This is a genomic window from Candidatus Accumulibacter sp. ACC012, from assembly GCF_907163155.1.
Lineage (GTDB): Bacteria > Pseudomonadota > Gammaproteobacteria > Burkholderiales > Rhodocyclaceae > Accumulibacter > Accumulibacter delftensis.
Genome location: NZ_CAJQUC010000018.1, coordinates 1 through 57,671, shown reverse-complemented (window position 1 = coordinate 57,671; position 57,671 = coordinate 1). Strand labels below are relative to the sequence as shown.

Annotated in this window: 43 protein-coding genes, 1 tRNA gene and 3 pseudogenes (1 of these 47 running past the window's edge); 31 read left to right on the top strand and 16 right to left on the bottom strand. The window is 61.8% G+C overall.

The features are described 5' to 3' along the window. The 5 genes from QZ648_RS17415 to QZ648_RS17395 all read left to right on the top strand — a co-directional run. Positions 1 to 278, top strand: the end of a protein-coding gene (locus tag QZ648_RS17415) for a TrpB-like pyridoxal phosphate-dependent enzyme (RefSeq protein WP_169065254.1). 1,087 nt of this gene lie to the left of the window's left edge; 278 of the gene's 1,365 nt are visible here — the last part of the coding sequence; its start codon lies beyond the left edge, outside the window; it ends in the stop codon at positions 276 to 278. Between the two features lie 8 nt (positions 279 to 286). After that, a complete protein-coding gene (locus tag QZ648_RS17410; RefSeq protein ID WP_291997795.1) occupies positions 287 to 1,012 on the top strand; it encodes an SPOR domain-containing protein in 726 nt (241 codons plus the stop codon). Next, complete coding sequence (coaE, locus tag QZ648_RS17405) at positions 1,009 to 1,632, top strand: dephospho-CoA kinase (protein WP_291997794.1); 624 nt, start codon at positions 1,009 to 1,011, stop codon at positions 1,630 to 1,632. The genes QZ648_RS17410 and coaE overlap by 4 nt, the downstream gene beginning before the upstream one ends. 60 nt (positions 1,633 to 1,692) lie before the next feature. Then, a complete protein-coding gene (zapD, locus tag QZ648_RS17400) occupies positions 1,693 to 2,448 on the top strand; it encodes a cell division protein ZapD (RefSeq protein WP_169065251.1) in 756 nt (251 codons plus the stop codon). A gap of 95 nt (positions 2,449 to 2,543) precedes the next feature. Then, positions 2,544 to 3,752 (top strand): MFS transporter, encoded by a 1,209-nt coding sequence (locus QZ648_RS17395; RefSeq protein ID WP_169065250.1) that lies wholly within the window; start codon positions 2,544 to 2,546, stop codon positions 3,750 to 3,752. Between the two features lie 189 nt (positions 3,753 to 3,941). Here QZ648_RS17395 and proB read toward each other — a convergent pair whose 3' ends face one another. The 4 genes from proB to rplU all read right to left on the bottom strand — a co-directional run bounded on the left by proB (position 3,942) and on the right by rplU (position 6,910). Continuing rightward, entirely contained in the window at positions 3,942 to 5,060 is a 1,119-nt protein-coding gene (gene proB, locus QZ648_RS17390; protein WP_169065650.1) for a glutamate 5-kinase, read from the bottom strand. Continuing rightward, on the bottom strand, positions 5,053 to 6,174 hold the full coding sequence (gene cgtA / locus QZ648_RS17385) for an Obg family GTPase CgtA (RefSeq protein ID WP_169065649.1): 1,122 nt from the start codon (positions 6,172 to 6,174) through the stop codon (positions 5,053 to 5,055). Before cgtA ends, proB begins: the two co-directional genes overlap by 8 nt. Positions 6,175 to 6,291: 117 nt before the next feature. Further along, positions 6,292 to 6,555 (bottom strand): 50S ribosomal protein L27, encoded by a 264-nt coding sequence (gene rpmA / locus QZ648_RS17380; RefSeq protein WP_169065648.1) that lies wholly within the window; start codon positions 6,553 to 6,555, stop codon positions 6,292 to 6,294. A 19-nt stretch (positions 6,556 to 6,574) separates the two neighbouring features. Further along, on the bottom strand, positions 6,575 to 6,910 hold the full coding sequence (gene rplU / locus QZ648_RS17375; RefSeq protein WP_291997793.1) for a 50S ribosomal protein L21: 336 nt from the start codon (positions 6,908 to 6,910) through the stop codon (positions 6,575 to 6,577). Positions 6,911 to 7,071: 161 nt separating this feature from the next. Between rplU and QZ648_RS17370 the strand changes: the two genes are divergently transcribed. The 6 genes from QZ648_RS17370 (at position 7,072) to ampD (ending at position 12,168) form a co-directional block, all read left to right on the top strand. Further along, positions 7,072 to 8,040 (top strand): polyprenyl synthetase family protein, encoded by a 969-nt coding sequence (locus tag QZ648_RS17370; protein ID WP_169065647.1) that lies wholly within the window; start codon positions 7,072 to 7,074, stop codon positions 8,038 to 8,040. 18 nt (positions 8,041 to 8,058) lie between these two features. Then, positions 8,059 to 8,135, top strand: a tRNA-Pro gene (locus QZ648_RS17365). 255 nt (positions 8,136 to 8,390) lie between these two features. Continuing rightward, entirely contained in the window at positions 8,391 to 8,630 is a 240-nt protein-coding gene (locus tag QZ648_RS17360) for a PP0621 family protein (RefSeq protein WP_169065646.1), read from the top strand. A gap of 9 nt (positions 8,631 to 8,639) precedes the next feature. Then, the gene (locus QZ648_RS17355) at positions 8,640 to 10,229 is read left to right on the top strand and encodes an ATP-binding protein (protein ID WP_169065645.1); all 1,590 of its coding nucleotides are present in this window, start codon (positions 8,640 to 8,642) and stop codon (positions 10,227 to 10,229) included. After that, the gene (locus tag QZ648_RS17350) at positions 10,220 to 11,590 is read left to right on the top strand and encodes a sigma-54 dependent transcriptional regulator (RefSeq protein WP_169065644.1); all 1,371 of its coding nucleotides are present in this window, start codon (positions 10,220 to 10,222) and stop codon (positions 11,588 to 11,590) included. Before QZ648_RS17355 ends, QZ648_RS17350 begins: the two co-directional genes overlap by 10 nt. Beyond that, positions 11,590 to 12,168 carry a 1,6-anhydro-N-acetylmuramyl-L-alanine amidase AmpD gene (gene ampD / locus QZ648_RS17345; RefSeq protein WP_291997792.1) on the top strand — a complete coding sequence of 193 codons (579 nt, stop codon included), beginning with the start codon at positions 11,590 to 11,592 and terminating at the stop codon, positions 12,166 to 12,168. Before QZ648_RS17350 ends, ampD begins: the two co-directional genes overlap by 1 nt. Before the next feature lie 39 nt (positions 12,169 to 12,207). Here the strand turns inward: ampD and QZ648_RS17340 are convergent, their stop codons facing one another. Then, complete coding sequence (locus QZ648_RS17340; RefSeq protein WP_169065642.1) at positions 12,208 to 13,368, bottom strand: pyridoxal phosphate-dependent aminotransferase; 1,161 nt, start codon at positions 13,366 to 13,368, stop codon at positions 12,208 to 12,210. Positions 13,369 to 13,639: 271 nt separating this feature from the next. Here QZ648_RS17340 and QZ648_RS25110 point away from each other — a divergent pair. Both QZ648_RS25110 and QZ648_RS17330 read left to right on the top strand, forming a co-directional pair. Then, a pseudogene (locus tag QZ648_RS25110) lies at positions 13,640 to 14,014 on the top strand (IS1380 family transposase); the annotation flags it as partial. 46 nt (positions 14,015 to 14,060) lie between these two features. Continuing rightward, positions 14,061 to 14,312 carry a hypothetical protein gene (locus tag QZ648_RS17330; RefSeq protein ID WP_291997790.1) on the top strand — a complete coding sequence of 84 codons (252 nt, stop codon included), beginning with the start codon at positions 14,061 to 14,063 and terminating at the stop codon, positions 14,310 to 14,312. On the opposite strand, the pseudogene QZ648_RS17325 reads toward QZ648_RS17330, so the two are convergent. Together QZ648_RS17325 and QZ648_RS17320 are read right to left on the bottom strand one after the other, a co-directional pair. Continuing rightward, positions 14,312 to 14,635 (bottom strand): annotated as a pseudogene (locus QZ648_RS17325) (biotin carboxylase N-terminal domain-containing protein); the annotation flags it as partial. The gene QZ648_RS17330 and the pseudogene QZ648_RS17325 overlap by 1 nt on opposite strands. 128 nt (positions 14,636 to 14,763) lie before the next feature. Further along, positions 14,764 to 17,541, bottom strand: a complete 2,778-nt coding sequence (locus QZ648_RS17320) for an FAD-binding and (Fe-S)-binding domain-containing protein (RefSeq protein WP_169065640.1) — start codon at positions 17,539 to 17,541, stop codon at positions 14,764 to 14,766. 460 nt (positions 17,542 to 18,001) lie between these two features. Here QZ648_RS17320 and QZ648_RS17315 point away from each other — a divergent pair. After that, positions 18,002 to 18,161, top strand: a pseudogene (locus QZ648_RS17315) (LuxR C-terminal-related transcriptional regulator); the annotation flags it as partial. Between the two features lie 200 nt (positions 18,162 to 18,361). Here QZ648_RS17315 and QZ648_RS17310 read toward each other — a convergent pair. Then, positions 18,362 to 20,197, bottom strand: a complete 1,836-nt coding sequence (locus QZ648_RS17310; RefSeq protein WP_169065639.1) for a phosphoenolpyruvate carboxykinase (GTP) — start codon at positions 20,195 to 20,197, stop codon at positions 18,362 to 18,364. A gap of 368 nt (positions 20,198 to 20,565) precedes the next feature. Here QZ648_RS17310 and QZ648_RS17305 point away from each other — a divergent pair, with 368 nt between their 5' ends. From QZ648_RS17305 to grxD, 9 genes are all read left to right on the top strand, one after another. Next, positions 20,566 to 22,866, top strand: coding sequence for an NADP-dependent malic enzyme (locus QZ648_RS17305; protein ID WP_291997789.1), 2,301 nt, complete (start codon positions 20,566 to 20,568; stop codon positions 22,864 to 22,866). Positions 22,867 to 23,116: 250 nt separating this feature from the next. Next, complete coding sequence (gene pbpG, locus QZ648_RS17300) at positions 23,117 to 24,274, top strand: D-alanyl-D-alanine endopeptidase (RefSeq protein WP_169065520.1); 1,158 nt, start codon at positions 23,117 to 23,119, stop codon at positions 24,272 to 24,274. A gap of 272 nt (positions 24,275 to 24,546) precedes the next feature. Further along, positions 24,547 to 25,017 (top strand): hypothetical protein, encoded by a 471-nt coding sequence (locus QZ648_RS17295; protein WP_248595236.1) that lies wholly within the window; start codon positions 24,547 to 24,549, stop codon positions 25,015 to 25,017. Then, complete coding sequence (locus tag QZ648_RS17290) at positions 24,983 to 26,203, top strand: hypothetical protein (RefSeq protein ID WP_169065519.1); 1,221 nt, start codon at positions 24,983 to 24,985, stop codon at positions 26,201 to 26,203. The genes QZ648_RS17295 and QZ648_RS17290 overlap by 35 nt, the downstream gene beginning before the upstream one ends. Before the next feature lie 78 nt (positions 26,204 to 26,281). Then, complete coding sequence (locus QZ648_RS17285; RefSeq protein ID WP_169065518.1) at positions 26,282 to 29,074, top strand: EAL domain-containing protein; 2,793 nt, start codon at positions 26,282 to 26,284, stop codon at positions 29,072 to 29,074. A gap of 121 nt (positions 29,075 to 29,195) precedes the next feature. Beyond that, positions 29,196 to 30,458, top strand: a complete 1,263-nt coding sequence (gene hemA / locus QZ648_RS17280) for a glutamyl-tRNA reductase (protein WP_291997788.1) — start codon at positions 29,196 to 29,198, stop codon at positions 30,456 to 30,458. An 80-nt stretch (positions 30,459 to 30,538) separates the two neighbouring features. Continuing rightward, entirely contained in the window at positions 30,539 to 31,621 is a 1,083-nt protein-coding gene (gene prfA / locus QZ648_RS17275; RefSeq protein ID WP_291997787.1) for a peptide chain release factor 1, read from the top strand. Positions 31,622 to 31,705: 84 nt separating this feature from the next. After that, positions 31,706 to 32,530, top strand: a complete 825-nt coding sequence (gene prmC / locus QZ648_RS17270; protein ID WP_291997786.1) for a peptide chain release factor N(5)-glutamine methyltransferase — start codon at positions 31,706 to 31,708, stop codon at positions 32,528 to 32,530. Between the two features lie 74 nt (positions 32,531 to 32,604). After that, the gene (gene grxD / locus QZ648_RS17265) at positions 32,605 to 32,928 is read left to right on the top strand and encodes a Grx4 family monothiol glutaredoxin (protein ID WP_169065514.1); all 324 of its coding nucleotides are present in this window, start codon (positions 32,605 to 32,607) and stop codon (positions 32,926 to 32,928) included. Positions 32,929 to 33,018: 90 nt separating this feature from the next. On the opposite strand, the gene QZ648_RS17260 is transcribed toward grxD, so the two are convergent. From QZ648_RS17260 to argH, 3 genes are all read right to left on the bottom strand, one after another. Further along, positions 33,019 to 33,384 (bottom strand): carboxymuconolactone decarboxylase family protein, encoded by a 366-nt coding sequence (locus QZ648_RS17260; RefSeq protein WP_211203637.1) that lies wholly within the window; start codon positions 33,382 to 33,384, stop codon positions 33,019 to 33,021. A 217-nt stretch (positions 33,385 to 33,601) separates the two neighbouring features. Continuing rightward, complete coding sequence (locus tag QZ648_RS17255; protein WP_169065513.1) at positions 33,602 to 34,888, bottom strand: serine/threonine-protein kinase; 1,287 nt, start codon at positions 34,886 to 34,888, stop codon at positions 33,602 to 33,604. A gap of 20 nt (positions 34,889 to 34,908) precedes the next feature. Next, entirely contained in the window at positions 34,909 to 36,294 is a 1,386-nt protein-coding gene (gene argH / locus QZ648_RS17250) for an argininosuccinate lyase (RefSeq protein WP_169065512.1), read from the bottom strand. 61 nt (positions 36,295 to 36,355) lie between these two features. Here argH and QZ648_RS17245 point away from each other — a divergent pair, with 61 nt between their 5' ends. The 7 genes from QZ648_RS17245 (at position 36,356) to QZ648_RS17215 (ending at position 43,550) form a co-directional block, all read left to right on the top strand. Then, on the top strand, positions 36,356 to 37,396 hold the full coding sequence (locus QZ648_RS17245; RefSeq protein WP_291997785.1) for a histidine kinase: 1,041 nt from the start codon (positions 36,356 to 36,358) through the stop codon (positions 37,394 to 37,396). Next, positions 37,393 to 38,175, top strand: a complete 783-nt coding sequence (locus QZ648_RS17240; protein ID WP_169065511.1) for a LytTR family DNA-binding domain-containing protein — start codon at positions 37,393 to 37,395, stop codon at positions 38,173 to 38,175. Before QZ648_RS17245 ends, QZ648_RS17240 begins: the two co-directional genes overlap by 4 nt. An 81-nt stretch (positions 38,176 to 38,256) precedes the next feature. Continuing rightward, the gene (locus tag QZ648_RS17235; RefSeq protein WP_291997784.1) at positions 38,257 to 38,931 is read left to right on the top strand and encodes a c-type cytochrome; all 675 of its coding nucleotides are present in this window, start codon (positions 38,257 to 38,259) and stop codon (positions 38,929 to 38,931) included. Positions 38,932 to 39,122: 191 nt separating this feature from the next. Continuing rightward, positions 39,123 to 40,070, top strand: coding sequence for a hydroxymethylbilane synthase (hemC, locus tag QZ648_RS17230; protein ID WP_291997783.1), 948 nt, complete (start codon positions 39,123 to 39,125; stop codon positions 40,068 to 40,070). Beyond that, positions 40,067 to 40,840 (top strand): uroporphyrinogen-III synthase, encoded by a 774-nt coding sequence (locus tag QZ648_RS17225; RefSeq protein ID WP_291997782.1) that lies wholly within the window; start codon positions 40,067 to 40,069, stop codon positions 40,838 to 40,840. Before hemC ends, QZ648_RS17225 begins: the two co-directional genes overlap by 4 nt. Then, a complete protein-coding gene (locus QZ648_RS17220) occupies positions 40,837 to 42,309 on the top strand; it encodes a uroporphyrinogen-III C-methyltransferase (protein WP_291997781.1) in 1,473 nt (490 codons plus the stop codon). The genes QZ648_RS17225 and QZ648_RS17220 overlap by 4 nt, the downstream gene beginning before the upstream one ends. Continuing rightward, entirely contained in the window at positions 42,306 to 43,550 is a 1,245-nt protein-coding gene (locus tag QZ648_RS17215) for a heme biosynthesis HemY N-terminal domain-containing protein (RefSeq protein ID WP_169065506.1), read from the top strand. The genes QZ648_RS17220 and QZ648_RS17215 overlap by 4 nt, the downstream gene beginning before the upstream one ends. A gap of 67 nt (positions 43,551 to 43,617) precedes the next feature. On the opposite strand, the gene hemF is transcribed toward QZ648_RS17215, so the two are convergent. The 5 genes from hemF to QZ648_RS25105 all read right to left on the bottom strand — a co-directional run bounded on the left by hemF (position 43,618) and on the right by QZ648_RS25105 (position 48,217). Further along, positions 43,618 to 44,535 (bottom strand): oxygen-dependent coproporphyrinogen oxidase, encoded by a 918-nt coding sequence (hemF, locus tag QZ648_RS17210; protein WP_169065505.1) that lies wholly within the window; start codon positions 44,533 to 44,535, stop codon positions 43,618 to 43,620. Positions 44,536 to 44,578: 43 nt separating this feature from the next. Then, positions 44,579 to 45,886, bottom strand: coding sequence for a phosphoribosylamine--glycine ligase (purD, locus tag QZ648_RS17205; RefSeq protein ID WP_291997780.1), 1,308 nt, complete (start codon positions 45,884 to 45,886; stop codon positions 44,579 to 44,581). A gap of 141 nt (positions 45,887 to 46,027) precedes the next feature. Beyond that, positions 46,028 to 47,593, bottom strand: a complete 1,566-nt coding sequence (purH, locus tag QZ648_RS17200) for a bifunctional phosphoribosylaminoimidazolecarboxamide formyltransferase/IMP cyclohydrolase (protein ID WP_291997779.1) — start codon at positions 47,591 to 47,593, stop codon at positions 46,028 to 46,030. 64 nt (positions 47,594 to 47,657) lie between these two features. Next, the gene (locus QZ648_RS17195; RefSeq protein ID WP_169065502.1) at positions 47,658 to 47,909 is read right to left on the bottom strand and encodes a helix-turn-helix domain-containing protein; all 252 of its coding nucleotides are present in this window, start codon (positions 47,907 to 47,909) and stop codon (positions 47,658 to 47,660) included. A gap of 53 nt (positions 47,910 to 47,962) precedes the next feature. Beyond that, the gene (locus tag QZ648_RS25105) at positions 47,963 to 48,217 is read right to left on the bottom strand and encodes a tRNA-dihydrouridine synthase (RefSeq protein WP_366144182.1); all 255 of its coding nucleotides are present in this window, start codon (positions 48,215 to 48,217) and stop codon (positions 47,963 to 47,965) included. A gap of 3,478 nt (positions 48,218 to 51,695) precedes the next feature. On the opposite strand from QZ648_RS25105, the gene QZ648_RS17190 reads away from it, so the two are divergent. Further along, positions 51,696 to 51,863: a hypothetical protein gene (locus tag QZ648_RS17190; RefSeq protein ID WP_291997778.1), complete on the top strand. Its 168-nt coding sequence runs from the start codon at positions 51,696 to 51,698 to the stop codon at positions 51,861 to 51,863. The last annotated feature ends 5,808 nt before the right edge of the window (positions 51,864 to 57,671 follow it).

Genomic DNA, 57,671 nt, shown 5'->3' with positions numbered 1-57,671 from the left:
TCTCGCAGCTCGCCACCTTTGAAGCCGGCGTGATGTTTGCTCGCGCCGAGGGGATCATTCCCGCCCCGGAGTCGAATCACGCGCTGCGAGCGGCGATCGACGAGGCTTTGCGCTGTAAACTGACCGGCGAAGCGACAACGATCTTTGTCAATCTCACCGGCCACGGGCACTTCGACATGGCTGCTTACGACCGCTATTTCGCCGCTGAGCTCGATGATTTCGATTACCCCGCTGAAGCCATCCGGGCTTCACTCGAACACTTGCCCAAGGTCGGATAAGCGCCTCGATGCGAATCACCGTTTTCCTGCTGCTGCTCGTCAACCTGCTGTTGTTCGTATGGACGCAGGGTTACCTGGGTGCGTCGGTCAACCCTGATGCGAGGCGCCTTGCACAGCAACTGCTGCCAGAGCGTGTGCGTATCGTTTCGCGTGGCGAGCCACCTCCGACCGCGAAGAAGAAAACGGAAGCTGAGAAAGTGGTCGAAAGAGTGGTCGAAAAAGTGGTCGACAGCGAGAGCGACAAGAAGCCGCCCGTTGAGAGCTGCCAGCTATGGAGCAAGCTGGCCGCTAGCGATGCCGATCAGGTCGAGCACCTGCTGTCGGAACGATTTTCAGCGTTCAAGGGGAAACGTCGTAGCGTTGGCGAGATCACTGGCTATTGGGTCTTCATCCCACCGCTTGTCAACAGGGAGGAAGCGGTTAGGAAAGTGGCCGAGTTGCAAGAGCTCGGCGTAAAGGATTATTTCATTGTGCCGAGCAGTGGCTCCCGCCCGCTGGCTATTTCCCTGGGAACCTATCGCGGCGAGGAGGCCGCCAGGGTGCGGCTCGAAGCGCTACGCGCCAAGGGGGTACGCTCGGCTAAAATTGGCGAGCGCAGGAGCGAGCCGACATTCAGTACGCTCGAAATCCTTGGCCCGGAGGCGGATATGGGCGCGCTGCGTGAGGCGATTGTGGCGCTGCTGCCGAAGGCCGTGGCGGCCCCTTGTTCGGCGTCGGTTGAGGTGATGCCATGAGCTTTGTGGTAGGTCTGACCGGCGGCATCGGCAGTGGCAAGAGTACGGTCGCTGAGCTTTTCGCCGCGCGTGGCGCGGTACTCGTCGATACTGACGCCATTGCCCATGAACTGAGCGGCCCGCAGGGTGCGGCCATGGCCGCCATTCGCGCCGCTTTCGGCGACACCGTTTTGCGTCCCGACGGCGGTCTCGATCGGGCCGCGATGCGTCGCCTGGCCTTCGCTGATCCACTGGCCAGGACGAAGCTCGAAGAGATCCTGCATCCGCTGATTCGGCTACGCAGCGACGCCTGTTGCACCGCTGCCGAGCACGCACCGTACGTCCTGTTGGTCGTGCCCTTGCTGGTGGAAACCGCGAGCTATCGTCAGCGCGCCGATCGAGTGCTGGTCATCGATTGCGACGAGGCTCTGCAGATTGCCCGGGTGACGGCGCGAAGCGGCCTTAGCGCCGCGGCAGTGCAGGCGATCATGGCGACGCAGGCGACCCGTGCGCAGCGGCGAGAGGTGGCCGACGATGTGCTGCTCAACGAGGGGGGACTGGACGCCTTGCTGCCAGAGATTGACAGCCTGCACCGGCGCTATCTGGCGCTGGCTAGTGCCAAACTTCATGCTGGACGTTGAGGTTTTGTTGCAAATGCTTCAGAATTATTGAAAATTCCCGTTTCTGACGCTGGCGGAAGTGTGATTACCTACGAATATCCTTTCAATGAACGCATACGCACCCTGTTGCGTCTGGAGGACTTATTCCAGAAGGTCGGCCGCTTCATGCAGCGTGACGGGGCGCACGAGCACCACGTCGCGCTGCTGACCCTGTTCGAGATTCTCGATGTCTCCGGGCGGGCCGATCTGAAAATGGACTTGATTCAGGAACTGGAACGACAGCGCCAGAGCCTGCTCGCTTATCGCAACAACCCCGAGATCTCTGAAGAAGCGCTTAACCTTGCCCTTCAGGAGATCGAGCAGGCGTCGGCAGCCCTGCTCGCCATGACCGGCAAGATCGGCCAGCATTTGCGCGACAACGACTGGCTGATGAGCATCAAGAGTCGCGCCAGTATTCCCGGGGGCGTCTGCCAGTTCGACCTGCCGTCATACCACTACTGGCGGCATCAGGCGCCAGGCGCACGGCGTGAAGCACTGCTGGGCTGGCTGCAACCGATGTTGCCCTTGCGTGATGCCCTGGCCATCGTCCTGCGCTTATTGCGTGCGAGCGGTCATGCCGAACATCACGTGGCGGCCAATGGTGCGTTCCAGATGATGCTTGGCGGCAGCAGTTCGCAGATGGTACGCATTTCTCTGAAACTCGATGATCCTTATATCCCCGAGATCAGCGCCAACAAGTATGCCCTGAATATCCGCTTCACTCATCCAGACAGCGATCATCGACCGCGTCAGTCGGATAGTGAAGTCGAATTCGACATGCTCTTCTGTAATCTCTAGGCGGCGACTAGCGAGTATGTTCTGCCGGGCCGCCCCCGGATCGCTTGCTTTCCCCTTGCTTCCGGACGCTTGTCCGCCCGCCCGAAAGCCGACCGATGTTCCGCACTCTCAATCAACCCGCCTTGTGGGCAATCACGCTGTCGGCTGCCGGTATCCTGATGGTGAGCATGGGCGCCCGGCAATCGCTCGGGCTTTTTCTCTCGCCGCTGAATTCCACGACCGGACTTGGCGTCGTATCGATCAGCCTGGCGATGGCCGTCGGGCAATTCACCTGGGGCGCCATTCAGCCAATCGCCGGCGCGGTTGCTGACCGCTACGGGCCGGGGCGGGTGCTGCTTGGCGGACTGCTGCTGCTTGCGTCCGGCAGTGCGATGACGCCGTTCATGAGCAGCACCACCGGTTTGATCGTTTCGCTCGGCCTGTTCTCGGCGATTGGCTCCGGTGCCGGCAGCTTCTCGGTGCTCATCGCTGCCTCGAGTCAGCGCCTGCCGCCCGCAGCGCGTGCGGCTGCTTCCGGGGTGATCAATGCTGGCGGATCGTTCGGGCAGTTTGTCTTCGCGCCCATCCTGCAGGCCCTGATCCAGACGCTTGGCTGGATGGGGGCGATGTGGTCGCTGGCGCTGATGACTCTGGCGGCAACGCCGCTGGTGCGCGTGCTGTCGCGGCCAATTGAAGAGCGGCCAGCGCCCGCTGCCGGTGAAGCGGGCCTGTGGCAGAGCGTGCGTGCTGCCGTCGGCGATGGCAGCTACCAGCTGCTCAATCTCGGGTTTTTCAGCTGCGGCTTCCACATTGCTTTTCTGGTGACCCATTTGCCAGGCGAGGTCGCCCTATGCGGCTTGCCGTCGGCAGTCGCCAGTTGGTCGCTGGCGATCATCGGACTGACGAATATCTTCGGCAGCCTCTACGCGGGTGCCTGGGTTGGTCGCTATCGGAGCAAATACGTTCTGTTCTGGATGTACGCCTCGCGCGCGGCGCTGATCGCCGTCTACCTGGCGGCACCGAAGACTGATCTGACTTTCTACCTCTTCGCCGCGGGGCTGGGTTTCACCTGGCTGGCGACGGTGCCACCAACGGCGGCGATCGTCGGCAAGCTCTTTGGCGTGCGCTATCTGGGGACGCTGTTCGGCATGACTCTGCTCTCGCACCAGATCGGCGGCTTCTTTGGCGCCTATCTTGGCGGCCTGGCACTGACGCAGTTCGGCGACTACGAATGGATGTGGTACGCCGACATTGCGTTGGCGGCTGTGGCGGCGCTGCTGAACCTGCCGATCCGGGAAGCGGCGCTACCCAGACCGGCCGTTTGATCAGGAAAACCGGCTTGCCGCTCGGCGACGGGCATGCAGTACTTCAGCGCTGCAGCGCGTCGCAGCGTTGTCGGTAGGCCGCTTGGCGCGAGCGCGCCGGCCAGTGCTGCAAGCGCGTATGCTCGGTCCCCGGAAGCGGCTCGACAGCTTGGCCGATGCCGCATCAGTGCTGCCGGTGGCTGAGTCTTTCTAGCTGAGGATAAGGTTGTCGCGGTGGATGATCTCGGGCTCCTCGATGTAGCCGAGGAGGCTTTCGATTTCCCCGCTGGCGCGGCGTGCAATGCGGCGCGCGTCGCTGCTGCCGTAGTTGATCAGGCCACGCGCGATCTCGTGACCTTCGTTGGAGACGCAGGCCACCGCGGCGCCACGTTCGAAATCGCCGCGGACGGCGGCGACGCCAATTGGCAGGAGACTTTTTCCTTCGCGCAGGGCACTGATCGCGCCGTTGTCGAGCAGCAGTTGTCCGTTTAGTTGCAGGTGATCGGCAAGCCATTGCTTGCGTGCCGTCAACGGCTGCGTTTCGGCCACCAGCAAGGTGCCCAGGGGCTCGCCCCGAGCCAGACGCAGGATGACGTCCTGTTCGCGGCCACTGGCGATGACTGTATGCGCGCCGCTGCGTGCTGCGCGCTTGGCGGCGATGACCTTGGTCAGCATGCCGCCGGTGCCGAACTGGGTACCGGCTCCGCCAGCCATGGCCTCGAGCGCCGCAATCCCGGCGCGTGCTTCACGGATCAGGCTGGCCGCCTGATCCTTGCGCGGGTCAGCGGTGAACAGGCCTTGCTGATCGGTGAGAATGATCAGGCAGTCGGCTTCGACGAGGTTGGCGACCAAGGCCCCGAGCGTGTCATTGTCGCCAAACTTGATCTCGTCGGTGACCACCGTATCGTTTTCGTTGACGATCGGCACGACGCCGAGGCGTAACAGTGTGTTCAGGGTCGAGCGCGCGTTGAGGTAGCGCTTGCGGTCGGCGAGGTCGTCATGGGTGAGCAGCACTTGCGCGGTGTGCAGCGAGTACCTGGCAAAGGCGCGCTCGTAGACCTGTGCCAGCCCCATCTGGCCGACGGCCGCCGCTGCCTGCAACTCGTGCACGGCGCGTGGGCGCTTGCGCCAGCCAAGACGCTGCATGCCGCAGGCGATGGCTCCCGACGAGACCAGAATGACCTGCTTGCCGGCCTGGCGCAACCCGGCAATCTGTCTTGCCCATTCGTCGATGGCCGCAAGATCGAGACCTTCACCGTTGTTGGTAACCAGCGCAGATCCCGCCTTGATGACCAGTCTGCGGGCGGTGGCGATGCGGCTGCTAGTCATCTTCTGCCTTGTCGTGGTGGTCGGCGAAAAGGTCGTCCGGGAAAACGCTTGTGGCAGCGCCTGCGCTCGTCGCTTCTAGCGCGGGGGTGGCGGCGGCCAAATTCTGCAGCGCTTCATGTAGCTTGTGCGTGAGTTCGCGACAACCGGCACCGCTGATGGCGCTGATGCGGAAATGCGGAATGCCCGTCGCGCTTGCTTGGCAGCCGTGCAGGAAGTCGGCAATACGTTGCTCGCGTTCGTCCTCGGGGATCAGGTCAAGCTTGTTGAGCAACAGCCAGCGCGGCCGGGTGGCGAGCTCGGAATCGTACTTATCGAGTTCACGAATAATCGTTTCGACATCGCGCACGGGATCTGCGTCGGGGTCGACCGGCGCCAGGTCGACGATGTGCAGCAGCAAGCGGGTTCGTGCGAGGTGTTTGAGAAAGCGTATGCCGAGGCCAGCACCCTCGGCGGCGCCGTCGATCAGTCCGGGAATGTCAGCGATGACGAAGCTCTGGTCGTGGTCTACGCGCACCACTCCGAGATGCGGTTGCAGAGTGGTGAACGGGTAGTCGGCAACCTTGGGCCGTGCTGCCGAGACGGCGCGCAGGAAGGTGCTCTTGCCGGCGTTGGGCAGGCCGAGCAAACCGATATCGGCCAGCAGACGCAGCTCGAGGCGCAATTCGCGCTGCTCGCCTTCCTCACCACGTGTGCATTGGCGGGGCGTACGGTTGACGCTGGACTTGAAATGGATGTTGCCGAGGCCGCCGCGTCCACCTTTGGCGAGCAGTACTTTCTTACCGTCGACGTCAAGGTCGGCAAGGATTTCCTTGCTGTTTACATCGGCGATGGTGGTGCCAACAGGGACGCGCAGTGTCAGGTCTTTGCCGCGTTTGCCGTAGCAGTCGCTAGACCCGCCATTCTGGCCCCGCTGGGCGCGGTGCCGGCGCGCGTAGCGGTATTCGATCAGGGTGTTGATGTTGCGGTCGGCGATGAAATGAACGCTGCCGCCGTTGCCGCCATCGCCGCCGTCCGGGCCGCCTTCGGGCTCGTACTTGTCGCGCCGGAACGAGGCGATGCCGTTGCCGCCGTCGCCCGCGCCAACAAGAATTCTCGCCTCATCGATAAATTTCATGACTGCGTCTGTCCGCTCTGTCCGTATTGCCAGTGGTGAAAGAAAAAAGCCCTATCGCCAGGGATAGGGCTTGGTGGTGCCGCCGGGCTGGCTTGCTGCGCCAACCAGGGTTCTGCTTCACCCCGCGCTAGGAACAATACTCACGGTGCGTCGGCGCTGCGCGCCCTTGATGGCAAATTGCACGTGCCCGTCGACCAGCGCGAACAGCGTGTGATCCTTGCCGAGGCCCATGTTCTCGCCTGGGTGAAAGGCCGTTCCACGTTGGCGGACGATGATATTCCCGGCGCGGACGAGTTGACCGCCGTAGCGCTTTACGCCCAGGCGTTTTGCTTCGGAATCGCGGCCGTTACGTACGCTGCCGCCAGCTTTCTTGTGTGCCATGAGTCAGACTCCTCTCAAATCAGGCTGAAGGGTCGAGCGTCGCGCCATTGGCAATCGCGTCAACCCGAATTTCGGTGTAATTCTGACGATGCCCCTGATGCTTCTGGGAATGCTTGCGACGACGAAACTTGAAGATCCGGATCTTGTCGTGACGACCTTGCGAAAGCACAGTGGCCTTGACCGAGGCGCTGGCGATAAGCGGTGTGCCAATGACCACCGATTCGCCTTCGCCAAGCATGAGAACCTGGTCAAAGGTGATTTCTGCGCCAACGTCTGCCGGTATCTGTTCTATTTTCAATTTTTCGCCGTTGACAACGCGATATTGCTTGCCACCGGTTTTTATGACCGCGTACATGTTGGACTCCAAAGAACTGAACGAAGTGAGACGAAGAACCGCGCATTATACGTAATCTTCCCGCTCCGTCAAAGAGTTTGCGATCGCCACGGCCATCTGTCGCTTGACGCAAGACCGGCCGGCGCCTAAGATTCGCGGGTTTTGTGCCAAGGTGCCTTCTCGTGAGAATGGAGCAGTTGTATAGCCTGATCGGGGCGGACATGAAGGCCGTTGACGCGGTGATCCGCCAGCGCCTCCATTCAGAGGTGGCTTTGGTCTGTCAGGTCGCCGAGTACATCGTTCAGAGTGGTGGCAAGCGGCTGCGCCCGGCGCTGGTGTTGCTGTCGGCCGGGGCATTGGGCTACCGAGGCCGCCATCATCACGAGTTGGCGGCCGTAATTGAATTCATCCATACGGCGACCTTGTTGCATGACGATGTGGTCGATGGCTCAGATTTGCGGCGCGGCCGTGAAACGGCAAATGCCCTGTTCGGCAATTCGGCCAGCGTGCTGGTTGGCGATTTCCTGTATTCGCGGGCGTTCCAGATGATGGTGGTGGTCGACGACATGCGCATCATGCAGGTGTTGTCGGATGCGACGAACGTCATTGCCGAGGGCGAAGTGCTGCAGTTGATGAACTGCCATGACGCGGGGATCGATGAGCAAGGCTATCTGCAGGTCATCCGCTACAAGACAGCCAAGTTGTTCGAGGCGGCTGCGCAACTGGGTGCGATCATTGGTGGTGGTGACGCAGCGGTCGAAAAGGCGATGGCCATTTACGGCCTCCACTTGGGTACCGCGTTTCAGTTGATTGATGATGTACTCGATTACTCGGGGTCCGAAGTGGAGACCGGCAAGCATCTGGGCGATGATCTGGCTGAAGGCAAGCCGACTCTGCCGCTGATTTTTGTTCTACGCAATGGCAACCCGGAACAGGCTGCCTGCGTACGGCGCGCCATCGAGAACGGCGGCCGCAACGATTTCCCGCTGGTCCTGGCCGCCATTCGTGCAAGCGGCGCGCTGCAATACGCAAAGCAGAAGGCCAAGGCCGAGGCTGAACTTGCCGCCGCCGCTCTCGATGTTCTTCCTGCTTCTCAATACAAGGATTCCTTGCTAGAATTATGCCTCTTCGCTGTTGCTAGAAATCATTAGCGCAGTTGTCGCCTCGGTCGGGGCGTAGCTCAGCCCGGTAGAGTACTGCGTTCGGGACGCAGGAGTCGGAGGTTCGAATCCTCTCGCCCCGACCAACCGTTTCACCACGGCCTTTTCTGGCCGTTGCTGCATGGCGTGACCGTTGTGATTGCGCTTGCTCCGCGATGTGGCGAGCCGCAATCCTCCTCGCGGTAATCGCGATTCCTGCGGCCTGCGCCATGATGCGAGCGAGTTTGTCGCCGCTGCGGGTCTTCGCTGGCGAGGCTTGTTTCTGTGATCCTGTGCTGTGCGGCCTCTCCGTCCGGGGGAGCCTAGGCTATGCTTGAACGCTGCTTTCGGCTGGTCTTTCAATGACGAAATATCTACTGCTAATCGGGCTGGTCTGGGCCGTGTGGTGGTTCTGGCGCAAGTCGCGGATGTCGTCACGCGGCAGCGCTGCCAGCCACACCACTGTCCAGCGCGATGCTGAACGCATGGTGCAGTGCACGCGCTGCGGCGTCAATCAGCCGGTGAGCGAGAGTATTCTCGTCAAGGGTCGCTATTACTGCAGCGCAGCCCATCTTGACGATAGCGCGTCCGACGACGCCTGAGCGGCCATCTTGATCTCCGCGACGCTCGGCGTTGAGCATTTCTCCGCGACGCACTGGAAGTCTCTGCGCTACTTCAACCTCTACCGCTTCGTTGTCGCCACGCTGCTGTTCACGTCGGCGTTGCTCTATCCCTCGGCTTTTCCCATTCTTAGTCCGAACCAGAGTCTGCAGCACCTGGCCTTGGCCAGCGTGTACCTGTTGAGCACGACGCTGGCAGTGCTCCTGGCGTTTCGTCATCGCTGGCATGCCAGAATGCAGTTGACGGCCAGTGTGTTCGTCGATGTGCTGGTGATGACGCTCTTGATCCATATTGGCGGCGGTCTGGACAGCGGCCTTGGCGCGATGTTGCTGGTGACACTGGCCGGTGCCGGTCTGGTCGGGGAGGGGCGCCTGGTGTTGTTCTATGCGGCGATGGCCACTCTGGCGCTATTGTTCGAGCACTCCTACCGGGCTCTACAGCACGATATCGATGTGGCCGGATTCTTTCACGCCGGCTTGTTCAGTGCCGGCTTCTTTGCGGTGGCGGTTTCGGCTCGCTTGCTGGCCCGCCGGGTCATCGCCAACGAGGCCCTGGCGCTTCAGCGTGGCGTCGATCTGAACAACCAGACGCTGATCAGTCAGCGGGTCATCGAGGAAATGCAGGACGGCGTGGTGGTCCTTCGCCGTGATGGTCGGGTCAAGCAGTGCAACCCGCGCGCCAGGCAAGTGCTGGGCCTCGACAGCAGCCGCGAAGATCTGTTGGCCGAATATTCGCCTGAACTGGCGCTCGGTTTCGTCGAGTGGTGTCGGAGCGGCAGTGACGACGTGGTGCTGGTGCACGTTCCAGCCAGTGGTATGCAGTTGCGAGCGAGGTTTGCGCCGACTGAGAGTTCGGAAAGCGATGTGCTTGTTTTTCTTGAGGATCTGGGTCGCCTGCAGGAACAGGCTCAGCAGCTGAAGCTGGCCGCCCTCGGGCGCCTGACGGCCAATATCGCGCACGAAATCCGCAATCCACTATCGGCGATCAGTCATGCCGGCGAACTGCTGCGTGAGGAACGACGTGGCGAGACGTACGAGCGCTTGCTGCGCATCATGCTGGATAATACCCGCAGGCTCGAGCGTATCGTCAGCGATGTGCTGGAACTTGGGCGTCGAGATCGCACCTATCGGGAACTGATTGACTTGCGTGCGACCTTGCCGTTGTTGGTCGAGGAGTATCTGGCCAAGGAGGCGCTGTCGGCCGATGTGGTGCGCCTGGAGTTGTCGGGTGTGGCGGCCCTTTGTTTTGATCGCTCGCACTTCCATCAGGTGTTGGGAAATCTTCTCGGCAATGCCTTACGGCATTCGCAGCGCATGGCTGGCAGCGTGCGTCTAGTGGCTTGTGACGGCAAGGCGGACGCGCAGGTTGAATTGCACGTGATTGACGACGGTGAGGGGGTTGGCGAGGGGCAGCGCGAACACATCTTCGAGCCGTTCTTCACCACGCATCATCGCGGTACCGGTTTGGGTCTCTACATCGCGCGCGAGTTGTGCGATGCAAACGCTACCCTGCTCGAATTGCACGCTTCCCGGCCGGGTGCCGATTTTCGTTTGTTGGGGAGGTCTTCAGGGTGTCACTAGTCAAGACGGAGCGTCGCCCGCGCGGCGAGTTGGCGAGAGTGCTGGTGGTTGATGACGAGGCAGACATTCGTGAACTGCTCGACCTGACGGTGGCGCGTATGGGCTTGTCCGCAGACTGTGCGGCAAGCGTTGCCGAGGCGCGGGGATTTCTCGAAGGGCAGCACTATCAGTTGTGTATCACGGACATGCGCCTACCCGATGGTGACGGTCTTGAAATCGTCAAGCTGATCGGTGAACATTACGGGGAGACGCCGGTGGCGGTGATCACGGCCTTCGGCAGCGCTCAGAACGCCGTCGCTGCGCTCAAGGCGGGTGCCTTTGACTACCTGGCCAAGCCGGTCGCCCTGGAGCAGTTGCGCAGCCTGATCAAATCGGCGCTGCGCTTGCCGCGCCAGAACGGCGACGACGGCGACCGGCAGGCCGCCGCCGCGGCCGGGCAATTGATCGGCGCGTCGGCGGCGATTGAGAATGTTCGCCAGCTGATCGACAAGCTGGCGCGAAGTCAGGCGCCGGTCTATATCTCGGGCGAGTCGGGAACCGGAAAGGAACTCGCTGCGCGCCTGATTCACGATCAGAGCTCACGACGTGCGGCGCCCTTTGTCCCCGTGAATTGCGGTGCGATTCCCGAAAATCTCATGGAGAGCGAGTTCTTCGGCTATCGCAAGGGCGCTTTTACGGGGGCCGACAGTGATCGTGATGGCTTCTTCCAGGCTGCCAAAGGAGGGACGCTCTTTCTCGACGAGGTCGCGGATTTGCCATTGGCGATGCAGGTAAAGCTGTTGCGCGCAGTGCAGGAAAAGAAAGTCCGCAAGGTGGGTAGTGCCGCCGAAGAAATCGTCGACGTACGCATCATTTCGGCGACCCATCAAACGCTCAAGGCCTGCGTCGATGAGGGGCTCTTTCGCCAGGACCTTTACTATCGGCTGAACGTTATCGAGCTGCGCATGCCGCCGCTACGCGAACGTCACGAAGATGTAGTGCCGCTGGTCGTGGCTCTGCTGGCGCGCATCTGTGGCGAGAAGCCGCCGCGTCTGGAGCCACAAGCCCTGCGCGCGCTGGAGAACTATAGTTTTCCAGGCAATGTACGCGAGCTTGAAAATATTCTCGAACGTGCCACCGCCTTGTGCGCTGGCCATGCGGTGGTCGTTGACGATCTGCAGTTGGCGCCCACCGCCGTACCTGGTGACAGCGTCGGCCGGGACGGGGAAACACTCGACGACACTATCAACCGTATCGAGAAGCAGGCGATTCTGGAGGCCTTGAGCAAGACCGCTTTCAATCGTACGGCGGCCGCCAGGCTGCTCGGTGTGAGCTTCCGTTCATTGCGCTATCGCATCGAGCGCCTGGGCATCGAGGAGTGATGCTGCGGCGCGATGCTGCCGTTGGCGAGCCGGGGGCTGATGGTTGGTTGCCCGGCGCACTACGAGTCGAATCCGCCAATCATGACGCTCGCCCGGACGGAGAAGTCGTGTCATTGATCGTCGTGCATGCGATCAGCCTGCCGCCGGGAGAGTTCGGTGGTGAGGGGATTGTTGGTCTATTCAGCAATTGCCTGGATGCGTCCGCTCATCCCTACTTCGCGCAGATCAGTAGCTTGCGGGTCTCGGCGCATTTTCTGCTTCGTCGTGACGGCGAGCTGATTCAGTTCGTCTCCTGCGCGCAACGTGCCTGGCATGCCGGGCTGTCGAGCTGGAACGGGCGCCAGCGTTGCAACGATTTTTCTCTGGGAATCGAACTCGAGGGCTGCGACGAGATGCCTTTCGAAACGGCCCAGTACGGCGCTCTTCGGGAGCTGATCCGCACCTTGTGCGTGGCCTACCCGATTGAAGCCGTTGTTGGCCACAGTGATATCGCGCCCGGGCGCAAGACCGACCCGGGCCCTTGTTTCGACTGGCGTCAGCTGGCGTCGATCGGTGATTTCCCGGGGGCTTGCCGCTGACGGCCTGGCGCATCGAGGGGGCGCCGTTTTCGAGAGCACTCAGCCCAGAAAGCGGCGAATTCTGTCGACGGCTTCAGCCAAACGTTCGACGCTGGCCGTGTAGGCAAAGCGCAAGTATTTTTCGGGCTGGTTGCTACCGAAGTCGAGGCCGGGCGTGATGGCCACTCCCGCTGCATCGAGCAAGTCGCGAGCAAAGCGATCACTGTTGTCGGTCAGCTCGCTGCAATTGGCGTAGACGTAGAAAGCGCCCTCCGGCTTGGCCGCTTGACGGAAACCGAGGTCGTCCAGCGCTGGCGCCAGGAAGTCGCGGCGGCGCTTGAATTCCCGGCGCCGTTCCTCGAGGATGCTGAGGGTGGCTGGCGAGAATGCGGCCAGCGCCGCATGCTGGGCCGGTGTTGATGGCGAAATGAACAGATTTTGCGCCAGCTTCTCGATTTCGCGTGTGAAACGCTCGGGAACGACCAGCCAGCCCAGTCGCCAGCCAGTCATGTTGAAGTACTTGGAAAAGCTCTGCACGACAAAGATGTCATCACCGAACTGCAAAGCCGTTGCTGGGTCACGCTCGTAGGTCAGGCCGTGGTAGATCTCGTCGACCACCAGTTGTCCACCTTTCTGGCGGACAAAGTCGGCGATATCGGCCAGTACGTCGTCATCAAGCAGGGTGCCCGTGGGGTTGGCCGGCGAAGCCAACAAAACACCTGCCGTACGCTCCGTCCAATGCGTTTCCACTTCGGCGAGCGTTGGCTGGAAGTTGTTCCTGGCACGAACCGGGATGCTGACCGGTCGCCCGTCGAAGCTGCGCACGAAATTGCGGTTGCAGGGATAACCCGGATCGGAGAGCAACCATTCGCTGCCTGCTTCCGCGAGGCAGGCCATGCTCAGCAGCAAGGCGCCGGAAGCGCCAGCAGTGACCACTATTCGCGACGCCGGGACGTCGATGCCGTAGCGTGTGGTATAGAAAGCAGCGATGGCTGCACGCAATTCGGGAAGTCCGAGAGCTGGCGTGTAGAACACACGGCCGCTGGCAATCTGCGCCTGCGCGGCGGCGACAATCGGCTCGGGTGTCGGGAAATCAGGTTCGCCGACTTCCATATGGATAATGTCGCGCCCTGCGGCTTCCAGCGCTCGGGCGCGGGCCATCAGTTCCATGACGTAGAAGGGGGCGATGTGAGCAAGGCGACTGGCGGGAAAGGTCGGCATGGTTCGTCGGTAGCGCTTCTTGGCAAAGGGAACAGCCCAGGTTCCGCGATGCAATCGGAATAGAGGGCGAGAAGGTCCCGCCAGGCCTTGATCTTGGATAGAGTGATGTTATTGAGACGGTCACCTATTTGCAGAAGGAAGGAGGCGGGGCGATGGGGACTTTGGCACAAACGGTGCTTCCGTTCAAGGTTCAAGCGACGGAAGAACTGCTGACGGCGAACGCCGGGCTGGTGCCGTTCGGGGAGTTTGTGGGTGGCTTGGGGCTGAATCGCTGGCTGAGTACCGAGATGCCCAAGCCCGGCACAGTCGGCACGGCTATCAGGCCGACATCGTCAATGACTGCGAAGACACCGGCAAGACCTTCGCCATCGGCGGGCGGCTGGATGCACCCACACAACAGGCCATTGCCGGAATCCCCGCAACCGCCTGGAAGACCTACGCCGATTGCGCCGTTGCCGAGACGCTGCACAGCATGAACGAGACCCGGAAAGCGTTCCGCCTGATCGTCGTCAAGTACCGACGGCAGGCCGAACTGTTCGCCGACGCACCGAAATACCACGTCATCGTCAGCAACCGGGTCGCATCAACCGCCGACACCTTGATCTGCTATCGCCAACGCGGCGAAACTTCCGAGAACGGCATCAAGGAACTGAAGATTGGCTTCGGTATGGAGCGCATGCCCTGCGGGCAGTTTGCCGCCAACGCGGCGTTTTTTCCGCATCGGCATCATCGCCCACAACCTGTTCGTGCTGTTCAAGCACTCCGCTCTGAACACCGACTGGCAGCGCCACAAGGTCGCCACCATCCGCTGGCGTCTGTTTCATCGGCCGGGCAAGGTGGTGCGCCATGCCGGCTCATGGGTATTGAAGGTTGCCGCGGATACCGCCGATTTGTTCCGCCGCATCCGCACCCGCAGCTTCGCCCAGGCCATGGCAAGTCCTTAGCCAATGCCCTCGGCTTCGCGCCGGGCGATTTCCAGCGTATTCAGCGGTTCGCGGCTGTCTTCGATAACCGGCAGGCAGGCAGCGATGGCATTTTCCTTGGCCGCCACCTTGATGATGCTTTCGATGTCGAGGTAGGGTTTCAGCGGCTCGTCATCCTTGCCAATCTGGTGGGCCTCGTCAGCCTTGTAGCGGTGGGGTGAAAAACGCTCTTCACGGTAATAGACGGCAACGGTACACAGCTTGAGCTCAGAGGCTGCCCGCAGGATGCGGATGGCGATTTCGCCACGATTGGCGACAAGGATTTTCTTGATGGGCCGGGTCACTGGATTACCGTCGATAACGGTGGTGGAATGGGTTGCTGCTGGCTGTGGGCAAGGAATTTTTACTGCTCTATCGTGAGGTTCAAGCGGACGCCAGTGCCGACCATGGCGGCCCAGGGCAGGATCGATCCTCAACACGCTGTTTCCTCGCCACGGCTGCATTCCTCGAGCAGGTAGGCGATGGAGCGATAGGGGCGGCCGGTTTCCGCGGTAAGGCCGATCTCGCAGGTGCGGCTGGTGGAGACTCCCTCGCAGCATTTTGCCGGCAGGGCTTCATGGACCTTGCGCAGGGCGTGCGCGTTGAGTTCCGGAACGACGAAACCACGATCGCCGGCAAAGCCGCAGCAGGTGACGCCAGCGGGTTCGACCACGTCAGCGACGCAGGCGGCAAGCAGCGTGCGCAGCTTGTCGTCGGAGCCGCTGCGGCGCACGCTGCAATTGATGTGCAGGGCAACGGGCCCTGGCTTGCGGACGAGCAGCAGACGGGGCAGTAGCGCGTCGTGAGCGAATTCGTGGAAATCGAGTAGCGGCAGCCGACCCTCGAGGTGTTTTTGCATGCGCACCGAACAGGTGCTGGCGTCCATGATGATCGGAAAAAAGCCCCCATGACCGTCGTCCGCTGCCTTCATCACTGCCTCGGTAACCGCATTGGCCATTTCTTCCGCTTCATTGGCCATCCCCTTGCTGGCGAGCATCTGGCCGCAGCAAAGCTTGTCGAAGCCTTCCGGCAGGCGCGGCGCATACCCGGCGCGCGTCAGCAATTCCATGATCACTTCGGGCAGCGTCGCCTCCTCGGGGCTATTGGCGCCGAAGATGCGGCCGCCGCAGGCCGGGAAATACACCACCGGATCGCCGCTGCCGATGCCTTGCGTCGGCCGTTTGCCGGCCTGCGGCATGCCGCGCTTCCAGGCGCCTCTCGAGACGCGTCCGACGACGCGGTCACCGACCACGCTCGACACGACATGACCGATGGCCAGACCTACGCGCGATGCGCTGGCGACCTTGCCGAAATTGTCCACCGTCCAGCTGCCGACTTTCTGCGAGGCACTGCCCAGGCCGCGACCGCGCAGGCGGCGGGTCAGCTCTCCGGTGTCGATGCCGACCGGGCAGGCGGTCGAGCACAGGCCGCAGCCGGCGCAGGTGTCGAGCCCGTAGTAAGCGAAGTCGCGACCGACGTCGGCGGCTTCCTCGCCGGCCGCGGCGCGGCGTGAGAGCTCGCGCCAGCTTGCGATGCGCTGGCGCGGCGAGAGCGTCAGTCGGTGCGACGGGCACAGCGGCTCGCAGAAACCGCATTCGATGCAGCGATCAACGATGTCCTCGGCGGCTGGCATCGGCTTCAGGTGCTTGAGGTGGGCCTGCGGATCGTCGCTGAGGATGACGCCCGGATTGAGCAGGTTGTCGGGGTCGAAGAGAGTCTTGATCCGGCGCATCAGGTTGGTGGCCTGTTGCCCCCATTCCCTTTCGACGAAGGGCGCCATGTTCCGCCCGGTGCCATGCTCGGCCTTGAGCGAGCCGTCGTACTTGTCAACCACCAGGGTGCAGATGTCCTCCATGAAGCGGGCGTAGCGCTGCACTTCCTCGGCATTGCTGAAATCCTGGGTGAACACGAAGTGCAGGTTACCCTCGAGCGCGTGACCAAAGATGATCCCCTCCGTGTAACCGTGCTTGCGCAACAGCGCCTGCAGATCGAGAGTAGCCACGGCCAGAGACTCGATCGGGAAGGCGACGTCCTCGATGATTACCGTGGTACCGGTGCGGCGCATCGCGCCGACCGAGGGGAAGGTGCCCTTGCGCACCTTCCAGTACATCGCGCAAGTCTCGGGGTCAGTCGAGAACACCGGCGTTTCGATGGTGGGGATACCCGCGAGTGCCCCGAGCGCGGTGTCAACCCGCTGCTGCAGGAGCGTTGTCGTTTCAGCGCGTACCTCGATCAGTAGAGCGGCGGCATCGTCGCTCAGCGTGTGAATAAGGGGCGGCAGCCCGGGCTTACCTTCGACCGAGCGCAAGGCCGGGCGATCGAGTAGTTCGACAGCGGATACCGGCCCCGGCTTGAGGCGGATGACGGCCTGGCAAGCGGCTTCGATGGTCGCAAAGAACACCAGGGCGCTGGCCTTGCAGGGGTCTTCGACCACGGTGCGGTAGGTGATGCGCGAGATGAAACCGAGTGTGCCTTCCGAACCGATCATCAGATGGGCCAGGATGTCGAGCGGGTCTTCAAAGTCAACCAGCGCGTTGAGGCTGTAGCCCGTCGTGTTCTTGATTCGGAACTTGTGGCGAATGCGCGCGGCCAGTACCTCATCGGCGCGCGTTGCTGCGCCGAGCTGCTCCAGCTCGCTCAGCAGCGCGGCGTGGCTCTGCCTGAAACTGGTGATGCTGAACTCGTCTTCGGTATCCAGCATCGCCCCATCGGCAAGGATCACCCGTAGCCCGGCCAGCGTGTGGTAGCTGTTCTGCGCCGTGCCGCAGCACATGCCGGAAGCGTTGTTGGCAGCGATGCCGCCGATCTTGCAGGCGTTGATTGAGGCCGGATCCGGGCCGATCTTGCGCCCGTGCCGTGCGAGGCGGTAGTTGACCTCGCCGCCGATGATCCCCGGTCCCAGACGCACGCTTGTTGCATCGGCGGCAATTTCGCAGCTGGCGAAGCCTTCGCCTATCAGTGCAAGAACCCCGTCGGTAACGGCCTGGCCCGAGAGGCTGGTACCGGCGGCGCGGAAGGTTATCGGGCGCCGGTGGGCGCGCGCAGCGTGCAGCACGGCCTGGACCTCTTCCTCGGATTCGACCACGGCGACGACCTCGGGGATCAGGCGGTAAAAGCTGGCGTCAGTACCGTAGGCCAGGCGTCGCAGGTTGTCGGTGATGACCTGGCGTCGCGGCAGGATGCGGAAAAGCGCTTCAATCAACGGACTCATGATTCTCTCCTTGAGCAGTTCCATACAGGCGTCTTGGCGCTGGCTTCAGCGGGCTGCCACTACGTGGGGGTGGCTCGTTCGATCAGCGACAAAGCAATGCCACCTCTCATGAGCCAAGAGGTCCCGCGCTGCCGTCGGGTGAGTCTAAGGTTCGGCATCGATTCCAGCAAGCGCCGGCGAGACGCCAGCGCCACCGAAGGAACGGACGCCGACTCGCGGCCAGTCACCATCACCAAGGTTCGGCGCCAAGTCCGGCCTTGGGTAATACACTTGCTTATTTGAAGTTGCTCATTACCCCATCAAGCGCTACGGTGATCTTCTTGAAGCTCTCGACGTACTTCTGCTGTTCATCCTTGCACTTGCCAGCTTCATACTCGGCGCGGAAATGAGTGGCTTCGGCAACCAGGGCCGGCGTTACGATTTTCTTCGTCCCTTCCCACATTCCGGCAGTGGCGGCGCCCTGGCGCGGCGCGAGCGGGAAGTGATGGAGTCGATCGACGTCGGCAATCTGAACAAGCAGATTGCCGATGACCTCGGTATCAGCATAAAAAGCGGTCGAGGTGCATCGTGCACGCGTCATGGACAAAATGGAAGTTCGGTCGGTCGCCGAACGTGTCCAGTGCCTAATGCAGGCTGCAGGGTCGCCGGGCGGCTGGTCGCCCGGCGGGGTAAGCGCTGGCGCAGGACCTTGTACAAAAGGCAGCGGAAACTGGTCGCTTGAGCGAAGAGAACAGTCTAGCCACAGGACGTGCGATCGAGGCCAAAAAAAAAGCCGCCCGAAGGCGGCTTTCCACGACCCAGCTTGGGTCGGGATCGATGATCAGGCAGCAAAGCCCTTCTCGAGTTCGTCGCGGATGCTTGCCAGCTTGGGAGGCAACTTGTTGCCCATCTTCTCGAACCATTCCTTGACGCCATCGAGCTCGCTCTTCCATGCCTGTTTGTCGAGGCTGGTGACCTTGGCGAATTCCTCCTTGGAGAAATCGCTTCCGGACCAGTCGATGTCTTCGTAGTTGGGCATCCAGCCGAGGGTAGTCTTGTTCGCTGAAACCTTGCCTTCGCAACGATCGATGATCCACTTGAGGACGCGCGCGTTATCGCCGAAGCCCGGCCACGCGAACTCGCCTTTTTCGTTCATCCGGAACCAGTTGACCATGAAGATCGGTACCGGCGTGTCGGCGGCACTGCCCATTTTCAGCCAGTGGCTGTAATAGTCGGCCATGTTGTAGCCGCAGAACGGCAGCATGGCGAACGGGTCGCGGCGAACGACACCTTGCGCGCCGAAAGCGGCGGCCGTCGTTTCCGAACCGAGCGTCGCGGCAGCATAGACGCCGTGATCCCAGTCAACTGTCTCACAGACCAGTGGCACCGTCGAGGCGCGACGGCCACCGAACAGGAAGGCCGAGATTGGCACCCCTTCCGTGCTCTCCCACTGCTCATCGATGCACGGGCACTGCGAGGCGGGAGCGGTGAAGCGGGAGTTTGGATGCGCGGCCTTGGTGCCCTTCTCCTTGGCGATGGCTGGCGTCCAGTCGTTGCCCTGCCAGTCGATGGCGTGCTCGGGTGCCGGGCCCATGCCTTCCCACCACACATCACCATCGTCGGTCAGCGCGACATTGGTGAAGATGGTGTTCTCGGCCAGGGAGGCCATGGCGTTGAAGTTGGTCTTGTCATTGGTGCCTGGGGCCACGCCGAAGAAGCCCGCTTCCGGGTTGATGGCGTAGAGACGGGTGACGCCGTTGGCATCCTTACGCGGCTTGATCCAGGCGATGTCGTCGCCGATGGTGGTCACTTTCCAGCCGCTCAGGGTGGCTGGCGGGACGAGCATGGCGAAGTTGGTCTTGCCACAGGCCGACGGGAAGGCGGCAGCGACGTAATGCTTCTTGCCCTCGGGCGATTCGACGCCCAGGATCAGCATGTGCTCGGCCATCCAGCCGTCATCGCGCGCCATGTTTGAGGCAATACGCAGGGCCAGACACTTCTTGCCGAGCAGCGCGTTGCCACCGTAGCCGGAACCGTAGGACCAGATTTCGCGCGTTTCGGGATAATGGACGATGTACTTGGTGGTCGGGTTGCATGGCCAACGCGGATCTTTCTGGCCGACTTCCTTGGGTGCGCCGATCGAATGCACACAGGGAATGAAGCTGCCGTCGGTGCCGAGGACCGGGAACACCGCCTTGCCCATACGGGTCATGATCTTCATGTTGACCACGACGTAGGCGCTGTCGCTGATCTCGACGCCGATCTGGGCGATTGGTGAGCCAACCGGGCCCATCGAGAAGGGAATCACGTACATCGTGCGACCCTTCATGCAGCCTTTGAAGACGCCCTTGAGCATCTCGCGCATCTTGGCCGGGTCTTCCCAGTTATTGGTTGGGCCGGCGTCTTCCTTTTTCTCGGAGCAGATGTAGGTGCGGTCTTCGACGCGGGCCACGTCTGACGGGTCGGAAAAGGCGAGGAAGGAGTTCTTGCGCTTCTTGAGCTTGGTGAAGGTGCCGGCTTCTACCAGTTCGGCACAGAGACGGTCGTACTCTGCCTGTGAGCCGTCGGCCCAGACGACTTGGGCGGGCTCGGTGAGGGCCGCAATTTCGGCCACCCATTTTTTCAGGCCTTCATGCTTGACGTAGTCCGGGGCGTTGATGGAAACACTCTGATTCATGGTAATCACTCTCTAAAGTAGGTGGAGGAGCGGAATTTACCGTGGCGTGGCGCGCGCAGAAGCGGACCAACGGAGCCCGGACCGGCGATGGCCCGTCCAGCTCGGTCGGGGGCGACGCGTCGGTCGCGGCTGGAAAACAAAAAGCGCAGTGCAAGCGGGGGTACTCGACATGCTAGGTGTTGGTACTGCAAGGTTGTCTGTGTTTGTGTAATTATGCCACAGGTCCGACTCGCACTGACGATCCTTTGACACCTGCCGCGCTGCCGGCAAGGCTGCCTGGAGCACTTCGGGGCTGATCGTTAGTCGACTGTTGGGGCGCCATCAGCATCCGCTGTGGCTTGTCATACGCTGTGCCAGGAGAAAAAGTCATGAGCAAAGAAAAGGACCAGCTGCGTGCCGCCGCTCTCTTTTATCACCGTAATCCGAAACCGGGCAAGGTGGCGATACTGCCAACCAAGCAACTGACCAATAATTATGACCTGTCGCTGGCTTATTCACCGGGGGTGGCTGCCGCCTGCGAAGAGATTGTCGCGTTTCCCGCCGAGGTGAGCACGCTGACGTCGCGCGCCAATCTGGTGGGTGTGATCACCAATGGGACGGCCGTTCTCGGACTCGGCGCGATTGGCCCGCTGGCGGCCAAGCCGGTCATGGAAGGCAAGGCGGTGCTGTTCAAGAAGTTCGCCAACATCGATGTTTTCGACCTCGAGATCGAAGAGCGCGATCCCGATAAGCTGGTCGAGATCATTGCTTCGCTGGAGCCGACCTTTGGCGGCATCAATCTTGAGGACATCAAGGCGCCGGAGTGTTTTTACGTCGAGCAGAAACTACGCGAACGGATGAAGATTCCGGTCTTCCATGACGATCAGCATGGTACGGCGATCGTCGTTGGGGCGGCCATTCTCAATGGGCTGCACCTGCTCGGCAAGGATCTCGACAAGGTCAAGCTGGTTACCTCCGGCGCTGGCGCTGCGGCCCTGGCCTGCCTCGATCTGCTGGTGATGCTCGGTATTCCGGTCGAGAACATCTGGGTGACCGACATCAAGGGGCTGGTGTACGAGGGGCGGGTCGAGGACATGGACGAGATCAAGGCGCGCTACGCCAAGCAGACCGACGCGCGCACGCTCGGCGAGGTCATCGCCGACGCCGATGTCTTCCTGGGTTTGTCGGCCGGTGGCGTCCTGAAGAAGGAGATGGTGGCCAAGATGGCGCCTTCGCCGTTGATCATGGCGCTGGCCAACCCCAATCCGGAGATTCTCCCGGAGGATGTCAAGTCCGTGCGCAGCGATGCGATCATGGCCACCGGGCGCTCGGACTATCCCAACCAGGTGAATAACGTCCTCTGCTTCCCGTTCATTTTCCGGGGCGCCCTTGACGTCGGAGCGACAACCATCACCGAAGCGATGAAGCTGGCAGCGGTCAGGGCCATCGCCGAACTGGCGCGTGCCGAGCAGTCCGAGGTGGCGCTCAAGGCGTACGGCGAGAAGGTCACCAACTTCGGCCCCGAGTACCTGATTCCGAATCCCTTCGATCCGCGCCTGATCAGCAAGATTGCACCGGCAGTTGCCGAGGCGGCCATGGCATCAGGGGTGGCTACGAGACCGATCAGGGACCTGGAGGTGTACCAGGACAGCCTTGACGAGTTTGTCTATCACTCCGGCCTGATCATGAAGCCGGTATTTTCGCAGGCCAGGCAGGCGCCGCGACGTATCGTCTTTGCTGAAGGCAGTGACGACCGCGTGCTGCGCGCGGTGCAGGTGATCGTCGACGAAGGCATCGCCAGACCGATTCTCATCGGCCATCCGGGTGATATCGCCGGCAAGCTTGAGGCCGCGAACCTGCGCGTTCGTCCGGGAATCGACTTCGAGGTCATTTGTGCCGGCCATAACAATTTCTTTGACGATCATTTCGAAACTTACTGGCGAGAGTATCGACGGCTGATGGAGCGCAAGGGGGTTTCGGTAGATTTCGCCAAGCGTGAGGTGCGCCGTCGGCCATCGCTTTTCGGCGCGCTGATGGTCCGCATGGGCGACGCCGACGGCCTGATCTGCGGCACCTCTGGTCGTCACCGCAATCACCGCGAGCACGTCGAGAACGTTATTGGTCTGGCGCCGGGGGTGAAGAGTCTGTACGCGATGAGCGTGCTGCTGCTGCCTGATCGCACCCTGTTCATCGCCGATACCTATATCAACTACGAGCCAACGGCGGAACAACTGGTGGATATGACGCTGCTCGCTGCCGACACGGTTCGCCGTTTCGGTGTGACCCCGCGCGTGGCGCTCCTTTCGCATTCGTCTTTTGGTTCGGAGAATACGCCGACGGCCTTGAAGATGCGTGACACGCTGCGCCTGCTGAAGGAGCGCGCGCCACGTCTGGAGGCCGAGGGCGAGATGCACGGTGACGCCGCCATCGATGATGAAATCCGCCAGCGCGTGTTTCCGAGTGACGCGCGCTTGAAAGGGCAGGCCAATCTGTTGATAATGCCGACCCTCGATGCGGCCAACATCTCGTTCAACCTTCTCAAGGTCGCCTCTGGTGACAACGTCACCATCGGGCCGATCCTGCTCGGAACTGCGCAGCCGGCGCATATCCTGACGCCGACGGCAACGGTACGCCGCTTGGTCAACATGACTGCTCTGGCGGTTGTCGACCGGCTGATGAGCGAGCGCTGAGCGTCGGGCGCGGTCGTACTTCGACCCGCGGCCTGCTGTTCAAGAAATCCGATGCCGCCGCGCCGAGCGATCTCGCTTGACGCGGCGGCAGGGTGAGTGGAGAAGGCGTAAACGTCTGCCTTGAACTCCGAAGACTTGATGTGCTACATTACTTAGTCTGTCTATCCCCTTATTTTCTCAGCTGTTGCTTCGTGGGTGATGGGCTGTGCGGGAATTGTTGCCAATTATCGGATCATGCAGGAGGCTTGCGATGCGGACGATGCTGAGAGCAGTAGTGCTGTGGGGCGTGCTGGTGGTGGGTGCCGGATTGGCCTCAATGGAGGTGGTGCACGCGGCAGATAAGGCTGGCAGCAAGAGCGAAGTGCAGAAAAGCAAAGCCCCGACGACGCAAAAGGCCAAGGCGCGACCGGTAAGCAAGCAGAGTTCGAGCAAGAGTGTCGCGCAGCAAGGCAAGGCAGTACCGCCGGTGTCGAAGGCCAAATCCACCCGTGTGGCCAAGGCCAAATCGACAGGCGTGGCCAAGGCCAAATCGACAGGCGTGGCCAAGGCGAGTACGTCGGCTGCCCGGGCGGGAAACAGCAAGTCTTCGCGCGCAGAGCAGAGACCGGAAAACGGAGCGCCGTCGATGGCGTGGCATGGGCAGGAGCACCTCGCGGTCCAGTCAGGCTCGGCGCTGGTAATCGCTCAGGACGGCGGTGAGGCCCTGTACGAGAAGAACGCCAGGGTCGTCGTGCCGATCGCTTCGATCACGAAACTCATGACGGCGATGGTCGTACTTGACTCGATGCCTAACCTGCAGGCACCGATTACCATTACCGACGACGATGTCGACTACGTGAAAGGGAGTCGATCACGCTTGCAGGTGGGCTCTGTCCTCACCCGTGAAATGGCGCTTTTGCTGGCGCTGATGTCTTCCGAAAATCGCGCCGCAAACGCCCTTGGACGTCACTATCCGGGCGGCTTGGGGGCCTTCGTTGTGGCGATGAATCGCAAGGCAGCGTCGCTGGGAATGAGCAGATCGCATTTCGCGGATCCCACCGGCCTGACCAGCAATAACGTGTCGACTGCACACGATTTGGCACGAATGGTTGCCGCCGCGTATCGCTACCCCTTGATTCGCGAGTTTTCGACGACCTCCGGTGTCACCGCCGAAGTAAAAGGGCGTGACCTCGAATATCGCAATACCAATCAGCTGGTCAAGAGCCCGACTTGGGAAATCGGCCTGTCGAAGACCGGCTACATTCAGGAAGCGGGCAAGTGCCTGGTCATGCAGGCGCGCGTCGCCGATCGACCGGTGGTGATCGTACTGCTTGATTCGTCTGGCAAGCAGACTCGTATCGGTGATGCGAATCGTATCAAGCGCTGGATGGAGAGCGCGTCGGCAGCGGGCAAAGCAACGCCCGCGTGACTTGCAACAGCGGTCGACAGCCACGGTGCGCCGTGGCTTTTTTTTTGTCGATGGGGCACCGATCAGGCGTTGTTTCTGCGATCATTCCCGACCCGTGCCGGAGGGGTGAGGGTTTCGTGCAGGGGGCGCGCTTCAGGGCTGCTGTCAGGCGCTGCGTTGGGAGTCCGGGGCTGTGGTCGCAGCGGTGCCTTGGCTGCCGCTTGCGAAAACGACCCTCCGGCATTCGCTGATGCGCGAAAACTTGCGTTGCTTGTCTGGTAGGATGCGCCGTGATGGAAAAGCTTCTTACCATTAAATTCGTGACTTGGATTGGCCGGGCACTATTGCTCTGCCTGCTGGCGGCCGCTCTGCCTGCCGGGAAAGCGCAGGCCCAGCCAGCCGAGCCGGAGATGGTTGCCATCACCCATCCAGCGACCAGCGAACAAGCGATTCCGCGAGCGACCTTGCGCGCAATCTTTGGCATGCTGCTGCAGAAATGGCCGAACAACACCGCGGTTAGGGTCTTTGTTTTGCGGGATGACGCGCCCGAGCATGCCACTTTCAGCAAGAGTGTGCTGCAGGTGTTTCCCCACCAGTTGCGATTGGCATGGGACCGACAGGTTTTTTCGGGTCAGGGACAATACCCCGAACAGCTTGCGTCGACCCAGGAGATTCTGTCTCGGGTGGCGTCCACCCCAGGCGCAATGGGTTACGTCAAGGCGAGCGAGGTTGATCACAATGTCCGTGTACTCCAAGTTCGCTAGGGCCGCCTCTGGCATGGCCATGGTCGCGGTGCTTTCGCTATCGCCAGGGGGCGCACGGGCCATCGATTTTCTGGACGGCGATCTGCAGTTGCATGGCTTCTTTTCGCTGACCTTGGTGAACACCTCGGACAACAACTTCTTCGGGCAAAGCGACGACCAGATCAGCAGTGAGTATAGTGAGGTCGGGGCGAATGCTTCGTGGCGGCTGACGCCCGACGTTCAACTGTCTGCCCAGTTGCTTTCGCACCGGGCCGGCGGCACTGATGATGGTGGCGTGCGCCTCGATTATGGTCTGCTCGACTGGACCATGGCCTCCAGTGAGGAGGGGCGGAGCGGCGTGCGCGTGGGGAGGATCAAGACGGCCTACGGTTTGTACAACAAGACGCGCGACGTTCCTTTTACCCGGCCGAGCATCATCCTGCCACAATCGATCTACTTCGATCGAACACGCAACTTGACGGTTTCAGCCGACGGTGGGGAGGTCTACCTCGAGCGCTACTATGAAGCCGGTTCGCTTTCGGGCAGCCTCGCTCTCGGGCAACCGCAGACCGACACCGATGCTGCCACAGTCGCCCTCGTCGGCCTGAACCCGCCTGGTCACCTCGATGCGAAGTTGGCACCCGATTTCCAGGTCATGTATGAGGGTTCCGGCGGCAGGTATCGCCTGGGGTTCACCGCCCTGCATCTCGATCTGCGCTACAAGCCGGGCTACGCTGACCGCCTCGGCGCAGGCCGTTTCAAGCTGACGCCACTGATCTTTTCAGCGCAGTACAACGCCGAGAACTGGAGCCTGACGAGTGAGTACGCGAGTCGTCGAATCTCGGTCAAGGATTTTGGCCCGTTCTTCTACAACGGGGATGCGCTTGGCGAGAGTTACTATCTGCAGGCTACCTACCGATTGGCGCCGAAGTGGGAAGCACTCCTGCGCTACGATGTGTACTATGCCGACAAGGGCGATCGCAATGGCCAGGACTTTGCGGCTGCTACCGGTATGCCGGGTTTTACGCGCTATGCCAAAGACTGGACCCTTGGCGTCCGCTTCGACGTCACGCCGCAGTTCATGCTCCGTGCGGAAGCGCATCAGGTTGACGGCACCGGCTTTCTGGCGGTGCAGGACAATCCCAATGCGCAGGCTCTCCGTCGTTACTGGGACAGCTTCATGCTCCTCGGCTCGTTCCGTTTCTAGCCTCTGCAGATGCCAGCCCGTCCACCGCCGACGAAAGTGCGCAGCACCTTCGGCTTCCTCAGTCTGAGGTGGAAGATCTTGTTGATCCTGGGAGGGGTGATGCTGTCGGTCAACGGTGCGCTGTCGTGGCTTCACTTCCATGACCTGACGACGCGCTTCGAAGTGCAGCGGACGGCGACCAGAGAACGCCTGGTCGAACAGGCCTTTGCATTGCGTACCGACTTCGGACTTCGCTTGCAGGCGCTGGCCGGCATGCTGGCCGCTCTGGACTCGGTCGGCGTCGGTCTTTTTCAGACGCCAGCAGGCAATGCCCTACTGCGACAGCACTTCGACAGCTACTGGTCAGTGCTGCAACTCGATCTTGGGCTGGACTCGCTGCAGGTTTACGGGCCAAGTGGTCCCCCCGTGGCGAGCTGGCGCACCAATGCACTTGTCGAGGTGAAGCAGGACGCCCAGGTTCGCGACGTCATCGTGCAGGAGCGGGCGATGCACTGGACGCGCTGTGAGCAACTGTGCACGCAGTTTGCTGCGGCACCGATCCTCGTGGCCGGTCGCGTTGCCGGAGCGGTGCTCTTGGGTACTTCTCTGGCCGACGTGGTGGTCTCTTTCCACCGCTTGTCCGGCGCTGATCTTGGCGTTCTTGTTCCGGTCGCCATGCCGGCAGGCAACAATGCCCTGTCTGCTCTGGGCATGCAGGTGATCGGTTTGAGCAATGCCGAGCGCAACCTGCCCTTGTTGCAGCAGCTGACGGCGCTGCCGCTGCTGCGTGGTGAGAGCGCATGGCGCAAGCTGTTGTACGGTGGCCGAGAGTTCGAATTGTCGTTTCTGGCACTTGACGCCCGCGATGACGCGCAGTCGTCAGCGCTGCTGGTGGTGGTCGACGATCTCACCCAGGCGCGTGCCGATATTGACAAGTCGGTCCTGGACCGCTTGCTGGGCGAGTTGGCGGCTTCGTTCTTCTCGCTGTTGTTGTTGGCGCTGCTGGTACACGCGCCCCTGCAACGCATGACCCGGGCGGTGCGTGCGATTCCATTGCTCGGGCTTAGCGCTTTTCCCGAGGTGCGGGAGAGGATTGCGCCGCGCGCTCGGCGTTTGGTCGATGACGAGATCGACAGCCTCGACAAGGCAGCGATTGACCTGTCGCATCGGCTGGAAAACCTAGAGAAAGACGTCGCGGCCCATTTGCAGGATATCTCGATCGAGCGGGATTTCAGCAAGCTTCTGCTCGATACCGCGCACGTGATTATCCTGACGCAGTCCACCGATGGCGAGATTCTTACGCTGAACCCCCACGGACAAAAAATGTCCGGGTGGCGGGAGGAGGATCTGCCAGGCAAGCGCTTTTCCGAACTGGTGCGCCCGGATGGTTCCTCGGAACTGGCGATCGCGCAGGCCGTCCAGGAAATTGCCGCCGGCGAACGTCAGCACGTGCAGCTGGAATCGATTCTGGCTAGTTCGAACGGCCAATCCTACGAGATTACCTGGAACCACTCACGCCTTGTCGGGGCAAGCGGTGTGGTGATGATCCTCTCGGTCGGAATCGACCACACGAAGCGCAAGATCGCCGAGTCCCAACGCAAGCTCGCCGAGTCGCGTGTCAAGGATTTGCGCGAGCGCGATCCCTTGACCGGCCTGGTGAATCGCCAGCATTTCCAGGATCAACTCGAGCAGGCGCTGGCCAGCGCCCGCCATTCGGCGCGCGACGGGGCGCTGCTCTATCTCGATCTCGACGGCTTCAAGTACGTGAACGATCTGAACGGACACCAGGCAGGTGATGAGCTCTTGCGGAAGGTTGCCGACGAAGTCGGCCATGTGGTGGCGCGCGGAGGTGATCTGCTCGGCCGCCTGGGCGGTGATGAACTGGGCATCCTGCTGCACGTATGCGATCATGACGGCGCCATCCAGGTGGCCGAGAAGATCAACAAGCGACTCGCCGAGATCAAGTTTCCCGGCCTGGGAGCGAGCCATCGTGTCTCGGCCAGCATCGGCATCGTCGTTTTTTCCGAGGCTACGATGGACGTCAAGCAACTTCTCGCCAATGCCGATATCGCGATGTATCAGGCCAAGTCCAAGGGCGGCGCTGGCTGGCACCTCTATTCAGACGGGGAGGGCGTACAGGAGAAGATGCAGAGCCGTCTGCACTGGGAGGAGATGATCAATCGCTCACTGGGCGATCGCGGATTCATCGTGCATTACCAGCCGATCCTGGATATTCGCGCTCGCCAGGTCAGCCACTACGAGGCTCTGGTACGCATGCGGGCAGAAGATGGCTCGCCGATTCCGCCTGGGATGTTCATGGAAGTCGCCGAGAACAGCGGGCTGATACGCGAAATCGATCGCTATGTGATCCATGATGTTTTCGGCAAGATGTTGAGCCTGTTTGCGGTCGGAAAATACTACAAATTCTCGATCAACCTGTCGGGCATCAGCATCAATGATCCGCGCTTGCTGTCGTTCATTAGCGATGAGCTCTCGCGTAGCGCCTTGCTGCCCAGCCATGTAGTCTTTGAAATCACCGAAACCGCGGCGGTATCAGACTTCTCCAAAGCACGCGCCTTCATGAACGCCGTACGAGAACTCGGCTGCGCGTTTTCGCTCGACGACTTTGGCGTCGGCTTTTCTTCGTTCAACTACGTCAAGCAGTTGCCTGTGGACTACGTCAAGATCGATGGCTCCTTTGTCCGCACCCTGGTCGATAGCCCCGATGATCAGGTCTTCGTACGGGCGCTCGCCGAGGTCGCGCGCGGCTTTGGCAAGAAGACGGTGGCCGAGTTCGTGGAAGACGAGCGCGCACTGAACATGTTGCGCACCTTCGGGGTGGACTACGCGCAAGGCTACTTCATCGGCAAGCCTGGTCCGGAGATTACCTGAGCAGCGAGCTTGCACAGGGTTCGGCACGCTTCGGCACAATCCCACGCTCGGGGAGGCGTTCGGCGGCGGTGCTATAATCGCCTGCTGACTTGCCACTCCTATTGCCTACCGTCCCCCAAGCATGGCGCTGTTCACCCTTGGTATCAACCACCACACAGCACCACTCTCGGTTCGCGAGCAGATGGCGTTTCATGCCGAAAGCCTGCCCCGGGCCCTGGCTGACCTGGCGCACTGCAAAGCGGTCCACGAGGCGGCGATCTTGTCGACCTGCAATCGTACCGAGTTGTACGTTGCGAGCGATGTCTCTGACGCGGCGACGCAGTGGCTCGCCGACTACCATCGTTTGGCGCGCCATGAGATCGCGCCTTACCTCTACACCTATCCCGAGCGCGACGCCGTACGGCATGTCTTTCGAGTCGCCAGTGGGCTGGATTCGATGGTTCTCGGCGAGCCGCAGATTCTCGGCCAGATGAAGGAAGCGGTACGCGTTGCCGAGGAGGCCGGCACTCTTGGTACGACGCTGCACAAACTCTTTCAGCACTCCTTCGCGGTGGCCAAGGAAGTGCGGTCGACGACGGCGATCGGGACGAATGTGGTCTCTATGGCCGCTGCCGCCGTGCGCTTGGGTGAGCGGATCTTCGAACGTATCGCCGATCAGAAGATCCTCTTCATCGGCGCCGGTGAGATGATCGAACTGTGCGCCACGCATTTCTCGGCACAGCGCCCGAAGCAGGTGGTCATCGCCAACCGGACGGTCGAGCGCGGCCTGGTGCTGGCCAGTCGTCTGGGCGGGACGGCGATCAGGCTGGAGGACATCGCTGAGCGCTTGTCGCAGTTCGACATTGTCGTTTCGTGCACCGCTAGTCCGCTGCCGATCCTCGGCTTGGGCATGGTCGAGCGGGCGATCAAAATTCGCCGTCATCGCCCGATGTTCATGGTCGACCTGGCTGTTCCGCGCGATATCGAGGTCGAGGTTGGTGAAATGGACGACGTTTTCTTGTATACGGTCGATGATCTGGCGCAGGTCGTTGAATCGGGTATCGAGTCGCGCCAGGCAGCGGTGGTGGACGCGGAGTCGATCATTGGCGAACGCGTTGAGGGCTTCCTGCGCTGGCTGACCACGCGTGCTACAGTGCCGCTCATTCGTTCGCTGCGGGATGCTGCCGACCGTGCGCGTCGCCACGAGATGGAGCACGCGCTGAAACTGCTGGACAAAGGCGAAGACCCGGCCCGCGTCCTCGAGCGTTTCTCGCATCGTCTGACCAACAAGTTTCTGCATGCGCCAACGCAGGCCTTGAACCAGGCCAGCGCTGACCAGGGCGAGTTGCAGACGCTGGTCGGACGCTTGTTCCATCTCCATCCGGATTCCCGCTTCGGCGAGTAGCCGACTTCGGCAACCAACGCCAGACCGCTGGATTCCCTGGAATCCTTTTCGTAGCGTGGCGCGCTTTAAGCGACCTTCTCATGAACCAGAGCATTCGCGACAAACTTGAACAGCTGACTGGTCGCCTCGACGAACTTGGCCGCATGTTGGCCAGCAGCGAAGCAACCCAAGACATGGACGACTTCCGCAAGCTGTCGTGCGAGTACGCCGAAATTGGCCCGGTGGTCGCTCTTTACCAGACCTGGCGACAAGCCGAGGGCGAACTGTCGTCGGCGATCGAGATGCTCGCCGATCCGGAAATGAAGGAATTGGCCGAAGCAGAAGTGGCCACGGTTAGGGCGCGCCTGCCGCAGATCGAAGAAGACCTGCAGAAACTGCTGCTGCCCAAGGACGCCAAGGACGATCGCAACGTCTTTCTCGAGCTGCGCGCGGGCACCGGTGGCGAAGAATCCGCACTCTTTGCCGGCAACCTCTTCCGCATGTACGCGCGCTACGCCGAACGCCAGCGCTGGCAGGTCGAAGTCATTTCGGCCAGCGTTTCGGACCTCGGTGGCTACCGCGAGGTGATCGCGCGAATCATCGGTAACGGCGTTTACTCGCGCTTCAAGTTTGAGTCCGGTGCGCATCGCGTGCAGCGCGTCCCGGACACCGAAACGCAGGGGCGCATTCACACTTCCGCCTGTACCGTGGCGGTGATGCCCGAGGCCGATGCTCTGGAGGAAGTACAGATCAACCCGGCTGATATTCGCGTCGACACCTACCGCGCGTCGGGTGCCGGCGGACAGCACATCAACAAGACGGATTCGGCGGTCCGGATTACTCACCTGCCGACCGGGATCGTCGTCGAATGCCAGGATGATCGTTCGCAACACAAGAACAAGGCCCAGGCCTTATCGGTCCTGGCGGCACGCATCAGGGACGTGCAGGAGCGTGAGCAGCACGCGAACATGGCGTCGACGCGCCGGGATCTGATCGGCAGCGGTGACCGCTCGGAGCGAATTCGCACCTACAATTTCCCGCAGGGTCGAGTCACCGACCACCGCATCAACCTGACCCTGTACAAGATCGAAGCGATCATGGACGGCGACCTGGACGAATTGCTGGCTGCGCTTGCGGCAGAGTATCAGGCAGATCAGCTGGCGATGCTCGCCGAGAGCGAGTGAGACGCTTGGCCGCAGCGAAGAGTGGAAAATGCGCGGGCGGCGGTTGCTCACCACTTCGTCGCTATGGCTCGACCCCCGATCGCGATGACGCTTGACGCTGCGTGGCGCTTGGCTTGCCAGCGCATTGCTCGCCTCGATGCGCGCCTGCTGCTTGAGCACGTAACGGCCTGTACACACGCCGATCTGATCGCCCACCCGAGGCGGATGCTCTCCGCAGAGCAGCTGGCGAGGCTTGATGCCTTGCTCAGTCGCCGTGCTGAAGGTGAGCCACTGGCCTATCTTCTTGGCAGCGCGGGTTTCTACGGCCTGGAGTTTGTCGTCACCCCAGCGGTGCTGATTCCGCGTCCGGAGACGGAACTCCTGATCGATGTGGCAATCGAATTTCTGCAGTCCTGGCCCCGCGCGCAGATACTTGATCTCGGCACCGGCTCCGGAGTTCTTGCGGTGACTCTGGCTCGGCTATGCCGGGGGGCGTCGGTTACGGCGGTCGATTTTTCATCGGCAGCACTTGCCGTTGCCCGCGGCAATGCTGCACGGCACGCGGTGGAGGTCAGTTTTCTACTGGGTGATTGGTATGCGCCGCTCGGAGAAAGTCGTTTCGATCTGATCGTCGCCAACCCGCCCTATGTCGCGTACGCGGATCCGCACCTGCAGCACAGTGGTTTGCCTTTCGAACCACGCATGGCGCTTACGGACGGGGTGGTCGGTGGTGACGGCCTGGCTTGCCTGCGTGCGATTATCGGCGGCGCGGCAGCGCATCTGCGGCCAGGTGGTTGCGTGCTGGTTGAGCACGGCTACGACCAGGCCGCTGCGGTACGGCAGCTGTTGGCTGAGCAAAGGCTGGTCAAGCTCGATTCGTGGCGTGATCTGGCGGGGATTGAGCGCGTTAGTGGTGGCCAACTCGATTGACGCTGGGTGCCGCCAGCCGGTACACTGCTCTGTTGATTGTTTTTCATAACGACTAGTCACTAAGAGGTTTTACGATGGATGCGCAGCAATTGATCAAAGAACAGGTAACCAGCAACCCCGTGGTCCTCTACATGAAGGGGACGCCGCAGGCGCCGCAATGTGGCTTCTCGTCGGTAACGGTGCAAATCCTCAAGGCCTGCGGAGTGTCCAGCTACCTCAGCGTGAACGTACTCGAGAACCCGGAAATCCGTAGCGGTATCAAGTCCTACGCCAACTGGCCAACGATTCCGCAGCTCTACGTGCGCGGCGAGTTTGTCGGCGGCAGCGACATCATGCGTGAGATGTACGAAGACGGTGAGTTACAGAAGCTTCTTGAAGGTCTGGTTGATCCGGCCTGATCACCAAGGCTTCTAGTCGCTCGGGCGGCGCGCGCCGCCAAGGTGCTGCGCACGCCAGGCCACCGTAGCGCGTCGCTGCGGTGGCCTTTCTCAAGCGCTGGCCGTTGCCGACTTGCGGACGCTCAATTCTTCGTAGGCCCTTACGGCTTCGGCGGCGTACATCAGTGCCGGGCCACCGCCCATGTAGGTGCAGACGGCAAGCGTTTCCATGAGTTGCTCACGACTGACACCCAGGCGAATCAGCGCCTTGACATGAAAGCCGATGCAGGCATCGCAGCGGCTGGAGACCCCGATCGCCAAGGCGATGAGTTCTTTATCCAGCGCCGAAAGCACGCCTGGCGAAAGGGACGCCTTGGCCAGCGCATTGAAGCCCTGGATGGTCTCCGGGATGTCCCGACGCAGGCTTCCGATGGCGTTGGAAACATCGTTGGTAATGGTGCCGAAAGATTTGCTCATCAGCGTTTCTCTCCGTTTATCAGAAAACGCTAACATACCGTGACGGAGCTTTCTTTGGCAACCAGTTTCCGGTGCTTCGCTCGGTACGGGATCGGAGCAGCGCAACAGCGGCGACGCCAATGAGTGATAGACCACTGCCGTGCCACCACGCGGGGCTGCTCCTTGCTGCCCTGGGTCCTGGCTCTTGGGGCTCTACCTCGCCTCGGGCGAGGCCCCTTCAGAAGCTTACCAGGCGCGTGTTCGCGGACGTCAGGCGCTCGCTGAGGACCGCCAGAAAAGACTGATAGAAGTGTACTCGGCAGGCTTCCGAAGACGACCGCAATGAGCGGGCAGTAATCCGCACCAGCTTGGCTTCTGTCAGGGCGACGACATCGGCGACGCGTGTGCAGTTTGATTTGCCAATGACGGCCATTTCGCCGAAGCAGTCGCCGGCCGTCAGCATATCCAGGATCAAGCCACTCTTGAGCACTTTCAACTCGCCTTCGGCCAGGAAGCAGAAGAAGTCTCCGAGGTCGCCGTCGCGCATGACCAGTGTGCCGGGCGAAGCGCGGCTCCACTGCGAGAAGCGCACTATCTCCCACATCTCGACGTCAGAAAAATCGGCAAAGAATGGGAAGCCACGCAGGGTATCGAACTTCTCGAGATCGGCGATCTCGTCGGCGGGCACTTTCGCTTGCCGTGCGCGAAAGGCCTGTGCCAAATCCTGCGCAAATTCTTGCCAGCTAGCGTAGCGAGTATCGAGTCGCTTGCTCATCGCGCGGGCAACGATAGCGTCGAGCGCCGGCGGGACCTCTCGGCGCAGCGTCGAAGGCCGGCGTGGTTCAGCGTTGATGATCTGGTAGATCATGTCGTAACTGTTGCGCGCCTGAAAAGGCAATTGACCGGTCAGCAGCTGATACATGACGACACCCAGCGAGTAGATGTCGGTCCGCTGATCGAGCGCCTGCTCTTTTACCTGTTGCGGCGACATGTAGGCGGGTGAGCCTATTCCCTGCACCAGCGTGCGATCGGGTGAGCCGATGATCGCGGCGCCGAAATCCGAGATCTTGATGTCGCCTTCGTTGGGGTCGGTGCAGGTGAACAGGATATTCGCCGGCTTGATGTCGCGGTGGATGATGCCTGCCTGGAAGGCGAAGTCGAGTGCCCGGGTGCACTTGAAAATGATCTCGACGATGCGTTCGACCGACAGCAGCTGGCCGGGCGCGCAGACCGTTTCCAGGGTGCCGCCGGCGACGAATTCCATGACAATGTAGCAGAGGTGGTCGTCCACGACGGCGTCATAGGTCTGGACGATGTGTGGGTGCGACAGCTTGCCGATCAGTGCCGCTTCGTTGAGGAACAAATGGGTGTAGAGTCTGCCCCGCTTGGGGTCTTTCAGGATGCCGGGAAAGGCGACCTTGACCGCCACTTCGCGCTGGGTAAACGCGTCGCTGCCCAGATAAACGGTAGACGTGGCCCCGTGGCCGACTTCGCGGATCAGCTCGTATTTGCCGATCTTTTCCATTGCCGGAGGCTACGGCGGACCTAGCCGCGACGGGCGCGGGAAATGGCTGCCAGCACCTGCTCCGGCGCTGTGCCGCCGATATGCGCGCGCGCGGCCAGCGAACCGTCGATGGTCAGCACCGCAAAGACTTCCTCGTCAAGCAGCGGTGAGAAGCTTTGCAACTCGGCGAGCGGGAGTTGGGCCAAGTCGACACCCAGTTCCTCCGCGCGACGTACTGCCAGGCCGACGGTTGCGTGGGCGTCGCGGAAAGGCAGGCCCTTGCGGGTCAGGAAGTCGGCGAGGTCGGTGGCGGTAGCGAAACCTTCGGCCAGGGCGTCGCGCATTTTTTCAGGATTGACGGTGATGCCGGCAATCATCTCGGCAAAAATGCATAAGGTGTCGCTGACCGTGTCGATGGCGTCGAACAGCGGTTCCTTATCTTCCTGGTTGTCCTTGTTGTAGGCCAGAGGCTGGCCCTTCATCAGGGTCAGCAAGGCCGTCAGGTGACCGTACACGCGGCCGGTCTTGCCACGCGCCAATTCCGGAACGTCGGGATTCTTCTTCTGCGGCATGATCGAACTGCCGGTACAGAAGCGATCTGCGATCCTGATGAAGCCGAAGCGCGGGTTCATCCACAGCACCAGTTCTTCGGACAGGCGCGACAGGTGCATCATCAACATCGCGCAGGCGGCGCAGAATTCGATCGCAAAGTCGCGGTCGGAAACCGCATCGAGCGAGTTTTCGCAAACACCGTCGAAGCCCAGCAGTTCGGCGACGAAATGGCGGTCGATCGGATAGGTGGTGCCGGCCAGCGCCGCTGCACCCAGGGGCAGACGGTTGGTACGGCGACGGCAGTCGCTGAAGCGTTCGGCATCACGCTGCATCATCTCGAAATAGGCGAGCAGGTGATGGCCGAAAGTGACCGGCTGGGCGACCTGGAGATGAGTGAAGCCGGGAAGCGGCGTGGCCGCTTCCTTCTCAGCCAAGTTTAGCAGGCTGGTCTGGAACTGACGCAGCAGTGGCAATAACTCATCGATCGCGTCACGCAGGTACAGGCGAATGTCGGTCGCTACCTGGTCGTTCCGCGAGCGACCGGTATGCAGGCGCTTGCCGGCGTCGCCAACGAGGGCCGTCAGGCGCTTCTCGATGTTCAGATGGACGTCTTCGAGGTCGAGCGACCAGACAAAGCTGCCGTTCTCGATCTCGCGGCCCACCTGTGCCATGCCGCGCTCGATATCGGCGAGGTCTCCGGCACTGATGATTTCCTGTCTGGCGAGCATGGTCGCGTGCGCGACCGAGGCGCGAATATCCTGGCGCCACATGCGGCGGTCGAAATTCACCGAGGCCGTATAGCGCTTGACGAGGTCGGACATCGGCTCGGAGAAGCGGCCGGCCCAAGTGTATTGGGAAGAATCCGATGGGTTCATGCGGGAGGGGTTCCTGGGCTAGAATCTCTCGTAGAACCTTGGACAGGCGCCACTTCGAGTGATGGCAAGTATAAAGCAAAACCTGGCCGGCCAGCCGCTACCGGATTTCCGGAATTCCGGAGTCATGTTGCGAATTCTGCTCGGCGTGAACCTGCTGGCGCTGGCTGCTGCACTGGTTAAGAGCCAGGGTGTGCAGGACAGCCTGCAGCACTTCATCGACATGGCGGCCTGGGTGCAGCCCTTGCTGCTCTTCAATCTGGCGTTACTGGCAGTTCTCGGCAACAGCCTCCAGCGCGCACCCACCTGGATTGGGCGCACGCTGGTGTTGCTGCTCGCAGCCGCTTCGGCGATCGTATTGTCGGCGCTGTGGAGTCACCTGATCTTCGCCGATGCTGGTGGTGGCCAGGCTCTGCTCAGGGCGGGCCTGCTGGCTGCGCTGGCAGCCGGGTTCATGCTTGCCTACTTTGCCTTGCGCGCCGGGGCTTTATCGCCGGCGCTCGTCGAGGCGCGATTACAGGCGCTGAGTGCGCGCATCCGGCCGCATTTCCTGTTCAATAGCCTGAATGCGGTGCTTTCGCTGATTCGCGCCGACCCGCGACGCGCCGAGGCGGCGCTTGAGGAACTGGCCGATCTTTTTCGCGTGCTGATGCGTGATCATCGCGAGTTAGTGCCGCTGGCCGACGAACTCGCCCTGTGCCGGCAGTATCTGGCTCTCGAAAAATTGCGTCTCGCCGAGCGCTTGCACGTCGAATGGGACATCGCGCCGAATCTGCCACTGGACCTGAAAGTGCCGCCATTGATGGTGCAACCGCTGCTGGAGAACGCTGTTTATCACGGCATTGAGCCCTTGGGCGATCCAGGCACTATTCGCATTCGCCTGGTGCGCCGCGCTGATGCCTTGCAGCTCGATATCGTCAACCCCTGCGCAGCCGGTGCCGAGAAACCGCGCGGCAGCCACATGGCGCTGGACAATATCCGCGAGCGCCTGGCGCTGTACTATGACCTTGAAGCGCGACTCGAGACCAATGCGGTAGCGCTGGGTGATGGCCGACACCAGTATCGGGTACGTATCCTCCTGCCTTGTCGGGCGCAGCGGCGATGAATGCGCCTGCGCTCGCTTCTCCGCTGTTGCTGCTTATTTGCGACGATGAGGCGCCAGCGCTGGCGCGTTTGCGTGATTTGCTGGCCGATATCGCTCCGGAACTGCCGCATGTGATCGTCGCCGAAGCCGACAACGGCCTGCGTGCCCTGGCTGCCATCGAGGGTCTGCGGGTTGATGTGGCGCTGGTCGATATCCGCATGCCGAAAATGGACGGCATTGAACTCGCAGCTCACCTGTCTCGGCTTGAACACCCGCCGGCGGTAATTTTTGTGACGGCCTATGACGCCTACGCGGTACAGGCCTTCGAGCTTAACGCCGTCGACTATCTGGTGAAGCCGGTGCGCGCCCTGCGTCTGCTGGAGGCGCTGCGAAAAGTTCACCGCCACCCGCTGCCTTCGGCCTTGCTCGAGCAACTGCCACCGGGAGCGCGCAGTCATCTTTCCTGCCATGAACGCGGCCGGCTGTTGCTGATTGCGGTTGCCGACATCGTGTACTTTCGGGCTGACCTGAAGTACGTCACGGCACGTACCGGTGAGCGCGAATTCCTGCTTGACGAGTCGCTGACCCATCTTGAACAGGAATTCGGTGCACAATTCATCCGTCTGCATCGCGGTGTGCTGGCGGCGCGGGAGGCGATTGCCGGCTTCGAGAAGAGTGGCACTGGCGACGACGCCGAGACGCAATGGCAGGCTATTCTGCGCGACGTTCCCGAGCGGCTGCCGGTCAGTCGCCGGCAGTGGCCCTTGCTCAAGTCCTACGCGCGCCGGCTCAGCTCCTGATCGGCGGTCGCTTCTTGACACTCATCAAGGTGGCCGGTGACGGTTTTCCTATAATCCCCGCTGCCACCCGACGAGGTCTTCATGAAGTACGCTCAAGGCTTGAGAAAATTTTTCTGTATCCTGCTCGGAGGGGCCGTCGTCCTACCCGCTGCGGCGCTCGATCTGGAACGTGCGAAGGAAGTTTATGGCCCGTGCGCTGCCTGCCATGGCCCTTTCGGGGCTGGCGGCAAGCAAGGCGAGTACCCACGCATTGCCGGCCAGTCGGCGAAATACGCGGAGCAGCAGTTGAAGGCCTTCCAGAGTCAGTCGCGAATCAACCTGCCGATGTATCCGTACACGCGGGCGCGCGAACTCGATGATGAAGACATGAAGTTGGTCGCCGCTTATCTGGCGCAGATCGAACTGCCGACACGGCCGCCGGTTTTCAAGGACAGCGATGACGCACTGGCGCGGCTGCTGGCGATGGAGAAGGTGATGATCGTCCCCCGTGCCGCCGGTAATATCGAAAACGGCAAGGCGGTGTACCAGAAAAACTGCGCCGTCTGTCATGGCAAGACCGGGCAGGGGCGCGGCATGTTCCCGATGCTGGTGGGTCAGTATACGAACTATCTGCAGAAGCAGATCGCCGCCTACCTCGCGGCGGATCGCCCGCACGACGAAGAAGGTGCGAAGAAGGGAGTCTTGTACACCCTTAAGGCCAGCGATATCCAGGACGTCCTGGCCTATTTGACGACTCTGCAGGTAGCCGAGCAGTAGGAGTCACCGCCAGTCAGCGCAGCCGGGTTTCCTCGGCGGTGCGAGCGTCGAGAAAACGACTTAACTGCCGGGGCAAGCGTGCACGCCAAGCATGTTAGAATCGTCCCCTGATCAAGATGCCTTTGGGGTGATGCCACCCTCGCGCACCGGCTGTCTGGCGAGGTTGGCAGCGCGCTTACCGGAAACCTGCCTTGAACTCTGCAAATCCAGATCAGTCGCGTATTGTCATTGCCTCGCGCGAGTCGCGGCTTGCCATGTGGCAAGCGGAGCATGTGCGCGGGCGTCTTGCCGAATTATACCCACAGCGAAAAGTCGAGATCCTGGGCATGACCACTCGCGGCGACCAGATCCTCGATCGCCCGCTGTCGGCAATCGGTGGCAAGGGCTTGTTCATCAAAGAGCTCGAAGTGGCGATGCATAACGGTCAGGCCGATCTCGCCGTGCATTCGATGAAGGACCTGCCGATGGACCTGCCAGATGGCTTCGTTCTGGGCGCCATTTCGTCGCGTGAGAATCCGTGCGACGCCTTTGTTTGCAATCGATTTGCCGACCTTGACGACCTGCCGGCCAAGGCCGTGATCGGCACCTCGAGCCTGCGCCGTGAAGCGAGCCTGCGCGCTCGCTACCCCGAACTGGTCATCAGAAGCCTGCGCGGCAATCTTGATACGCGCCTGCGCAAGCTTGATGCAGGTGAGTACGACGCCATAATCCTCGCCGCCGCGGGCCTGATTCGACTTGGTCTGGCTGGCAGAATTGCGTCGCTGTTGACCCCGGAGCAGTCCTTGCCGGCACCGGGGCAAGGCGTCCTCGGTATCGAGGTGCCAGCGCAGCGCGCGGACCTGATCGCCTTGGTGGCGCCGCTCAACGATCCGGCAGTGGCTCAGTGTGTGCTCGCGGAGCGTGCCTTTTCACGCGCGCTGGGCGGCAGTTGCCAGATCCCGCTGGCCGCGCATGCGATGCTTGAAAACGGTCAGCTGTGGCTGCGTGGCTTCGTCGCTACTCCGGACGGTAGGCAGCTGCTTGCGGGTGAGCTGCGTGGCGCTCCGGAGGACAGCGAGTCGGTTGGCCGTGGCTTGGCGCAGAGCTTGCGCGACCAGGGCGCTGGCGCCATTCTTGACCAGCTTTCGGCAGGCCAATGACCGGGGCTCTGTGCGGCAAGAGAATCGTCGTTACGCGGCCACGTGCGCAAGCACCCCGGCTGGCCGCCTGGATTGCCAAAGAGGGCGGAGAGCCGCTGCTTTTCCCATTGCTCGATATCGCGCCGACTGACGAGCTGGAACCGTTGCGCGTGGCGATCGCACAGCTTGATGCTTATGCACTGGCTGTCTTCATCAGCCCGAATGCTGTCGAGTACAGTGTTCCGGCGATCCTTTCTTCCCGCGGCTGGCCAGCCGACTTGCAGGCAGTGGCCATTGGTCAGGGGAGCGTCGCCTTGCTGGCGGCGTACGGGATCGAGAATACGCTGGCGCCTCTTGAACGCTTCGACTCCGAAGCCTTGCTCGAACTTCCGGCATTGCAGCGACCCTGCGTTGCCGGGAAACGGGTAGTGATCTTTCGCGGCAACGGCGGTCGTGAGTTACTTGCCGACCGCTTGCGAGAACGCGGGGCCGAGGTCGACTATGTAAGTTGTTATCAGCGCTCCGCGCCCGACAGCGCGGCAGTGCTTGAAGCGCTGTGGCGCAGCGAGCAGCTTGACGCGCTCACAGTTTCATCCAGCGAGGGGTTGCGTAACCTGGTCGACCTGCTCGACGCCCCCGCGCGTGCGTCTCTGCGCACTACTCCGGTGTTCGTGCCACACCCACGAATTGCCGAGCTGGCGCGGAAACTTGGTTTGCAGCGGGTGATTCTGACCGAACCGGCAGATGCTGGGATCATTGCTGCTCTGAACGTATATAATTGGCGGTCATGATGAAAGAAAAAATCGACCCAAGGTCTTCACTCCCCGAGCAGGCTGCCGCTGAGTCGGCTGGCAAGCCGCCAGCAGACGAGCCGCCGCCGGGTTCTCGGACATCGCTGGAAAGCGAGTCTTTCCCCGCGAGTGAGCAGCGGCCGGAGACGGATCCGCTGCCCGAAAAGGACTCCTTGCCGGAGGCCGAACAAGCGGCATCGGAAGCCGAGCCCCTGGCCCAACAGAAGCCCTTGCCGGACGCGCAGGCAACGCTCGATGGCTCCACCCCCGCCGCAGCGACACCCGCCGCTGTCGAGGATCCTGCAGCGACGCCAGCCGTGGCTAGTGAGCCGGTGTCTGACGGTGCGTCAGTTGCTAGCGAGCAGCCGGCGGCAAGCGGGCCAGCGGCTAATCCGGCCGCGGCGAGTCAGCAGTCGCCTGACTGGCGCAATCCCTGGTTGCTGGTGGTGCTGATAGTCCTTGGTCTGGTGGCCTGGCAGTGGTTCGAAACCCGGCAGAAGATGGCCGATACGCAGCAGGAGTTGGCTCGCCGCCTGGCCGATAGCGATTCGAGTGGCGCGGAAGTCCGCGCCCTGTCCAAGGGGGCGAGCGATCAGATGGCTGGCCTCCTCGGGCGCCTCGCTGCGCTTGAGGCGAAGGTTGGCGAATCGCAGAGCCAGCAGGCGATGCTCGAGAAGTTATACCAGGATGTGGCTCGCAGCCGGGATGAGTTGGCGCTGGCCGAGGTCGAGCAAAGCCTGACCCTGGCTGCTCAGCAGTTGCAGCTGGCAGGTAATGTGCAGGCCGCCGTCCTCGCCCTGCAAAGTGCCGAAACCCGTTTGGCGGCAAGCAGCCGACCACAGTTCGTCAGTCTGCGCAAGGTTTTGAGCAGCGATCTCGAACTTCTGCGCGCCTTGCCGCAGATCGATGTTGCGGCCATGAGCTTGCGCCTGGAAAGCGTCATCAATGCGCTCGATACGATTCCTCTGGCCGTCGATGGGCGTTCCCCGGCGCATGGCGACGACGCGAAAGATGCCGCGCAGGCCGCCCCAGCGCCAGTGCCTGCCGAATGGCCTGCGCTGACCAGTGTCGACTTCTGGCAGAAACTGGTCAGCGCCGAGCTGTGGCAGCGGTTGGGCCGCGAGGTCTGGGGCGAAGTGAAATCCCTGGTCCGCATCCAGCGTTTTGACCGCGATGAGCCGGCCTTGCTGACGCCCGGTCAGGCGTTCTTTCTGCGCGAAAATCTCAAGTTGCGTTTGCTGAATGCTCGCCTCGCTCTGCTGGCCCGTGATCAATGGACTTTCCAGAACGAGCTCAAGCATGCTCAGGCGTGGATGAATCGCTATTTCGATTCCAGCGCTGCCTCGTTGCAGACCGCGCAAGCCAATCTCGAACAGCTCATCGCCACCGAGATCAACATCGAGATGCCGACGCTTAACGAAAGCAGGTCTGCAGTCAAGACCGTCAAGCTTGGTCAGGAGCGCCAGTGAGAGGACTACTTTGGCTACTGGCACTTGCTGCCATGGCTGTCGGCGTTTCGCTGACAGCACGGGTCAACGACGGCTATGTGCTGCTGATCGTACCACCGTATCGTATTGAGGTCGCCCTCAGTCTGGCGATCATCCTCTTTGTTCTCGCCTTCGTACTGCTGTTCTTGGTGCTGCGCACCATTGGCCTGACGCTCTCCCTGCCAAGTCGGGTTTCTGGCTATCGCGCGCGTCGCCGTCGTGAGAAAGCCACGGCGTCTTTTCACGAGGCCATTCGCCTGCTTTTAGAAGGGCGTTTCACGCAGGCCTTGAAGAAAGCCGGTGAGGCCTACGCTGCCGGGCAGGATCCGGGCTTGGCAGCGCTGTTGGCAGCGCGAGCGGCGCATGGTCTGCGCGAACCCGAGAAAGAGCAGGAGTGGCTCGGTCGCGTTAACAACCCGCGTCTCGACCCTGCACGGCTGATGCTGGAAGCAGAGATGGCCATTGACCATGAGCAATACGGTGAGGCCGTAAGCGTGTTGCAGGCGCTGCAGAACATCTCTGGTCGGCACATCGCAGCACTGCGCCTTGAACTGCGTGCCCAGCAGGGTTGCGGAAACTGGCCGGAGGTCCTGAAACTGGCGCGCGTACTCGAGAAGCGCGACGCTTTGCCGCCTGAACTGGTGCAGGAAATAAAGACCCAGGCACATCAGGAAACCATCCGCCAGCAGCAGGCGGCGGACGAGGGCCAATTGCTGGCCTACCTGCGCGCTATTCCGGCCAAGGAACGTAGCCTGCGGCTGACGCAAACCTCTTGCCAAGCCTTGCTCGAACACGGGGTTGACGATGAGGCGCAGCGGATGATCGAGAAGCAACTCGACACGCAGTGGGATTCGGATCTGATACAACTCTATGGCCAGGTGCGGGGCCGCGACCTGACCTCCTGTATTGCGCGCGCCGAGAAATGGCTGCCGCAGCATCCCGAGGACGCACAACTACTACTCACTTTGGGCCGCCTGTGCTTGCAGCAGCGCTTGTGGGGCAAGGCGCAAATCTACCTCGAGGCTTCGCTATCGCTGGTCGATCAGCGCGCGGTCAGGCTGGAACTCGCCCGCCTCTTCGAACAGACCGAACGCTGGGATGAGGCCATGCCGCACTACCGGGCAGCTGCCGAGCAGGTCGCCCTGCGCCCTGCGACGCCGCTGCTTCGACTGGCGGTCAGCTCAGCTCAGCAGTCACAGTCAGTACCTCGATTGCCCGGCTAAGTCCCTTCTCCCGCAGCGGGAGAAGGGACGTTCGTGAACCGCGTCTACGACTTGCACCTTAGGCTAGCTAGGCCCAGTCGCGCGGTTGCAGCATCTCGTAGAGTTCGGCCTCCGGGCTGCCGGCGGTGGGTTGCCAGTCGTAACGCCATTTGACAATCGGCGGCAGTGACATCAGGATGGATTCCGTTCGCCCGCCCGACTGCAAGCCGAAAAGAGTGCCGCGGTCCCAGACCAGATTGAACTCGACATAGCGCCCGCGCCGATAGGCCTGGAAGTCACGCTCGCGTTCACCGTAGGGTAGGTCCCGGCGCTTGTCGATGATCGGCAGGTAGGCTTCGGTAAACGCTTCGCCGACGGCTTGTGTCAGGGCGAAGCAGCGCTCAAAGCCGCCCTCGCTCAGATCATCGAAGAATACGCCACCGACCCCGCGGGGCTCTTTGCGGTGCTTGAGGAAAAAGTATTCGTCGCACCACTTCTTGTACCGGCCGTAGACGTCATCGCCGAAAGGCTGCAAGGCTTTCTTGCAGGTGGCGTGGAAATGCCGGATGTCTTCACTGACCGGATAGTAGGGGGTGAGGTCCATGCCGCCGCCGAACCACCACACCGCTGGCGCATCGGCCTTGCTCGCCACCAGCGCGCGCACGTTCATGTGCGCGGTCGGGCAGTAAGGGTTTTCCGGGTGTAATACCAGGGAAACACCCATGGCTTCAAAAGCGCGACCGGCCAGTTCGGGGCGCTTGGCGGTCGCCGAAGCGGGTAGCGCGGAACCGCTGACCTGCGAGAAGGCAACCCCACCGCGCTCGAATACGCGGCCAGCCTCGATAATGCTGGTGCAGCCATTGCCGGCAAGCGGTTCGCCCTCCGCTTTTTGCCAGGCATCGGCACGGAATGCTGGCCCAGGAGTGCCCTCGATATCTTCGAGCGCCGCGACAATGCGCGTCTGCAGGCCGGTGAAGTAGCTCCTCAGGAGTGCCGTGTCGATCATCGCAAGCTTTCGCTGGCCGAGCCGCCCTGCCTTGCTGCATTGCTCATCGCGGTACGGCGCGGTGGCCGATGTCGTGGCGATATTGCATGCCGTCGAAGTGAATCCCGACAATCAGGTCGTAGGCGCGTTTCTGCGTTCGCTTGACGTTGTCGCCGAGCGCCGTGACGCAAAGTACGCGGCCACCGGCGGTGACCGTCTGACCATCGCGTTCGCTCGTCCCGCCGTGGAAAATGTGGCTGTCTTCGCTATCTTCGCTGTATTCGCTGTATTCGCTGACTTTCGGCAGACCGCTGATGACGTCCCCTGTACGCGGTGTACCCGGGTAGTTGGCTGCGGCAAGCACGACGCCCAGTGCCACGCGGCGATCCCAACTGGCTTCGACCTGGTCGAGTTTGCCGGCGACCGCGTGGTCGAGCAGCGTGAACAGGTCGGACTTCAGGCGCATCAGGATGGGTTGGGCTTCCGGGTCGCCCAGGCGACAATTGAACTCCACCGTTTTCACCGAGCCGTCCTTGCCGATCATCAGTCCGGCGTAGAGGAAACCGGTGTAGGGGGTGCCCTCGGCAGCCATTCCCCGGACCGTCGGCAGGATGATTTCGCGCATCGCCTTGGCGTGAACCTCTGGCGTCACCACCAGGGCCGGCGAGTAGGCACCCATGCCGCCGGTGTTGGGGCCGCTGTCGCCGTCGCCGATACGCTTGTGGTCCTGGCTCGATGCCAGTGGCAGTACGTCCTTGCCGTCGACCATGACGATAAAGCTGGCTTCTTCGCCTTCCAGGAACTCTTCGATGACCACCTGCGCTGGCGTGCTGCCCGTCGGCGCGTACGTACTTTCGGCCGGCAGCATGCGGTCAAGCGCGGCGTGCGCTTCGTCGCGAGTCATCGCCACCACCACCCCTTTTCCGGCGGCTAGACCATCGGCCTTGATGACGATTGGCGCACCCTGTTGGTCTATGTAGGCGTGCGCCGGAGCGCGCTCGCTAAAGGTGGCGAAGCACGCCGTCGGAATGCCGTGCCTGGCCATGAAGCGCTTGGCGAAGTCCTTCGAGCTTTCGAGCTGCGCGGCTTCCTTGCTTGGGCCGAAGATTTTCAGGCCACGGGCGCGAAAGAGATTGACGATACCGGCAGCCAGGGGCGCTTCGGGGCCGACGATGGTCAGCGACACCTTTTGCTCTTCGGCGAAATCGGCGAGGGCGTCGAGATCGGTGATGGCGACATTTTCAAGCGCTCGGTCCGCAGCCGTGCCGGCGTTGCCCGGCGCGACAAAGACCTTCTGCAGGCCAGGCGTCTTCGCCAGACACCAGGCGAGTGCATGCTCGCGACCGCCTGAACCGATGACCAGTAGTTTCATAAAAATCCTCTCCCCTCAGAGTGGTCATGGCGGCCTGCTGCTGGTCCGCAGCAGGACGATTGCCATCTGGCTTCGGATATCCAGGTTGGCTCAAAAGAGCCTGGCATACCCTTCACTGCCGCCGCCTTCGTTGAAATTTGCTCAGTGCCGGAAGTGGCGGGCGCCGGTGAACACCATTGTCAGTCCATGCTCGTTGGCGGCGGCAATCACCTCCTCGTCGCGCATCGATCCCCCGGGCTGAATGACCGCCTTGGCACCGGCGGCCGCGAGAACGTCGATACCGTCGCGGAACGGGAAGAAAGCGTCCGAAGCGACCACCGAGCCGGCCAGATCGAGGCCGGCGCTCTGCGCCTTGCTTACGGCAATTCGGGTCGAGTCGACGCGGCTCATCTGGCCGGCACCAACGCCCAGGGTCATGCCATGGCCACAGAAGACGATGGCATTGGACTTGACGAATTTGGCGACGCGATAGGAAAAAAGCAGGTCTTCAATTTGCGACTCGCTCGGCGCCAGGGTGCTGACGACTTTGAGGTCGGACGCCTGAACGTTGAACTTGTCGGGCGTCTGTAGCAGCAGGCCGCCGCCGATGCGCTTCATCTCGAAGCCGTGGTAGACCCTGGCCAGTGGCAACTCCAGGACGCGCAGGTTCTGCTTTCCGGACAGCAGTTCCCGGGCCGCAGCCGTGAACGCGGGAGCGAGCAGGACCTCGACGAAGTGCTTGCGCGAGTTCATGGCCAGGATGACGTCGGTGTCGACCGTGCCGTTGAAAGCGATGATGCCGCCAAAAGCCGACGTCGAGTCGGTCTGGAAAGCTTTTTCGTAAGCCGACAGCAGATCGGTGCTGACCGCGACGCCGCAGGGATTGGCGTGCTTGATAATCACGCAGGCCGGGGTCGCGAAGCTCTTGACGCACTCCCAGGCGGCATCGGCGTCGGCGATGTTGTTGTACGAGAGCTCCTTGCCCTGCAGCTGCTGGTAGTTGGCGATCGAACCGGAAACTGGTTCTGGATCACGGTAGAAAGCGGCCTGCTGGTGTGGGTTCTCGCCGTAACGCAGCGTTTCGCCGCGATCAAAGGCGAGTTGCAGGCGCTCGGGAAAGGCTTGTACCTGCTCGTTTTCGTCGAGAGAAGTCAGCCAATTGGCGATTGCCGCGTCGTAGCGCGCGGTGTGTACGAAGGCCTTCTTGGCCAGGGCGAAGCGCGTGGCCGCCGTCAGACCGCCTTCGTTGGCCGCCATTTCCGAGAGCAGCGCCGGGTAGTCGTCAGGATCGGTGACCACGGCTACGCCGGTGTAGTTCTTGGCCGCTGAACGCAGCATTGCCGGGCCGCCGATGTCGATGTTCTCGATTGCCTCGGCGAGCGTCACCTCGGGTTTGGCAATCGTTTCCCGGAAAGGATAGAGATTGACGCAAACCAGATCGATGGTCGGAATGCCATGTTGCGCAATGGTCGTCAGGTGTTCTGGCAGATCGCGGCGGGCCAGGATGCCGCCGTGCACCTTCGGATGCAGTGTCTTTACGCGGCCGTCGAGCATTTCCGGAAAGCCCGTGTAATCACCGACCTCGGTCACCTCCAGCCCGGCATCACGCAGGATTTTTGCCGTGCCGCCGGTCGATAGCAGTTGACACCGTGGGCGACCAGGCCCTGGGCAAATTCGAGAGCCATGATTCTTGTTGGAGAGGCTGATCAGGGCTTGACGTATTTTCATGGTGGGCAGGTTTGCGGCAGGGGAAGGAGGATTGGAGCAAGAAGGCCGTTCAGGCGATGATCGTTCAGGCGATTAGCCGGTGATCGACCAGCTTCTTGCGCAGCGTGTTGCGGTTGATTCCGAGTATCTCGGCAGCGAAAGTCTGGTTGCCGCCGGCCTGCTTGAGAACGACTTCGAGCATCGGGCGTTCGACGCTTTTGATCACCATCTCGTAAACCGGCGCCGGCTTTTCGCCGTCAAGGTGCAGGAAATAGCTTTCCAGTGCCTTGCGGACGAAACTGGCAATATCTTCTTCCTCGTCGTGATGTCGCTTCATGCGGCGAGAATCCTCACAATGGGCGTTTGCTTAGCACCGGCGCGGCCGGATCGCTATTGACGTAGGGCAGGTGCTCGTGATGCTCGGCGAGCGTCAGGAAAAAGTCGTTGACCGCTTGCCGCTGCAGGGGCGATGGTCGGCAATTGGTTCATCATGTGGCGGAATGCGGCCGATCCGACCAGACCCTTGGTGTACCATGAGATATGCTTGCGCGCGATGCGCACGCCGGTCTCTGTGCCATAAAAGAGATAAAGGTCTTCCAGGTGGGCAAGCAGAATGCGATGAATTTCCGTGACTCGGGGCGGCAGCAGATGTGTGCCGGTTTCAGGAAATGCTCGATCTCACGGAACAGCCAGCCCGGGCTGGCCTATCGGCCGCACCGCGTACGATCATCAGACCGCGTCGGCACCGGTGCTGTCGAGAACGAATGGCCGTTAACGGTGAGACGATATAGCCGTTTGGCGCACTCAGCGGAATCGGAGGCCCGCGGCCTCACGCGCGGATGGTGTCGTACTCACGGAGTGTCCGCTGTAGACACAGGCGCGGTTCGTCCTGTTCCGTGCATCGAACAGTTTTTTGCCCGGATACACGACGTTATCGGCGTCTTCAGAAGCTAGGGCGGTGCCGGTTTTTGGTTGTCCCACGCGGCTCCGCCGATATTCAGGGTAACTTGGTACAGTCTGCCGCCGGAACAGCATTATTGACTACCGCCGCGAGGACTCTTCCACCAGCGGCTCGAGCGGAGCGGCCGAGCGGGCCATGAGTTGAAAGTATTTTCTATGGATGGGGAGCCCATGTTGCATGAGACCGACTCTGTGCTCCGCAGATCGATCGTCTTGTAGCGGGCGGCATGATCCAGCTGCAATCACATGGCGGGGTCGGCGAAAGCGATCTGACCGAGATCGGGGCCCACCTTCGCCTTAATGATTTGGCGCGCCGGCGATTCGTCTTCGCGCACCGTAGCAGCAGCGAGTTCTCGATCCGGGCGAGGTCACCAGCGCGGAGACCGCGCGGCCGGCGCCCAGGCTCTTGCAAAAGTTGCCGGAAGGCGACGACGCGCGGCTACACGGCAACTGCGCGACATAACAGGTTGTTGCCGAAGGCGTCAACCCGAGGCAGTCACATGGCGGGAAGGTGGCCGGGCGCAAAGCAAGATCGGAATCTACCGCGATGGCGCCCGAAAAACAGACGATATTGGACCCGCCGACGAGATTCATCAGGTCGGCGTTTACCGCATTACGCTGGGGCATCCGCAGAACCAATCAACCAAGCGGCACTCTCAGGGTTTCACGAATCGCGTGGCCCGCAGACCAATCACCAAGCGGAACGTCAGCAAGGTAGTCCAAGCCCGTTGTCGGGGTGCGAGGCGGCAGCCTCCGGCTAGCATTCTGGCGCCGTGGCTCCCAGCTTGGCCGTTGAGCTTCACCTAGGTCTTGCTGGCGGTGTACGGCATGACGATGTTCACTCGAGAACTTACCATGTTCCCTGACTTCTCGATTTGAAACCTTGATGTCGTCGGGGGGTGGCGGACCAGATGTACTTGGAAATCACGGCCAAGCAATTCCGCTGCAAGGCTGGCAGGAAAGTCCCGGCGTGTTGTTGCTGCCGTGCGTTCGTGGGCAATGATCATAGTTGGCAGGCTGTTCTTGGCAATGGGACGCCTCCTGGGCTTGCTGCCGCCGACGATCAGCGAACAGGGGGACAATCCTTATTTCCCCCACGAAAGAAATCGCTTGAACAGGGCGGGTTCTCGTAGTCGACGTAAGTAGGGGATGGTTTGCCGAGAAAAGGAAACGGCCCAACAAGTCAAAGGTAAGCGCCCGGCAACGTCGCTACCGGCACGTGGATCGCAGGTGCGCTCAGCGTTTGACGAGGCAGTACACCTCGGACTCGGGAATGTACGCCGATGATCGGCAAGGCAGAATTCCTGCACGTCTTGTACGAGAGCATTTACCCGTCCTCGGACGCGCTTGGGGCGGAATAGCGCGTAATCAGCAGATGATCCTTGACCGCTAGCCGCCGACTCAGGGCCGCGGCGTGACTTGGCTGGATGATGCCAAGGATACGATCGGAGGCGGTACCGAGGAACCTCGGGGTGCTGAACCACCAGCGCTTCGTCCGCAAAGGGCCAGGGCAAAGAACTGCGCGCGCTCGATGCACGACGGTGAATCGCAGATGACGTATCGAAGGCAATGTGTTTCGAGTTCCTTGAGAACTTCTCCCCTCCTTCTTCTAGATGAAGCGCGCCTTGTCGCGAGCTGTGAAGGCGGCAAGACGAAGGGATTGCCGTTCTCGCAATGCTTGTCCCTTGATCAAGCGCCTGAGTGAGGCGTTGCCTCGCCGTTGAGGACGTTGACACCAAAACCCCCGGCAGCATACCAGACCCAAAACAACGGCGCTCGCACCATGATCAGGGCGAGGTTGCGCAAGCCGACGTCAAATCAATGGACCGCAGTTTTCGTAACCAAGCAGAGCGAGGCCTGATGCGAAGATGGCGAATGGTGGTGGTCTTGCCGACCCCAACCTTGCCCGGGCGTACGACGCGAGACGTGTCACAGATCTTCACCGCAGTTAAGAGGGCTTCTACCCGCAGAAGTGGGGAGTTCTGTGACTGGCGCCGTCGTTGCAATGCTATTGCCAGTGCCTGATAGTGTTAATACGTCTCGATCGGCTCGACGATGGAGTTTCCCTAAGCTGTCGCCATTTTTCAGTGAGCTGGACCTGTTACGGTCGGCTGCCAGGGTCGGCAGGAAACGCCGACTGTCGAAAGTCCGATAGGGCCCGCAATCGAGAACAGTGGCATTCGAAAGGGTGCTGAAAATGCGCGCCTCGGTGTCCCGCTGGAGACTGACAGCGCGCGACGTGCAAGGGGGGCGGTAAAAAAAGGAGGTGGATGTGGCCGTCGGCGATCACTACGGCACCAGAGTTGACGCGGCAGAGTAGAACGACCAGGTCGCCACCACGAGCATAGATCTGGTGCTCCGGAACGCAAGGGGCGGGTGAGGAACAGTGGTTTGTCGCGAATTGGTGCTGGGCAAGTACTGGCAGGGGTAGGGTTTCGCTGCCGGAGGCGCGGAGGCGGGCTGCTGCGCCATTGCGGCGCGCGGTTGGAGAGGGCCTGGAACGCTCTTCATCAGATCGGCGGCAGTGGACGTGCCGCACGGTCGCCGCGCGTAGGTCGGCAGGCGCACCGTGCGGGCACTCTGGCGAAGCTGTCGGCTGCGCACGTTACACCATCAAATTAACGCGCCCGCGGGACGAAAACGCTATTTCAAAAACTGGCCTTTCGCCGACGACACCGCCGCCATCCGGGACAAGTCGAGCACCGCCGCATCGCCATCGATAAAAACGGGAGCGAGCGCACCGAAAGGGCGTTGGCTGCTTAAGCCGAGTTCGACCAGTTGCAGGGATCGCAGGCTCTGACCGTGACGACCGGCAGGGGGTATCCCTGAACTATATCAGCGGTGGGGTAAGTTGGTTTTGCGGCATGGGATCGTCAGGGGGCGCTTTGGCATGCAGGGACTGGGAAGCGACGAAGTCTAGCGGAATCACCGCAAAGCGAAATGAAGCGACGTGAATTTTCTTTGCTGACTACGGTGGCCGGGCCGAGGCTCAGTCGGCGACTACTAGTTCCTCGGGAGGTCTAGGGCCAGGAGAGGGCGCCCCAGGATTCATTGCATGCAACGAAGTGGCCCGTAGACGGTGGCAAGACGTCCGAGACGCAGCAGTCCGAGGCACGAGCGTGCGTAGCCGGGTGAAAGGTTCATTGACCAAAGAAGAGCCACGATGACGTCGGTGAAAGCGATACTGCCCTTGCGGTCAAGCGGCGCGCTGCGCGAAAGCTGTCAGGGTGGCGGCAAATACACCCGCCGTCAGCCGCGGGCCGTTGGCAAGCGGCGGCGGCGACAGCGACAGGGCGTCGCGCAAGCCGAGATTGAAGCCTTGGCCGGATGACGGGTGCAGGCTTTGTGCGGGCGGTTGCCGATCATACCTGGCGTGGGTCGACCAGTGCTAGCGGACGCGAAACGAGCAAAGGGAAAGCTGGCGCGCGGGATGCTGGCGACAGAAAACGAGGGCGGCATCCGCAATGTTGACTCCAAGGGCGGCGAGGAAAGCCCTCCTCGGTCGAGGTCCGAGCAAGAGAGCGGCTTTTTCCGGGCTAAGGTAAATGAACAGCGAGTAGTCCTCGGCACAGCGGGCTTAAGCAGCCCAGCGGACAGTTGGCGAGTGAAGCGTTACCATGCCGATGCTGGTGGACAGGAACGGGCGAAACCTCGGCGACGATGGCGTGCTGCCGATTTTTTAAAAACACGTAAACGCGCAACCGCAGGGGAGTCACTGGCGGGAGTGACTTCGGATGGACGGGACGAGGTATGGCCCGGATAAGGCGTGGTGCGGCCGGTGTTGCCGGCGCGCTGCGGCCTGGCTCGGACAGAGTAATCTCAGGCAGACCCGCTGGCGGTGGTCGACTCGCACAGAACCGGTACGGCTGCTGTAAAGGCGCTGTAGTTTTGCGTGCTGTGCGCATCGATGCTAGATCGAGTGCTGCCACGCAGAGATCGCGCGGTTAGCGCACCGTAGCCGGTGCAGGCAATCCATATCCCTGGCGTCGTCAGCGTCGCGGCCGAAGCCACGCGCTGCGACAACGTGGAGGATGCCCTATCGATGCCGTAGCCGCAGCGGTGGTTCCAGGCGCTGAGGTGTGCGAGGAGCTGCGGATGCCAGCGCCCAGCTGCGCCAAGGCGCGCGGATCCGCCGGACCAGCAGCACGCGCGCGCGGCTGTCGAGCAGCAGCAGTACGCGCTGCGGGGCCCGCGCCCCAGCGCCAGGGCGAGCGCCATGCCGACCGGCACCGGCCCGAGATGGCACGGACGTCGACGTGCTTCATCGCTGGCGCCGGTGGTGCTTTAGGTATCCTTCGTGTCACTCATGGGCATCATTTCCTCCGGATTTAGGCGACCGTTCGTGGCCGTAGGTGTAGGGCGGGCCGACGTCGCTGGGAACCAGGACGTCGCTCCCTCGATGCCGACACGCCAATGACGTGCAGATGCTCAGGGACGGCACTGAAGGGCCAAAGTAGAGGACCGGCTTCGACGGTCAGGGTCATGCCAGGCGACGCCCGGCCCTGACCAGTCGGAGTCGTCTGCGGCTGCCAGTCTTGTATTCGCCGGGTCTGTGTGAACGTCCAGAGACCAGAGCGCAGTTGGACGGTGCGGTCGAATGAACACGATTGTAGGCTTCGCCTCTCGGGATGCCGCCGTCACGCTGCCGCTGAGCAGCTTGGATCGATAAGCCCTGTGACAGGAACGCGCAGCGCTTGCCAGCGTGATATAGGCGGCGACGAGCACCCGGGCGTACCGCGGCAAGCGCCGCCGCTGAGTGCGAGGACGAATTCTAGACCTCGCGTTGGGCGGCGCTACGCGTACGCGTACCGAAAGTACGGGTGATGTCCGAGGCGTAGCCAGCGAATCAGCAGCAGGCTCGATCAAGGACCAGCGATTGGACTGGCCAGCAGTTGTTGTTGTCGACTAGGGAAGGATGAAGGCATTGGCGCAGCCGGCTCACGATCGGGTGTAGGGTGGCCGTAGGCACCGCACGGCGGCGAAACTTCCGTAAATCAATGCGGCTTTTCGAGTTCCGATACTTCAGGCCATGCCCGGTGACAAGGCACGCATGGCGCGGCGTGGACCGGCCAGAACCGAAGCAATGTCGGCGGCACGGCGCATGAGCTGATTTCGTGCCCATCAGATCAGTCGCATTGGTCGAGCAAGCCGCGCCAGGTTCGCGCGATTTCCTCGGGCGAGCGCGTGCCCACTGCGCCCTAGAGTGGGAACCGTATTCAGCGCGCTGGTGATGAGCCCGGCTTCCATTCGCTGCGTGACCCATCCGAAGTTGCCACCAGGGCCGAGCGGTTGGCGATCAGCTTGGGGCAGCATTTGCTCAAGACAGTCCGATTCGGGTGCGCTTCGCCAAAAGCCGAAGGCCCCGCGGCGAGGCACCGTCAGGTCCGTAGCGGAAACCGTCCCGGCTTCGCGTTCTCATTTTCTCGCGGAGAAGAGAATCGTTTCGCGCTTCGCCGCCAAAACCCCGACCCATCACAGCATCGGGATCGCGCAAAGCCGCTCGGTACCAGAAGTAGCTGTCGAAGAAGGTTAGGGGATAAAGGGGGAAGAAGTCGCGGTTGCGCAGACGCTCGGGTTTGTCGTGGCCAGGACAGAGACGCCGTAACCGAGGCTGTCGAGTTACGCGTGGCGACGCTTTGGGGGGTTGTGTGGCTCTCGGTTTTGCGCCAGCTCCAGGTCGAGTTCGGCAAAGGCGCTTCGTTGGTGCAAAAAAAAGTCCACCCACGCGGCCTATGGCGTTGGCCAGTGACGGTTACCTGCGGCAATACCGGCGTCCAAGCCAAGGGGCGGCAGCTTATCTCACCGCCGGCCGCCAAGAGGAAAAGAAATCGGGCCAGAAAACGCCAAGAAGGCGTAGGTGAGCGCTCCGTCGCACGTTCGACTGCCGTGGCAGGTCTGCAGCCCGTCGAGCACGAATCGCGCGGGATGGTGAGTGGATGTACCAGACAGCAGCGTGGGCGCGGCGCTGGTCGACTGCGCGGCGATGCGCCTGGCCTGCGCAAAGTCCCAGTAGCACCAAGATGTCACCATTGACCACAAGAAAGGTTCCTCGCCAGCCAGTGGCAGGCCGTGGCGATGCCACGGAGGTTTCCAGCGTCCGACAGGTTCGGGCGGGGGGGGAGTGGAAGCGTACGCAGGCCGAAAATCGCTCCGTCGCCCAGTGCGGGCGCTTGTTCGCCGAGATTGGGCGTGGTTGATCACAACTCTCACGCCAGCGGCTCTGCCAGGCCTTGCAGAGCCAAGACCGATCAGCGCTTTGCGCCAGCCATTTAGCAGTGGTTTGGTGGGTGATGGTCGGTAGGCGGCCGCAGGCGGTCACCGCCGGCGGCGGAGAGAATCATGGCCTTCATCAGCAGCTGTAGCCCGACGATGACCGGGCGATTCTACGAGCACGTCGAGGAGCAGGCGAGGCCGAGCGGCCGGCAGTCGCTGTAGCGCCTCGCAGGTACGACGCAGATGCTCAGCACGCGCGGCATGTCGCCAGGTAATCGCTCTTGCGTCGCGATGGAAGAGGCGGCAAAGAGGCCGAGCACCTTGAGTGGCGCCTGACGCGCCCATCCGTACATAGTCGCGATAAAAGTCGTGGGGGAAATCGGTCTCTGTACCGGCAGTCCGGCTGGCGCGCCCATTCAAAGTAGCGGACCACAGATAGTCGAGCTTCCTGATCTTCAGGAGCATCCAGTCGATGTAGCGTCACGATAAAGCGAGACGAGATCGTAGGGTCAGCGGCACCACGTAGACCGCAGCCCTGGAAATCGATAGCCGGGGTTGTTCGAAGAAAGAAAAGCGGGCGTCGACTCGCCGCGGCATTCAGATGCGGAGTGGTAGTCGCGAGGACCGTTATACCTGTGGTGGTTGCAGGTATCACAGGATCGCTTCGCACACCCGTTGCAAAGTGCCTGATGCCTTGTCGATGCCACTCCGACGGGTGTGAGGGCGCACGCGTACACTCGGGAAAACCAAAGCCAGCTCGAGGATGCGGAGCACGCGGTCGTATGCAGGAAGGACGTCGGGGGCGGCTGGCGAGTGGATGGCGGAGCAGGGCCCGTTGGCATCGGCCCGTAGAGTTCGTGGCGCCCACGTTCTATACTGCAGGGCGCTCAGTACGTGGTGCTGCCGAGGTCGAGATGGAGCCAGCAGAAAGCCTTGTAGACATTGCTGGCGAGGACCTCGGGAGCTGCAGCGGCCTACGCGAACAGCGCGGCGACCTGACAAAGGGGGGGCGGCAGTTTCTTTCTCTGGGGGCGCGTTCAATGACCGATGCGCCGTCGTTTGATCGGGAAGCAGAACGCGGACAATAACGCCGAAAGATGGCGTCGGCCCGAGGCCGCTGCGAGGGGCACATCCAGCCGGGGAAAGGCCGGCGCGACGGAAAGACTTGGCCGAGCCAGTTGCGCAGGGGTGGTACGCGGCATGTCGTATCCTTGACACGTGATGCTAAAATGTGCGATCGATTTTACCATCAGGGTCGGCTTGAAGCGCCGTCACAGGCAAGAAGCCAATGACCCCCAGCTGGCACCCGAGAAACTCGGCGCATCCGCCTCCACTGACAAATCTGGAATGACGTCTCCCTTTCGGCGCAAGCCGACCTCAGGAATGATCTTTTGCTGCAGTGTCCGCAAGTGCGCTTGTCGGCAGCTTGCCTGGGCTTCGCACAGGCGCAGACCGACACAAGCGCTGCGAGTCGATCCGCTTGCTGGCTTGCCGGCAGAGGCACCCGCCGTCGCCGCTCGAGGCCGGGCTGGCGAAGGTAAAGAGCGTGCAGCGGCGAGCAAGCGGAGTTGACTCCCGCTCATCGAGGCGCAACCCCGTGACTGGCCGAAAGCACGGCAGAGCCGCTGCCAGATGCGGCGAAGTCAGCAAGCAGCAGCGGTCGAACCGTCGCTACGCTGACACGGCCGTCCAAGGAGGAACGTGCAGCGGAAGGTGCACCGGAACCAGCGTGCGTGCAGGATGCGGAACAGCGCTGCCGGTTATCAGCCAGCACGATCAACGCCTGGCCGAGCCGCTCGAGGAGAACCCGAGGCCGGGTGCGGCTGATGTCCGGGCCGGAGCGGGAGCCGACGCACGCGCCGATCGCCGGCGGACACCATGAGCACAACGCCGATGTCCTGCTGCGCCAGAACCGTGACGGCCACGCACAGCCGAAGCAGCTGCCCGCGCCGTTGGAGCCGGAAAGCGTCAGGGCCGCAGTCAGATGAAACGGAAAGACGAAGGTCCGCCAAGCGGCACCTTATGAGCGCGGGGGGGAGGCTATCGGGCATTGCGACGGGAGCTCATTGCTGCAGGACAATGCAATTGCGACAAGTCGACAGTATGGGACGCCACAGAATCGACCTATGGCGTGGGCGACGACAAGTCGAGGCAGGTCGGGCATGTGCGCGCTTTCAGCCGAAGTGATGAAGATAGTTAGGGTACCAGGCTGCGCGGGATGCGGCCTTCGAAGATCAATTGGTTTCTTCGACGATGCTTCCTATCTCGTGCAAGGCGCCCACCCCGACCGGTGGCGGGCGCGGAATCTGGCGGCGCGCGGGGGGCTCACGACACGGCGTCAACCGAAGCTCGGGAGAATTCACCAGCGGTTTTGCCGCACCCGTTCTAGGCGTGGCTCCCGGGCAGACCACGCTCAAGTATCACGACTGGCGCAATGGTGCACGACAACGGAGCACGCGGCACGGCGCAGCGCATCGACTTCGAACCAGGGCTGAGACAGATCCGTTTGAACTCGGCCACCTACACCACCTGAAAGCCCGGCAATGACGACTGTCTGAGTACCGGCCGCTTGCATCTCGACTACGACAATGAGGTGGGCAAGCGGTAACGACGCCACCGTCATTTCTCGGGGTGGCGATCTCTACGCGCCGGGGTTTTCCTTTGCGCTCAACACCGGTAAATCGGGCTTTTCTGACGCACAAGCTAGGTTCCAGTAGTGACAGCGGTTTCGAGGTTTACGCTGCAGGTACTATGGAATATTGCAAGGAAATGGACGCCACCGTTTGAGCCAACGCTGCTCACAAACGTGGCTGATGGATGGGCACAGGACTTCGGACCTCAACGACGGTATGTGGTGGGGACCCATGTCGGAACCTGCGGAAGCAGTATCTTTATGATCGCGTGGCGGACAGGGATCGCTGGGGGT

Coding starts and splice junctions, on each gene's coding strand:
- QZ648_RS17410 (WP_291997795.1), top strand. CDS start 287: ATGCGAATCACCGTTTTCCTGCTGCTGCTCGTCAACCTGCTGTTGTTC.
- coaE (WP_291997794.1), top strand. CDS start 1,009: ATGAGCTTTGTGGTAGGTCTGACCGGCGGCATCGGCAGTGGCAAGAGT.
- QZ648_RS17395 (WP_169065250.1), top strand. CDS start 2,544: ATGTTCCGCACTCTCAATCAACCCGCCTTGTGGGCAATCACGCTGTCG.
- proB (WP_169065650.1), bottom strand. CDS start 5,060: ATGACTAGCAGCCGCATCGCCACCGCCCGCAGACTGGTCATCAAGGCG.
- cgtA (WP_169065649.1), bottom strand. CDS start 6,174: ATGAAATTTATCGATGAGGCGAGAATTCTTGTTGGCGCGGGCGACGGC.
- rpmA (WP_169065648.1), bottom strand. CDS start 6,555: ATGGCACACAAGAAAGCTGGCGGCAGCGTACGTAACGGCCGCGATTCC.
- rplU (WP_291997793.1), bottom strand. CDS start 6,910: ATGTACGCGGTCATAAAAACCGGTGGCAAGCAATATCGCGTTGTCAAC.
- QZ648_RS17360 (WP_169065646.1), top strand. CDS start 8,391: ATGACGAAATATCTACTGCTAATCGGGCTGGTCTGGGCCGTGTGGTGG.
- ampD (WP_291997792.1), top strand. CDS start 11,590: ATGCTGCGGCGCGATGCTGCCGTTGGCGAGCCGGGGGCTGATGGTTGG.
- QZ648_RS17340 (WP_169065642.1), bottom strand. CDS start 13,368: ATGCCGACCTTTCCCGCCAGTCGCCTTGCTCACATCGCCCCCTTCTAC.
- QZ648_RS17320 (WP_169065640.1), bottom strand. CDS start 17,541: ATGAGTCCGTTGATTGAAGCGCTTTTCCGCATCCTGCCGCGACGCCAG.
- QZ648_RS17310 (WP_169065639.1), bottom strand. CDS start 20,197: ATGAATCAGAGTGTTTCCATCAACGCCCCGGACTACGTCAAGCATGAA.
- QZ648_RS17305 (WP_291997789.1), top strand. CDS start 20,566: ATGAGCAAAGAAAAGGACCAGCTGCGTGCCGCCGCTCTCTTTTATCAC.
- pbpG (WP_169065520.1), top strand. CDS start 23,117: ATGCGGACGATGCTGAGAGCAGTAGTGCTGTGGGGCGTGCTGGTGGTG.
- QZ648_RS17295 (WP_248595236.1), top strand. CDS start 24,547: ATGGAAAAGCTTCTTACCATTAAATTCGTGACTTGGATTGGCCGGGCA.
- hemA (WP_291997788.1), top strand. CDS start 29,196: ATGGCGCTGTTCACCCTTGGTATCAACCACCACACAGCACCACTCTCG.
- prfA (WP_291997787.1), top strand. CDS start 30,539: ATGAACCAGAGCATTCGCGACAAACTTGAACAGCTGACTGGTCGCCTC.
- prmC (WP_291997786.1), top strand. CDS start 31,706: ATGACGCTTGACGCTGCGTGGCGCTTGGCTTGCCAGCGCATTGCTCGC.
- grxD (WP_169065514.1), top strand. CDS start 32,605: ATGGATGCGCAGCAATTGATCAAAGAACAGGTAACCAGCAACCCCGTG.
- QZ648_RS17260 (WP_211203637.1), bottom strand. CDS start 33,384: ATGAGCAAATCTTTCGGCACCATTACCAACGATGTTTCCAACGCCATC.
- QZ648_RS17255 (WP_169065513.1), bottom strand. CDS start 34,888: ATGGAAAAGATCGGCAAATACGAGCTGATCCGCGAAGTCGGCCACGGG.
- argH (WP_169065512.1), bottom strand. CDS start 36,294: ATGAACCCATCGGATTCTTCCCAATACACTTGGGCCGGCCGCTTCTCC.
- QZ648_RS17245 (WP_291997785.1), top strand. CDS start 36,356: ATGGCAAGTATAAAGCAAAACCTGGCCGGCCAGCCGCTACCGGATTTC.
- QZ648_RS17240 (WP_169065511.1), top strand. CDS start 37,393: ATGAATGCGCCTGCGCTCGCTTCTCCGCTGTTGCTGCTTATTTGCGAC.
- QZ648_RS17235 (WP_291997784.1), top strand. CDS start 38,257: ATGAAGTACGCTCAAGGCTTGAGAAAATTTTTCTGTATCCTGCTCGGA.
- QZ648_RS17225 (WP_291997782.1), top strand. CDS start 40,067: ATGACCGGGGCTCTGTGCGGCAAGAGAATCGTCGTTACGCGGCCACGT.
- QZ648_RS17220 (WP_291997781.1), top strand. CDS start 40,837: ATGATGAAAGAAAAAATCGACCCAAGGTCTTCACTCCCCGAGCAGGCT.
- hemF (WP_169065505.1), bottom strand. CDS start 44,535: ATGATCGACACGGCACTCCTGAGGAGCTACTTCACCGGCCTGCAGACG.
- purD (WP_291997780.1), bottom strand. CDS start 45,886: ATGAAACTACTGGTCATCGGTTCAGGCGGTCGCGAGCATGCACTCGCC.
- purH (WP_291997779.1), bottom strand. CDS start 47,593: ATGAAAATACGTCAAGCCCTGATCAGCCTCTCCAACAAGAATCATGGC.
- QZ648_RS17195 (WP_169065502.1), bottom strand. CDS start 47,909: ATGAAGCGACATCACGACGAGGAAGAAGATATTGCCAGTTTCGTCCGC.
- QZ648_RS17190 (WP_291997778.1), top strand. CDS start 51,696: ATGACGTCGGTGAAAGCGATACTGCCCTTGCGGTCAAGCGGCGCGCTG.